Origin of the sequence: Microbacterium helvum (assembly GCF_014779795.1) — a bacterium.
Taxonomy (GTDB): Bacteria; Actinomycetota; Actinomycetes; order Actinomycetales; family Microbacteriaceae; genus Microbacterium; species Microbacterium helvum.
The window spans coordinates 509,665-567,335 of record NZ_JACXZS010000001.1; the positions used below are offsets into that span (position 1 = coordinate 509,665).

41 protein-coding genes (2 of these 41 only partly in view) are annotated in these 57,671 nt (G+C 70.3%); 17 read left to right on the forward strand and 24 right to left on the reverse strand.

The annotated features are described in order from the left end of the window. The 10 genes from menC to pheA form a co-directional block, all read right to left on the reverse strand. Window positions 1–1,039: the 5' portion of an o-succinylbenzoate synthase gene (gene menC, locus IF188_RS02325; RefSeq protein WP_191170145.1), read on the reverse strand. 68 nt of this gene lie to the left of the window's left edge; the window shows 1,039 of its 1,107 coding nt (coding positions 1–1,039); it begins with the start codon at window positions 1,037–1,039; its stop codon lies beyond the left edge, outside the window. Continuing rightward, window positions 1,036–1,848 carry a GNAT family N-acetyltransferase gene (locus tag IF188_RS02330; RefSeq protein ID WP_191170146.1) on the reverse strand — a complete coding sequence of 271 codons (813 nt, stop codon included), beginning with the start codon at window positions 1,846–1,848 and terminating at the stop codon, window positions 1,036–1,038. Before IF188_RS02330 ends, menC begins: the two co-directional genes overlap by 4 nt. Then, entirely contained in the window at window positions 1,845–2,972 is a 1,128-nt protein-coding gene (locus IF188_RS02335; protein ID WP_191170147.1) for a M20 family metallopeptidase, read from the reverse strand. Before IF188_RS02335 ends, IF188_RS02330 begins: the two co-directional genes overlap by 4 nt. Next, a complete protein-coding gene (locus IF188_RS02340; RefSeq protein WP_191170148.1) occupies window positions 2,969–6,373 on the reverse strand; it encodes a serine hydrolase in 3,405 nt (1,134 codons plus the stop codon). The genes IF188_RS02335 and IF188_RS02340 overlap by 4 nt, the downstream gene beginning before the upstream one ends. Before the next feature lie 10 nt (window positions 6,374–6,383). Further along, complete coding sequence (locus IF188_RS02345; protein ID WP_191170149.1) at window positions 6,384–7,142, reverse strand: ABC transporter ATP-binding protein; 759 nt, start codon at window positions 7,140–7,142, stop codon at window positions 6,384–6,386. Beyond that, on the reverse strand, window positions 7,139–9,028 hold the full coding sequence (locus tag IF188_RS02350) for a dipeptide/oligopeptide/nickel ABC transporter permease/ATP-binding protein (protein WP_318152726.1): 1,890 nt from the start codon (window positions 9,026–9,028) through the stop codon (window positions 7,139–7,141). Before IF188_RS02350 ends, IF188_RS02345 begins: the two co-directional genes overlap by 4 nt. A 10-nt stretch (window positions 9,029–9,038) precedes the next feature. Continuing rightward, on the reverse strand, window positions 9,039–10,034 hold the full coding sequence (locus IF188_RS02355; protein ID WP_191170151.1) for an ABC transporter permease: 996 nt from the start codon (window positions 10,032–10,034) through the stop codon (window positions 9,039–9,041). A gap of 56 nt (window positions 10,035–10,090) precedes the next feature. Then, window positions 10,091–11,683 carry an ABC transporter substrate-binding protein gene (locus IF188_RS02360; RefSeq protein ID WP_191170152.1) on the reverse strand — a complete coding sequence of 531 codons (1,593 nt, stop codon included), beginning with the start codon at window positions 11,681–11,683 and terminating at the stop codon, window positions 10,091–10,093. A gap of 63 nt (window positions 11,684–11,746) precedes the next feature. After that, a complete protein-coding gene (locus IF188_RS02365; RefSeq protein WP_191170153.1) occupies window positions 11,747–13,135 on the reverse strand; it encodes a serine hydrolase domain-containing protein in 1,389 nt (462 codons plus the stop codon). A gap of 151 nt (window positions 13,136–13,286) precedes the next feature. Further along, window positions 13,287–14,264, reverse strand: a complete 978-nt coding sequence (pheA, locus tag IF188_RS02370) for a prephenate dehydratase (protein ID WP_191170154.1) — start codon at window positions 14,262–14,264, stop codon at window positions 13,287–13,289. Between the two features lie 73 nt (window positions 14,265–14,337). On the opposite strand from pheA, the gene pgm reads away from it, so the two are divergent. Further along, a complete protein-coding gene (pgm, locus tag IF188_RS02375) occupies window positions 14,338–15,981 on the forward strand; it encodes a phosphoglucomutase (alpha-D-glucose-1,6-bisphosphate-dependent) (protein WP_191170155.1) in 1,644 nt (547 codons plus the stop codon). A 39-nt stretch (window positions 15,982–16,020) separates the two neighbouring features. On the opposite strand, the gene IF188_RS02380 is transcribed toward pgm, so the two are convergent. Then, the gene (locus IF188_RS02380) at window positions 16,021–16,302 is read right to left on the reverse strand and encodes a GlsB/YeaQ/YmgE family stress response membrane protein (protein ID WP_141895049.1); all 282 of its coding nucleotides are present in this window, start codon (window positions 16,300–16,302) and stop codon (window positions 16,021–16,023) included. Window positions 16,303–16,491: 189 nt separating this feature from the next. Here IF188_RS02380 and IF188_RS02385 point away from each other — a divergent pair, with 189 nt between their 5' ends. Continuing rightward, a complete protein-coding gene (locus tag IF188_RS02385) occupies window positions 16,492–17,403 on the forward strand; it encodes a DUF6807 domain-containing protein (RefSeq protein ID WP_191170156.1) in 912 nt (303 codons plus the stop codon). Between the two features lie 252 nt (window positions 17,404–17,655). Here IF188_RS02385 and IF188_RS02390 read toward each other — a convergent pair whose 3' ends face one another. Genes IF188_RS02390 through IF188_RS02400 form a run of 3 tightly spaced genes read right to left on the reverse strand, consistent with a single transcriptional unit; the run spans window position 17,656 to window position 24,544 of the window. Continuing rightward, window positions 17,656–20,172, reverse strand: coding sequence for a glycoside hydrolase family 3 C-terminal domain-containing protein (locus IF188_RS02390; protein WP_191170157.1), 2,517 nt, complete (start codon window positions 20,170–20,172; stop codon window positions 17,656–17,658). Continuing rightward, window positions 20,169–22,496 carry an alpha-xylosidase gene (yicI, locus tag IF188_RS02395; protein WP_191170158.1) on the reverse strand — a complete coding sequence of 776 codons (2,328 nt, stop codon included), beginning with the start codon at window positions 22,494–22,496 and terminating at the stop codon, window positions 20,169–20,171. Before yicI ends, IF188_RS02390 begins: the two co-directional genes overlap by 4 nt. Next, window positions 22,493–24,544, reverse strand: coding sequence for a beta-galactosidase (locus tag IF188_RS02400; protein ID WP_191170159.1), 2,052 nt, complete (start codon window positions 24,542–24,544; stop codon window positions 22,493–22,495). The genes yicI and IF188_RS02400 overlap by 4 nt, the downstream gene beginning before the upstream one ends. A gap of 147 nt (window positions 24,545–24,691) precedes the next feature. Between IF188_RS02400 and IF188_RS02405 the strand changes: the two genes are divergently transcribed. From IF188_RS02405 to IF188_RS02415, 3 genes are read left to right on the forward strand one after another with little or no spacing between them, the layout of a single operon-like run. Then, on the forward strand, window positions 24,692–27,121 hold the full coding sequence (locus IF188_RS02405; protein ID WP_224751290.1) for a glycosyl hydrolase family 95 catalytic domain-containing protein: 2,430 nt from the start codon (window positions 24,692–24,694) through the stop codon (window positions 27,119–27,121). Further along, the gene (locus IF188_RS02410; protein ID WP_191170161.1) at window positions 27,115–28,104 is read left to right on the forward strand and encodes a LacI family DNA-binding transcriptional regulator; all 990 of its coding nucleotides are present in this window, start codon (window positions 27,115–27,117) and stop codon (window positions 28,102–28,104) included. Before IF188_RS02405 ends, IF188_RS02410 begins: the two co-directional genes overlap by 7 nt. Window positions 28,105–28,123: 19 nt before the next feature. Continuing rightward, window positions 28,124–28,729 carry a YesL family protein gene (locus IF188_RS02415; protein WP_191170162.1) on the forward strand — a complete coding sequence of 202 codons (606 nt, stop codon included), beginning with the start codon at window positions 28,124–28,126 and terminating at the stop codon, window positions 28,727–28,729. A 296-nt stretch (window positions 28,730–29,025) separates the two neighbouring features. Here the strand turns inward: IF188_RS02415 and IF188_RS02420 are convergent, their stop codons facing one another. Genes IF188_RS02420 through IF188_RS02430 form a run of 3 tightly spaced genes read right to left on the reverse strand, consistent with a single transcriptional unit; the run spans window position 29,026 to window position 32,773 of the window. Beyond that, window positions 29,026–30,777, reverse strand: coding sequence for a type 2 periplasmic-binding domain-containing protein (locus tag IF188_RS02420; protein WP_191170163.1), 1,752 nt, complete (start codon window positions 30,775–30,777; stop codon window positions 29,026–29,028). A gap of 31 nt (window positions 30,778–30,808) precedes the next feature. Beyond that, window positions 30,809–31,759 carry a carbohydrate ABC transporter permease gene (locus tag IF188_RS02425; protein ID WP_191170164.1) on the reverse strand — a complete coding sequence of 317 codons (951 nt, stop codon included), beginning with the start codon at window positions 31,757–31,759 and terminating at the stop codon, window positions 30,809–30,811. A 12-nt stretch (window positions 31,760–31,771) separates the two neighbouring features. Continuing rightward, window positions 31,772–32,773 (reverse strand): ABC transporter permease, encoded by a 1,002-nt coding sequence (locus tag IF188_RS02430; protein ID WP_191170165.1) that lies wholly within the window; start codon window positions 32,771–32,773, stop codon window positions 31,772–31,774. Window positions 32,774–33,080: 307 nt separating this feature from the next. On the opposite strand from IF188_RS02430, the gene IF188_RS02435 reads away from it, so the two are divergent. Further along, on the forward strand, window positions 33,081–34,088 hold the full coding sequence (locus IF188_RS02435; protein WP_191170166.1) for a LacI family DNA-binding transcriptional regulator: 1,008 nt from the start codon (window positions 33,081–33,083) through the stop codon (window positions 34,086–34,088). A 15-nt stretch (window positions 34,089–34,103) separates the two neighbouring features. Here the strand turns inward: IF188_RS02435 and IF188_RS02440 are convergent, their stop codons facing one another. Continuing rightward, window positions 34,104–34,775 carry a rhamnogalacturonan acetylesterase gene (locus IF188_RS02440; RefSeq protein WP_191170167.1) on the reverse strand — a complete coding sequence of 224 codons (672 nt, stop codon included), beginning with the start codon at window positions 34,773–34,775 and terminating at the stop codon, window positions 34,104–34,106. Between the two features lie 48 nt (window positions 34,776–34,823). On the opposite strand from IF188_RS02440, the gene IF188_RS02445 reads away from it, so the two are divergent. From IF188_RS02445 to IF188_RS02455, 3 genes are all read left to right on the forward strand, one after another. After that, window positions 34,824–36,611, forward strand: a complete 1,788-nt coding sequence (locus IF188_RS02445) for an ABC transporter ATP-binding protein (protein ID WP_191170168.1) — start codon at window positions 34,824–34,826, stop codon at window positions 36,609–36,611. Window positions 36,612–36,795: 184 nt separating this feature from the next. Then, entirely contained in the window at window positions 36,796–38,154 is a 1,359-nt protein-coding gene (locus IF188_RS02450; protein WP_191170169.1) for a PxKF domain-containing protein, read from the forward strand. A 100-nt stretch (window positions 38,155–38,254) separates the two neighbouring features. After that, window positions 38,255–39,349 (forward strand): Gfo/Idh/MocA family protein, encoded by a 1,095-nt coding sequence (locus IF188_RS02455; RefSeq protein ID WP_191170170.1) that lies wholly within the window; start codon window positions 38,255–38,257, stop codon window positions 39,347–39,349. A 346-nt stretch (window positions 39,350–39,695) separates the two neighbouring features. Here IF188_RS02455 and IF188_RS02460 read toward each other — a convergent pair whose 3' ends face one another. From IF188_RS02460 to IF188_RS02485, 6 genes are all read right to left on the reverse strand, one after another. After that, the gene (locus IF188_RS02460) at window positions 39,696–42,323 is read right to left on the reverse strand and encodes an exo-rhamnogalacturonan lyase family protein (protein WP_191170171.1); all 2,628 of its coding nucleotides are present in this window, start codon (window positions 42,321–42,323) and stop codon (window positions 39,696–39,698) included. Further along, window positions 42,320–42,964, reverse strand: coding sequence for a DUF1961 family protein (locus tag IF188_RS02465; protein WP_191170172.1), 645 nt, complete (start codon window positions 42,962–42,964; stop codon window positions 42,320–42,322). Before IF188_RS02465 ends, IF188_RS02460 begins: the two co-directional genes overlap by 4 nt. Next, window positions 42,961–43,842, reverse strand: coding sequence for a carbohydrate ABC transporter permease (locus IF188_RS02470; RefSeq protein WP_191170173.1), 882 nt, complete (start codon window positions 43,840–43,842; stop codon window positions 42,961–42,963). Before IF188_RS02470 ends, IF188_RS02465 begins: the two co-directional genes overlap by 4 nt. Then, the gene (locus IF188_RS02475) at window positions 43,842–44,807 is read right to left on the reverse strand and encodes an ABC transporter permease (protein WP_191170316.1); all 966 of its coding nucleotides are present in this window, start codon (window positions 44,805–44,807) and stop codon (window positions 43,842–43,844) included. The genes IF188_RS02470 and IF188_RS02475 overlap by 1 nt, the downstream gene beginning before the upstream one ends. Before the next feature lie 64 nt (window positions 44,808–44,871). Continuing rightward, window positions 44,872–46,422, reverse strand: a complete 1,551-nt coding sequence (locus IF188_RS02480) for an extracellular solute-binding protein (protein ID WP_191170174.1) — start codon at window positions 46,420–46,422, stop codon at window positions 44,872–44,874. A gap of 65 nt (window positions 46,423–46,487) precedes the next feature. Continuing rightward, a complete protein-coding gene (locus IF188_RS02485) occupies window positions 46,488–47,147 on the reverse strand; it encodes a YesL family protein (RefSeq protein ID WP_191170175.1) in 660 nt (219 codons plus the stop codon). Window positions 47,148–47,546: 399 nt separating this feature from the next. On the opposite strand from IF188_RS02485, the gene IF188_RS02490 reads away from it, so the two are divergent. From IF188_RS02490 to IF188_RS02525, 8 genes are all read left to right on the forward strand, one after another. Beyond that, entirely contained in the window at window positions 47,547–48,851 is a 1,305-nt protein-coding gene (locus IF188_RS02490; protein WP_191170176.1) for an ABC transporter substrate-binding protein, read from the forward strand. 89 nt (window positions 48,852–48,940) lie between these two features. Beyond that, window positions 48,941–49,936, forward strand: a complete 996-nt coding sequence (locus IF188_RS02495) for a carbohydrate ABC transporter permease (RefSeq protein ID WP_191170177.1) — start codon at window positions 48,941–48,943, stop codon at window positions 49,934–49,936. A 26-nt stretch (window positions 49,937–49,962) separates the two neighbouring features. Further along, window positions 49,963–50,862, forward strand: a complete 900-nt coding sequence (locus tag IF188_RS02500) for a carbohydrate ABC transporter permease (RefSeq protein WP_396652732.1) — start codon at window positions 49,963–49,965, stop codon at window positions 50,860–50,862. Between the two features lie 5 nt (window positions 50,863–50,867). Beyond that, complete coding sequence (locus IF188_RS02505; RefSeq protein WP_191170179.1) at window positions 50,868–51,515, forward strand: DUF624 domain-containing protein; 648 nt, start codon at window positions 50,868–50,870, stop codon at window positions 51,513–51,515. 50 nt (window positions 51,516–51,565) lie between these two features. After that, window positions 51,566–53,641, forward strand: a complete 2,076-nt coding sequence (locus IF188_RS02510) for a beta-galactosidase (RefSeq protein ID WP_191170180.1) — start codon at window positions 51,566–51,568, stop codon at window positions 53,639–53,641. A gap of 33 nt (window positions 53,642–53,674) precedes the next feature. Then, window positions 53,675–54,964 carry an ABC transporter substrate-binding protein gene (locus IF188_RS02515; protein WP_191170181.1) on the forward strand — a complete coding sequence of 430 codons (1,290 nt, stop codon included), beginning with the start codon at window positions 53,675–53,677 and terminating at the stop codon, window positions 54,962–54,964. 82 nt (window positions 54,965–55,046) lie between these two features. Then, window positions 55,047–56,633, forward strand: coding sequence for an arabinosylfuranosidase ArfA (gene arfA, locus IF188_RS02520; protein WP_191170182.1), 1,587 nt, complete (start codon window positions 55,047–55,049; stop codon window positions 56,631–56,633). A gap of 5 nt (window positions 56,634–56,638) precedes the next feature. After that, on the forward strand, window positions 56,639–57,671 hold the 5' end (the start) of the coding sequence (locus IF188_RS02525) for a beta-galactosidase (protein WP_191170183.1). 1,250 nt of this gene lie beyond the right edge of the window; 1,033 of the gene's 2,283 nt are visible here — the first part of the coding sequence; its start codon is at window positions 56,639–56,641; its stop codon lies beyond the right edge, outside the window.

Genomic DNA, 57,671 nt, shown 5'->3' on the forward strand with positions numbered 1-57,671 from the left:
GGCCCGGCCCCTGCGGCACGTCGAGGTGGCCGTCGCGCATCACGAACGGTGCCGTGATGTCGGTCGCGTAGAACCGGTCGCTCGCCGACACGTCGCCGGGCAGCGTGAACCCCGGCAGCGAGGCGAGCGCGACGTTCGCCGCCCGCCCGATGCCGGACTCGACCATTCCACCGCACCACACCGGGATGCCGTGGGCGACCGCGAGGTCGTGGATGCGCCTCGCCTCGAGGTACCCGCCGACACGGCCGGGCTTGATGTTGATGACCGAGGTCGCGCCGAGCCGGATCGCGGCGGCGGCGGTCTGGGCCGAGGTGATCGACTCGTCGAGGCAGATCGGGGTCTGCACGATCTTCGCGAGGTCGGCGTGGCCGAGCACATCCTCCTCTTCGAGCGGCTGCTCGATCAGCAGCAGATCGAAGGCGTCGAGCTTGGCGAGGTGGCGGGCATCCCGGAGCGTGTAGGCGGTGTTGGCGTCGACCTGCAGCTGCACGTCGTCGCCGAAGCGCTCGCGCACCTGTCGTACGGGCTCGACGTCCCAGCCGGGCTCGATCTTCAGCTTGATGCGCACGTACCCCGCGTCGAGATAGCCGCCGACCGCGTCGAGCAGCTGCGGGATCGACTCCATGATGCCCACCGACACTCCGCAGGGCACACGGTCGCGCACCGATCCCAGCTCACGCGCGAACGAGCGGCCCTCGGTGCGCAGTTCGGCATCGAGCACCGCCATCTCGAGCGCGGCCTTGGCCATCCGGTGACCCTTGAACTTCTTGAGCGCTTCGCCGACGGCGTTCGCATCGCGCACTTGCGCCGAGGCGAGCGCCGGGATGAGCCAGCGCTTCATCGCGTCGACGGCCCCCTCGGTGTACTCCGGGGAGTACACCGGATCGAGCAGCGTCACGCATTCGCCCCAGCCGGTCGCGGCATCCGTCACGACCTTCACCAGCAGGATGTCGCGCGCCGTCTGCGTTCCGAACGACGTGCGGAACGGCGAGACCAGCGGCATGGCGACGCGCCTGAGCTCGAACCCCTCGATGTTCATCGGGCGTTTCCCTGTCCCCTTCTCACGATGTACCCCTCTGCACGGTCGAAGCCGACGATGCGTCCGCCGCCGTCCAGCAGCCGGGCGAGCCGGTCACGCACATCCCGACGCCACTCCCCCGCCCGCGCGGGATCGGTGCGGCGCAGCCTCTCGATGTCGGCCGGCACCGCCACGGTGACGATGTCGGGCGCCGTGGCGTCGACGACGAGCGGATGAGCGGATGCCGCGGCCTCGACGTCCGCGTCGAGCAGGTCCCAGCGCACCAGCAGCCGATCGGTGTCGTCGCCGCCGTTGATCGCGTCCGTCATCGGGCCGTAGAAGTTGGCGAGGTACTCGGTCGGACGAGCACGCAGCTTCGCGATGTTGAAGTACGCGTTGCGCGCAACGAGGGGATCGAAAGTCCACTCCACCGCCTCAATGCCCCGCGCGAGCGCCCAGCCGCGCTGGTGCAGCTTGATCGCGAAGCCGACGGCGCGCCCGACGTGCGACGCGGCGACGCCCGCGATGTGGCTGTGCAGCGAATGACGGTCGGGAGTGGAGTGGAACGCGACGGCCGCCCCCACCAGCTCGCTGCCGTCGAAGGCTCCCGAGATGTAGTTGCCCGACTTCGCGAACGCCCGCAGCAGCTCCGGCGGGACCGGCGGGTTGTCGGCGCTGCGGCCCCAGATGCGCGACAGCAGCTCGATCACCGCCGCCTCCTCCTCGAGGCCGGCGACCTCGCGGACCTCCACGCCGGCGCGAGCGGCGACCTCCTCGGCTGCCGACACCGCCGTCGCCGCGGCATCGCGTGCGAACACGACCTCGGTCATGCGTCCTCCTCCCCCGACGCGTTCGCGACGAGATCCGCGACGAGCGCGGCGACCAGCCGCGTGCGCGGCTCGAGCTCGTCGATCAGCACGTGCTCATGCTCGGCATGCGCTCCGCCGCCGACTGCGCCGAGACCGTCCAGCGTCGGCACCCCGATGCCCGCGGTGTAGTTGCCGTCGCTCGCCCCGCCCACCGACACCCCGCTCAGCGGCTCGAGGCCGAGTGCGGCGGCGAGCACCTGCGCGCGGGCGAACAGCTCTGCGGATGCCGCGGCCTCCAGCGGCGGCCGGTTTACGCCGCCTCGCACCCGCACCCGGGCGCCTGGGGTGACGGGGGCGAGGGCGCGCAGCGCCGCATCGACCCGTTCCTGCTCGGCCGCGGTGCGTGCCCGGACGTCGACCGCGACGGAGCCGCGCGCCGGGACGGTGTTCGTGGTGGAACCGGACCCCGCGACGGTCGGGGTCACCGACGTGCCGATCGCGGGGTCCGCGAGCGCGGCCACCGCCAGCACCTCGTGGGCAAGCTCCACGGTGGCGTTCACGCCCTTCTCAGGCTCCAGTCCCGCATGCGCGGCGAGCCCGTCCACCACCACCTCGTAGAGCGAGACGCCCTTGCGCTCGAGCTTGAGGGCCCCGCCGTCGGCGGAGGCCTCGAGCACGAGCGCGGCGCGCGCTCCTCGGGCGGTGTCTTCGATGAGGGCGCAGGAGCTCGGCGAGCCGACCTCCTCGTCGCCCGTGACCAGCAGGGTCACACCGTCGCGATCGGTCAGCGACGCGATCGCGTGCACGGCCATCGCGAGCCCGGCCTTCATGTCGAAGCATCCGGGCCCCCGCAGCATCCCGTCCGAGACGACGAACGGCAGCCGTTCGATCGTGCCCAGCGGCCACACGGTGTCGTGGTGGGCCAGCACGACGACCCGCGTCGCCGCACCGAACCGCCAGCGCAGATGGGTCACCCCGTCGAGCACGATGCGCTCGGGTGCGACCCCCAGTGCCCGCTCGCCGAGCGCAGCGACGACGTCTGCGGAGCGGGCCACGGCGGCGAGGTCGGACGACGGCGACTCGCACTCGACGAGCGCGCGGATGGAGTCGACGATGGTGTCGACTCCGACGGACACGGTCGTCATGCCGGCACTGCGACCTTCTCTTCGTCCTCGATCGGCGACGTGCTGACGGCATCCGATACCTTCGGGGTCGCGCGCGCGCCGAAGTGCACGTACTCCTCGCCGGTCGGGAGCGCGTAGAACGTCACCGTGATCCAGGTCTGGGTGCCGGGCGCCCGCACCGCGAACAGCCTGTCGCCGAGCGCGACCATCGGCAGCTCCTCGGTCGGGTTCGGCTCGAGCTCGGCGAGGGGTCCGAGCACCGTCGAGCGCAGGATCGGTCCGTCGTCGCCGTTCAGGACCTCCATGCGGACGGACGCGCGCTCGTACGTGCCGACGAACGGGGCGATGTCGACCTCGACCGGCTCATCGGGCACGGCCACCGGAGCCTTCATGTCGATGCCCGCGAGCTCGGCGAAGATCTCGCGGTACAGCGACTCGTACAGGTCCCGCGTGTTGCCTCCGTTGGTCAGGAGCGTCACCGCCAGGCCCGACGGACCATGGATGCGCAGGAACGCGGCCTGCCCGATCGTGTTGCCGTCGTGTCCGTACAGGCGCTCGCCGTTCCAGTCGAAGCGGATCCAGCCCAGGCCCCACGAGTCGCCGAGCACGTGCTTGTCGGGCACCTCGGCCTGGAACGCCTGCATCAGCCCGACAGCGTCCTCCGACAGCAGCCGGGTGCCGTCGGCGGTGACGCCGCCCGCCACGTGCAGCCGCGCGAACGCGAGCACGTCCTCGGCGCGCGCGGTGATGAGCCCGGCCGGGCCGACTGAGCGCATCAGCCCCCATGCCGGCGTGACCACCTGCTCGCCGGCGACGTCGACGTGCCCGACGGCGGCGGCGTACCGGATGGCGTCGTCGGGCAGTGTGACCGTGTGCGTGAGCCCGAGCGGCTGGAAGAGCAGCTCCGCCATGGCGGCATCCCACGTCTTGCCGGTGATCTTCTCGATCACCCGGCCCAGCAACGAGAAGCCGGAGTTGCAGTACGACCACGTCGCGCCGAGCGGGTGATTCTGCCCCGCGGTCCTCAGCTCGGCCGTGTACTTCTCCAGCGCGTCGTCGCCCCTGCCCGTGTCGGTGAACACGTCGCCGTCGATGCCGCTCGTGTGGGTGAGCAGGTGCCAGATCGTGACGCCGCCGGTCAGCTCGTCGTCGATCAGCTCGAGCTCGGGCACGACGTCCTTCACCTTCGTGTCGAGCGACAGCTCGCCGCGCTCGATGAGGCGCATGACGACGGTCGCCGTCCACACCTTCGAGATGGAGCCGATCTGAAAGATCGAGTCCTTCGTCACCGGCGCACCCGTCGAGATGTTGCGGTTGAGGGTTCCGTGCGAGGCGGTCACGATCTCGTCGTCGCGCCGGTCGCCCACCCGCAGGATGCCGAGCTGGGCACCGGGCACCTTGTGCAGCTTCGCGAGCGCACCGAGCCGGCGCTGCCAGTGCGCGACGTCGATCGCGGCCGGGCGGGCGCCGGCGGCATCCCCCGCGTACTGCTCGACCCAGTCGACGATGCGCCGGTTGTAGTCCAGGCGGTGACTGGGCGTGCCGAGGATCGGGAAGATGTGGCTGCCGCCCGGGTAGATGACCAGGCGCGTGGGAACGCCGCTCTCGCGCAGCGCGTAGTGCCACTGCTCGGCCTGGCCGATCGGGCACCGCACGTCGTCGCCGCCGTGCAGCACGAGTGTCGGCGTGCTCACCCGCTCGACCTGCGCGTACGGCGACATCGCCGCGAGGCGCTCACGGTCGGCCGCTCGCCAGGGCATGGCGCCGACCTCGAACACGTTGAGCAGGTGTGCTTCGTCACTCGTCCCGCCCATGCTCGTGAGGTCGCTGACCACGCCGCCGGTGACCGCGGCCGCGAAGCGGTCGTCGCGGCTCGTGAGGTAGCAGGTCATGAACCCGCCGTAGCTGTAGCCGGCGATCGCCAGACGCCGCGGGTCGGCGATCCCGTCCGCGACGAGCCGGTCGATCGGCTCGAGGAAGTCGTTCGCATCGGCCTCGCCCCAGCCGCCGTCGACCGCGGTGAAGAACTCCTCGCCGTAGCCGTCGCTTCCGCGCGGATTGATCATGAGCACGCTCCAACCGCGCGCGACGAGCTCCTGGTGGTACAGGTGCATGTCGTCGACCGCGCCGTTCCACGCATTGTGCGGTCCGCCGTGCACGTCGACCAGCAGCGGAGTCGGACCGGATGCCTCGGGGTCGCGCAGCAGCCAGCCCTGCACGGTGGTGCCGTCGCCGATGAGGAACTCACGCGACTCGCGGACGAACAGCTCGACGCCGCCCGGAACCGCGCCCTGCTCCGACACGACGGTCTCGTCGCCCGACGCCAGGTCGACACGCACGATCTGGCCGAACGACGTCGGCGTCCCGAGCCCGACCGCTGCGACGCCGCCCTGCACCGACAGCCCCGAGACGACCCGTCCCTCGCCGCCGAGCACCAGCCGCGGCTCACCGCCGTCCAGCGGCACCGCATAGAGGTGGGAGCAGCCGCGGTCGCGCACCGCGAAGATGACCTCTCCCGCCGCCGAGACCTGCGGCAGCCCACCCGGGTACGCCGGGGCCCCCGGCATGACGTTGCGGTCGAGCGCGCCGGCGAGCTCGGTCGCCGCGCCGGTGGCGAGCGACACCGAGTAGAGCCGTGCGATGCCGGACGGATCCCCCGCCCAGCCGACCACGACGAGCCGTTCGCCGTCGGGTGCGTAGGCGACCGTCGCGGCGGCGCCGTCGGCGAAGGCGACGACCCGGGCCGCCGCCGCAGGGTCGCCGGGATCGATCACGTGCACCGCCGAGCGGTAGGTCAGGTCGTCGATACCCGCCGGCTTCGCCGCGAAGGCGATGCGCGTGCCGTCCGGAGACCACGAGGGACTGGTGGCATGCGCGTCGGCCGAGGTGAGCTGCCGGGTCTCGCCGCTGGCGACGTCGAGCACGTGCACCTGCATGCGCGCACCGCGCAGGTACCCGGTGCCGTCGGCCTGGTACCCGATGCCGTCGGCGACGATCGGCGCGCCCGCGCGCTTCGAGCGGTCATCGGCGGACTCGCCGTCGCTCGCCTCGAGGTCGACGGGCGCCGAGAACGCGATCTTCGCGCCGTCCGGGCTCCACACCGCTGCACCCGCCCCGAGCGCGAGGCTGGTGCGCTGGTCGGCTTCGCCGCCCGCGATCGGCAGGGTCCACAGCTGGCCGTCGCGCAGGAACGCGAGCGTCTGCCCGTCGGGCGAGAACACCGGTGCGGAATCGGCCGTGCCCCGCGTGAGGCGGCGGGCGGCGGCATCCGACTCCGCGATCCACAGCGAACTCGTCGCGCGATCGGCATCGCCGTCGACGCCGCCCAGCACGTAGGCGATGCGGGAGCCGTCAGGCGACAGTGCCGGCTGGCTCGGGACGGTGATCTCGAGCAGGTCGTCGATGCGCAGTCTGCGGGTCATGGGTTGCTCCTCAGGGTGTCGGGACGGATGGGATGCGGCCGGGGATGGCGGCCAGGAGTTCACGCGTGTAGGGGTCCTGCGGGGCGGCGAGCACGTCGGCGGTCGGCCCCTCCTCGACGATGCGGCCGCCGTGCATGACGGCCACCCGCGAGGCGACGTAACGCACCACGGCGAGGTTGTGCGAGATGAAGAGCATCGACAGGCCGAGCTCGGCCTGCAGCTCCCGCACGAGGTTGAGGATCGCTCCCTGGATCGAGACGTCGAGGGCCGACGTGATCTCGTCGGCGATGAGCACATCCGGCCGGCCCGCAAGGGCTCGCGCGATCGCGACGCGCTGGCGCTGGCCGCCCGACAGCTGCGCGGGGTACGCCCCCGCCCGCCCCGGGTCGATGTGCACCAGGTCGAGCAGCCGCGCCACCTCGTCACGGCGCGCGGACCGCGCCAGACGGTGCGGCAGGATCTCGGCCACGCTCTCGCCGATCGTCATGCGCGGGTCCAGCGACGAGTAGGGGTCTTGGAAGACCATCTGAAGCGGGCGGCGGCCATGTCGCACATCGACGGCCTCGCCGTCGATGAGGATGCGCCCGTCATGCACAGGAACGAGCCCGACCGCCGCCCGGGCAATGGTGGACTTGCCGGAACCCGACTCGCCCACAAGTCCGACAACCTCGCCGTCGGGCACAGTGAGGCTCACCCCGTCCACCGCGGTCATGCCGTTGCGGCCGGACCCGAAGCGGACTGTCACATTCTCGAAGCGCAGCTCGCTCACGCGACGACCTCCTCGACGTCGCGCGCGGTGGCCAGCGCCGCGAGCGGCTCGTCGGCGTGCCAGCACGCCACGCGGTCTCCCGTGGCGGTCGTCACCAGCTCGGGGTCGACCTTCTCGCAGTGCGCGTCGGCGAGGGGGCATCGGGCCGCGAAGGCGCACCCCGTGGGCACGTCCGCCGGATCCACCGGCCGGCCGGGGACGGTCGCGAGCGGCTGGGAGATGTCGGTGTGCATGTCGGGGACTGCCGCGAGCAGCGCCCGCGTGTACGGATGCCGCGCCCGTGCCAGTTGCGATGCCGGAAGGTCCTCCACGATCCGTCCCGCGTACATCACCAGCACGCGGTCGCAGATCTCGGCGACGACGGAGACGTCGTGGCTGATCAGCAGGATGGCGACGTCATCCTCGTCCCTGATCGACTTCAGCAGGTTGAGCACCTGCTGCTGCACCGTCACGTCGAGCGCCGTCGTGGGCTCGTCCGCGATGACGAGCCGCGGGTTGCCCATCAGGCCCATGCCGATCATGGCGCGCTGGCGCATGCCGCCGGAGAACTCGTGCGGGTACTGCCGCGCCCGCCGGTCGGGCTCGGCGATGCGGACGGCACTGAGCCGGTCGACGGCGCGGTCACGCGCCTGACGCCGGGTCAGCCCGTGGTGCTGCGACGAGACCTCGGCCAGCTGCGCCCCGACCCGCTTGGTCGGGTTGAAGCTCGTCATCGGGTCCTGGAACACCATCGCCAGGGACGTGCCGAGCAGACGGCGGTGATCGGCGGGATCGCCTTCCAGCAGGTCGGCGCCGACGAAGCGCAGCGTCCCGGCATCCACGACCCCCGGCTCCTCCACCAGCTGCGCGATCGAGAGTGCCGTGAGCGACTTTCCCGAACCGGACTCCCCGACGATGCCGACGACCTCTCCGCTCCGGAGCGAGAACGCCACCCCGCGAACGGGCTGCACCGGCCCGTGCACCCCGGGGAACGTCACGGTGAGGTCGCGCACCGCGAGGACCTCGTCGACGGGTGCGGGACCGGATGCCCCCGCCGCCCGTCGCGGTTGCACCGACGCCAGCCGGGCCACGATGCCGGTGGCTTCGACACCGAGCGCGCGTGCCGCCGCCTCGCCGACGAGGTTGAACGCGAGGCCGGCGATCACGACCGCGATCCCGGGTGCGAGCGCCGCGAGCGGGTTGAGGTAGATGCCCGACAGGCCCTCCATCATCAGACGGCCCCAGTCGTACTCCGGCGGCTGGATGCCCAGCCCCAGGAACGACAGGCCCGCGAAGGCGAGCAGCGCGCCGCCCGCGCCGATCGTCGCGTTGACGATGAGCGGCTCGCCGATGTTCGGGAGGATGTGCCGGAAGAGCACGCGGAAGCGGCCGATGCCGCCCACCCGCGCGGCCGCCACGAAGTCCCGCGAGGCGACTCCCGCGACGAGCGTGTGGCACAGCCGCGCGAAGCTCGGGGCACCGGCGAGTCCGATCGCGAGGGTCGCCCCCAGCCACCCCGTCCCGAAGATCACGGCGAAGAACAGGGCGAGCAGCAGTGCGGGGAAGGCGACCGCGATGCCGACGAGCCAGGTGATCGGCTTGCCGGCACGGCCCAGCAGCAGTGGTGCGACGCCGAGGACAAGTCCGACCGACACCGCGACGAGGGTGGCGACGAGCGCGAGGACGACCGAGAGCCGCGTCGCCACGAGAACGCGCAGCAGCAGGTCGCGCCCCAGTCCGTCGGTGCCGATGGGATGCTCCGGCGACGGGCCCGCCAGGATGTCGTCGGTGTCGACGGCGGCGGCCTGCTCGCCCCACAGGATCGGCGCGAGGATCGCGGTCAGCAGGACGATCGCGAGCAGGATCGCGGCCGCCGCGCCGAGCGGCGTGCGGAGGGTTCGGCTCACGGCGCCCACGTCAGCTGTCCGCCACGGTCGTACGAGGATCGAGGATCGCGAGGGTCGCGTCGACGATCGTGTTGATGATCAGCACGCCCGCGCCGTAGACGAGCACCGTCGCCTGAGCCATCGGGTAGTCCTTGGTCTGTATGGAGCTGACGATCGTCGAGCCGAGGCCGGGCCACGCGAACACGTTCTCGACGAGCACGGTGCCCACCACGAGCGAGCTGAGCAGGAGTCCTGCGAGGGTCAGTGTCGCGGTCACCGCGTTGGGCAGCGCATGGCTGAGGTAGACGCGCCACGCCGGCAGCCGCTTGGCGCGCGCGGTGCGCACGAAGTCCGCGCCGAGCACGGCGAGCATCTCGACCCGCACGATGCGCGCGAGAACGGCGGCCGGTCCGAGCGCGAGCGCGATCACGGGGAGGATGTACGACTCGGGGCCGCTGCGGCCGGCGATCGGCAGCCAGCCGAGCGCGACGCCGAACACCGACACGAGCGCGACGCCCAGCAGGAAGTCGGGGATCGCCGAGAGGAAGATGCTGCCCGACGCGAAGCCGAGTTCGAGCTTGCGGCCACGGCCCCGCCGGGTCGCCACGGCGATCGCGACGCCGACCGGGACCGACACGATGACGGCGAAGACGAACGCGAGCACCGCGAGGCTGAGCGTCGCCGGCAGGCGCTGGGCGATCGTCTGCGCGACCGGGAGCCCGGTCTGGATCGACGTGCCGAAGTCGCCCGTGAGCACGCCCTTGAGGTAGTCGAAGTACTGCACGATCAGCGGATCGTCCAGCCCGAGTGACGCACGCTTGGCCGCGACGAGTTCGGCCGACGCGGTCGGGCCGAGCGCGGCGCGCACGGGGTCGCCCGGGATGAGGTGGATCATCAGGAACGCCGCGGTCACCAGGACCCACAGCGACACCAGCAGCCGCCCGGTCCTGCGGGCGATGAACCGGGGCCAGCGATGGTCGCGGGCTCGGCGCTCCGTTCCCGTGGACAGGGCGGCTGCTGAAGTCATGAGTGCGTGTTCCTTCTCACGCCGGTCGCCCGGCGCTGCTCACTGGGAGGTGCGGGTCAGCCGGCGATCAGCCGGATGCTGGTCGGCACGATCTGGTCGAGCATGGTGAACTCGGCGCCCTTGGCATAGGTCTTGACGACGTTGTTGGCGAAGGGGACCACGTCGGCGGCCGTGAACAGCGCCGTCTCGGCTTCCTTCCACGTGTCGCAGCCCTCCGCCCCGACCATTCCCATCGCCGTGGCGACTCCCGCCTCGTAGTCGGCGTTGTGGATGCCTGCGAAGTTCGTGCCGTCGGGTGCCGATGCTCCCGAGACGAAGCCGACCACCTGGTCGGGGTTGCTGACGTTCAGCGGCACCCACGCGACATCCCACGCACCGCTGCCGAAGATCGTGCCGGTGAGGGTCGTCGAGTCGTTCTGGGTCGGCGTGGCCTTCACGCCGATCTCCTCCCATTGCTGGGTCGCGAGCTCCGCCGCCGAGGTACCGCCGGTGCCGAGGGTGTTCGCGTAGAGGAACGTCAGCTCGAGCTTCACGCCGTCCTTCTCGCGGATGCCGTCGGCGCCGGGAACCCAGCCCGCTTCGTCGAGCGCCGCGTTCGCGGCATCCACGTCGAACACGGGCACGTTGCCGCTGACCGCGTCGTAGTCGCACGTCGACGGCGGGAGCACCGTCAGGCGCGTCGCGGGCTCGCCGGCGTTGCTCGTGACGACCTTCTGCAGTTCCGCGAGGTCGAGTGCCTGCGTGAGCGCCATGCGGACGGCGGGGTCGCTGGTGGCGTGCCCGGCGTTCTGGTTGTACCACTGCTCGCCGACGAGGGCGGGAAGCCCTTGGGAGAACAGACCGGCGGCCTCCAGGCGCGCCGCGTCGGGACCCACGATCGAGGCGGCGTTGATCTCTCCGGACAGCACGAGATTCGCCGCTGTGGTCTCGTTGGGGATGATGCGGGCGACGATCTGTGCGGGCAGCCCCTCCTGGTCGGCGGTGACGCCGCCGGGTCCCCACGCGTAGTCCTCGTTGAGTTCGTAGGTGTAGTGGTCGTTGGGCACGGCATCTGTGAGGACGTACGGCCCGGTGCCGAGCGTGGCTGCGGTGAGCTGATCGCGGTCGTCGAGGCCAGCGGCGCAGACCATGGGGACGTTCGCGAGGCCCTCCAGGGCGAACGGCGCCGGTGCGGCGAGCTCGATCGTGATGGTGCTGCCGTCGGCCTCGGCGCTCGCGACGGGAGCGAGGAACGATCCGAGGAACGGGCTCTGGTTCTCGGGGTCGGCGATCCAGAGGATGTTCGCGACTGCGGTGTCGGCCGTGAAGTCCGAGCCGTCCGAGCAGGTGATGCCGTCGTTGAGCGTGAGCGTGATCGTCGTGCCGTCGATCGACCAGTCGCTCGCGAGCTGCGACTGCACCTTGCCGTCCTGGTCGATCGACACGAGCCGGTCATAGGCGAAGGCCGACAGCTGGAACAGCGTGCTCACCGCGGATGCCTGCGGATCGAGGGCGCCGGGGTCGGCGACCATCGAGATGGTGAACGTACCGCCGTCGACATAGCCGGATGACCCCCCGCCGTCGTCGCCTGCGCCGGAGCATCCGGCGAGTGCGGCGACGGCGACGGCGGTCACGGCGACGGCCACGGCAGACCTCGTGAAGGAGTGCATGCGATCTCATTCCTGATGCGGGGGATGGTGCGGCGGTGTGGCCGCGTGCTGTGGAGGAGTGGTTCAGTCGACGCGGCCGATGGCGCGTCCGTAGTGGATGTACTTGCTGCGGCCGGCGCCGTCGTCACCCAGGAAGGCGTAGATGACGTGCATCTCTTTCATGGTCGGCTCGACGGCGATCAGCGCGCCCTCGCTCAGCCCGACGAGCTCGACGTGCTCGGGCTTCTGCCCCATCTCGGCCATGATCCCCTTGGGGTTGCTGTCCAGCCAGATCCTGCCGTCGTCGTCGAGGCTGACGGTCATGTCGAAGGTCGAGTTCGAGTACGAGCCGAGGTACGGCGTCGCGTCGACCGGCTCGGGTTCGGCCGGAGGCTTGCGGAATCCGTGCAGCTCCACACCGGCGACCTCGCTCACGATCTTCTTCACGGTGCTGTCGAACAGCGCCATCACGTCGCCGCCGTTGGTCAGCATGGCCACGGCGAGCCCCGCCTCGGGGATCACCCGGAGGAACGCCGACTGACCGATCGTGCCGCCGTCGTGGCCGATGACGGACGGCCCTCCCTCCACGAAGATCTCCCAGCCGAGGCCCCACGCGTCACCCATGCCGGTGAGCGTCGGCAGCTTCACCTGCGTGCGCTGCATGTCGGCGACGGATGCCTCCGACAGCACGCGCGTGCCGTCTGCGGCGACTCCGCCCGCGAGGTGCATCTGCGCGAAGGCGACCAGATCGCGCGGCGTCATGGCGAGCATGGATCCGGCGGGCTCGTTCGACTTCGCGAGCGCCCACACGGGAGCGGGCGTCTCGGTGCCGTCCTCGCCGGGACCCATGTGGCCGACGGCGGCGCGGAACAGGATCGCCTCGTAGGCGCTGGGGGCGACGTGCGTGAGCCCGAGGGGAGCCACGAGGTGCTCGACGAGGACCGTCGACCACGGCTTCGCGCGCAGCACCTCGACGAGCCGCCCGAGCACGCTGAACCCGGCGTTGTTGTAGGCGAACAGCTCGCCCGGGGTGAAGACCTGCGGCAGCTCGCCGAGCGTGGCGAGGTACTTCTCGATCGCGTCATCGCCGCGTCCGGTGTCGGTGAAGACATCGCCCTCGAAACCGGCGCGGTGGCTCAGCAGCTGACGCGTCGTGATCGCGGCCGCCGCGCTCTCGTCGGCGATGCGGAACTCCGGGAGGTAACTGCGGATCGGGGCGTCGAGGTCGAGCAGCCCGTCGTCGACGAGCTGCATGACCAGCGTGGTCGTCCACACCTTCGTGATCGAGCCGATCTGGAACACGGAGTCCACGGTGGCCTCGACACCGGTCGCGGTGCTCAGCACCCCGGCGGCGGCCTCGACCACCTCGCCGTCCATGAGGACGGCGATCGAGGCGCCGGGGACGCCATGATCGCTCACCAGTCGGGCGAACTCGGTGGCGAGGAAGGCGGAGACGTCAGCGCGGGTGTCCATGCGGATACGATAAGGAGCGCTCGGCGGCGACCTTTCGTCTGATCCGACAAATCGAGTGCGCCCCGCTCATCGGATCGGACAACCGACGGGTGGGATCGACGTGAGCCGCGCGAACGCCTCGTTCGTCGGACCGGAGACGGACCGCGCGACGTCAGTCGGTCGCGGGCTCGCCCGAGAGGAGGCCGCGCAGCCAGTCGCGCGCCTCGACGAACACGTCGTCGGCGTAGCGCTCGGGGTAGTGCACCACGGCGCGATCGGCGCGCGGGTACGAGCCCAGGAACGTGACGCGCGGGCTGAACCGGCGCAGTCCCATGAGGGCGTCGGCCATGCGCTCGTCCTGCAGGTGCCCGTCGGCGTCGACGACGAACCGGTACCGGCCGAGCTCGTCGCCGATCGGCCGCGAGGCCAGTAGCGACAGGTTGATGCCGCGCGTCGCGAACTGCTCGAGCATCTCGAGCAGGGCACCGGGGTGGTCGTCGGGCAGCTCGACGATGAGCGAGGTCTTGTCGGCGCCGGTGGGCTCGGGCGGCACGACGGTCCGCGCGACGAGCACGAAGCGGGTCACCGCGTTCGGGTTGTCGCCGATGTTCGAGGCGAGCAGCTCGAGCTCGTGGTGCTCGAGGATGCCCGGAGGGGCGATCGCGGCATCCGCGTCGCTGGATCCGTCGAGCAGGCCCATGGCGCTGGCGACGTTGCTCGCGGCGGGCACGTGAGCATGCGCCGGCAGCGCGTGCGAGAGCCACTGCAGGCACTGCGCATAGGCCACGGGGTGCGCGGCGATCAGGGTGACGTCTTCGAGGCGCGCGCCCGGCCGGCCGACGAGCACGAACTCGACGGGCACGAGGTACTCCCCCACGATCCGCAGGCCCGGGATCGTCGCCAGCGCGTCCTGCGCCGTGGACACGCCACCGTCGACCGAGTTCTCGATCGCGATCATGGCGGCGTCCGAGCGGCCCTCGACAACGTCGGCGAGCGCTTCGCCGACGTTGCGCACCGGGCGCCATTCGTGGCCGCGAGCCTCGGGGACCTGGGCCAGCGCCGCCTCGGTGAAAGTCCCGGCGGGTCCCAGATAGCTGTACGTGCGACGCACGGGGGCGGGGTCCTGGGTACCGTCGAGCTCGGAAGTCACGCGTGCCAGCCTATTCCGGTCCGCCCGCGACACGAACCGTGCGCGCGGGCCGCGAGCCAGGCAGACTAGGCGCATGAGTCGCGCAGGACAGCCCGCCGAACCCTCCGACCTCATCGACATCGATGAGCTGATCGCCGCCTACTACGACATCTCGCCAGACCCCGCGGTCGCCGAGCAGCGCGTGGTCTTCGGCACGAGCGGCCATCGCGGCTCCTCGCTGTCGGGCAGCTTCAACGAGGCCCACATCCTCGCCACGACGCAGGCGATCGTCGACTACCGCCGCACGCAGGGCATCGAAGGGCCGCTGTTCCTCGGCCGCGACACGCACGGCCTGTCGCTGCCCGCCGAGCGCAGCGCGATCGAGGTGCTCGTCGCCAACGGCGTCGACGTGCGCGTCGATTCGCGTGACGCGTGGGTGCCGACCCCCGCTCTCAGCCACGCGATCCTCGCGTACAACCGCGGGAGGGATGCCGCCGACCCCGGCCGCGCCGACGGCATCGTCGTCACGCCCAGCCACAACCCGCCGCGCGACGGCGGCTTCAAGTACAACCCGCCGAACGGCGGACCGGCCGACACCGACGCCACCGGCTGGATCGCGGACCGCGCGAACGAGCTCATCGCCGGCGGCCTGCAGGACGTCCGGCGCACGCCGTACAAGGACATCGACGGCGACACGCTCGGCGACTACGACTTCCGCGACGCGTACGTGCGCGACCTCGCGAACATCATCGACGTCGAGGCGATCCGCCGGGCCGGGGTGCGCATCGGCGCCGACCCGCTCGGCGGCGCCTCGGTGGAGTACTGGGCGCTCATCGCCGAGGTGCACGGGCTCGACCTCACCGTCGTGAACCCCGACGTCGACCCGACGTGGCGCTTCATGACGCTGGACTGGGACGAGAAGATCCGCATGGATCCGTCGTCGCCGTCGGCGATGGCGGGCCTCATCGGCCGTCGCCACGAGTACGACGTGCTCACGGGCAACGACGCGGACGCCGACCGCCACGGGATCGTGACCCCCGACGCCGGCCTCATGAACCCGAACCACTACCTCGCCGTCGCGATCGACTACCTGTACTCGCACCGTCCCGAGTGGCCGGCGGATGCCGCCGTGGGCAAGACGCTGGTCAGCTCGATGATCATCGACCGCGTCGCCGAGTCGCTCGACCGGCCGCTGCTGGAGGTGCCGGTCGGCTTCAAGTGGTTCGTGCCCGGGCTGCTCGACGGCTCGGTCGCCTTCGGCGGCGAGGAGTCCGCGGGAGCATCGTTCCTGCGCTTCGACGGCAGCGTGTGGACCACCGACAAGGACGGCATCCTGCTGTGCCTGCTGGCCGCCGAGATCATCGCGGTGACGGGCAAGACGCCCTCGCAGCGCTACGCCGAACTCGAGGCCGAGTTCGGAGCCTCGGCCTACCAGCGGGTGGATGCTCCGGCATCCCCCGCCCAGAAGGCCGCCCTCGGCAAGCTCGCCCCGGAGGCCGTGACCGCGACCGAGCTCGCGGGCGAGCCCATCACGGCCAAGCTGTCGCACGCGCCGGGCAACGGCGCCGCGATCGGAGGGCTGAAGGTGCAGACCGAGCACGCGTGGTTCGCCGCGCGCCCCTCGGGAACCGAGGACGTCTACAAGCTGTACGCCGAGTCGCTGCGCGGCCCCGAGCACCTCGCGCAGGTGCAGGCCGAGGCGCGCGAAGTGGTGTCGCAGGCCCTCGCGGGCGCCTGAGCCACGGCGGCGCGCCGCACCTGCAGCCGCATGCAGCGATCAGGACCGCACGGCGCCGCGGCGGCGGGTGAACAGCACGTACAGGCCGAGCACGATGATCGACCCCAGGATCGATCCGATGATGCCCGACGGCTGCAGGAAGCCGCCGTTGGGGTCGCTGCCGAACAGCAGGTAGCCCAGGAAGCCGCCGACGAACGAGCCGACGATTCCGAGCACGATGGTCAGCAGGATCCCCATGCTCTGCTTGCCGGGGATGAGGGCGCGAGCGATGAGACCTGCGATCAGGCCGACGATGATCAGGCCGAGAATTGTCCAGAGCATGATTCCTCCTCCGTCTCTGGGCGCCTGCCGGGTGTGAGACGCCCGCTGCGAGATGCCCCTGACGCTAGCGCGCGGCGATCCGCGGGGATTGCCTCTACCAAAAACGGACGGAACGCGGTACATTCCCGCTCGCACTCAGGGATCAAAGTTGGGAATGCGTTTTCCGTTTCTGTCCGCGACAATGGACGCATGACCGATCTGACCCTCCGCCTGAACGACGCCGAGGGCGTCGTCACCACGTCGGGCGTCGACATCGCCCGCTACGCGTTCGACGGCGGCGGTGCGGTCTCAGAGGGACCGAAGCCGTTCCTGCATCCCCTCCGCACGCTCGACGGCGCTCCCCTCACCGCGTACCGGCCGTGGGACCACCGCTGGCACAAGGGGCTTCAGCTGACCTGGACGCACGTGTCGGGCGAGAACTTCTGGGGCGGGCCGACGTATCGCCGTGAGAGCGGGTACGTGCAGCTCGACAACGTCGGACGCATGCGTCACGACGCCTTCACGGAGGTGGTGGATGCCGGTCCCGCGGTGTCGTTCGTCGAGCAGCTGACCTGGATCACCCGGGCCGGTGCGTCGTGGATCGCAGAGACGCGGACCCACCGCTTCCACGGCGTCGACCCGAAGCGCGGACTGTGGATCCTGGACTTCGCCACGACGCTGCGCAACATCGCCGGACGCGACCTGGAGCTGGGAAGCCCCACCACGCAGGGGCGGCCGAACGCGGGCTACACCGGCTACGTGATCCGCATGCCGCGCGCGTGGACGGGCGGCCGCGTGCTCGCCGGCGGGCTCCCCGACGACGTGGGGCCGGACGCGATCATGGGCGCCGAATCGCCATGGGTGGCGTTCTCGGGCCAGCACGACGAGGTCGACGGCGGCGGCACGGTGCTCGCGTATGCGGGCACCTCGACGGGCGGGCCGGCGATCCGCTGGTTCGTGCGCAGCGAGCCCACGCCGATCCTCGCGCCGTCACCCTCGTTCGCCGAGCACATCGTGCTCGCTCCGGGCGACGAGCTGTCGCTCACCCACCGGCACGTGTTCGGCGACCGCGTCTGGACCCCGGATGAGACGCGGATGCTGGCGGCCGAGCTGGCGCCGTAGGCCGCAGGGGGGGCGGCCGGGTCCGATCGGCGGCTCGCGACGTTTCGTCTCGCTCCGCTCGCTCAACGACCGGAAAGTCCCTGTTCACCCCGCGGGAGCTCGCCGCGTGGCCGGGTCCGATGGGCGGCTCACCACGTTTCGTCTCGCTCCGCTCGCTCAACGACCAGTCCTGGTCGTTGAGCGAAGCGAGGAACGAGCGCAGACGAAACGTCGCAAGACGCTCTCGAGAACCGACCCGCGGAAGAGGTGGCGTCAGGCGGGGATGATCTCCAGGGTGCTCGAGACCGGCAGGTCCCACGCCGAAGGCCCCGCGGCCAGCGTGTACGTGCCGGGCTGCACGCGCAGTGCGCCCCGATGCAGCCAGTCGTCCACGGCCCCGGGAAGCCGCACCGCGTCGTCCCACACCGCGAGACGATCGACGCCGAACGACAGCTCGACATCGCGGGTCTCGCCCGGTGCGAGGCGCACGCGCGCGTACGCGACCAGCAGGCGCCGTGGCGTCGGCAGACCGAGATCCCTCGGCGGCAGCGCGTACAGCTGCACGAGCTCTTCGGCATCCCGCTCCCCCGTGTTGGCGACGCGCACCGTCGCCCGCACCGCGTCATCGCCCGCGCGCGGCGCGAAGCCCGCATGCCGGTGCGTCGGCGCAGGCGCCGGCACGACGGCATCCCGAACCGTCACGGACTCGTACGACACCGACGAGTACGTCAGGCCGTGGCCGAACGCGAAGGCGGGGGCGTCGGACTGGTGGCGGTAGGTGGCGCCCTGCCGCAGGGTGTCGTAGTCGAACAGGTCGCCGGGCTGCTGTTCGGTCGCGGGCCAGCTCTGTGACAGGCGTCCAGCGGGCTCGCGGTCGCCCGAGAGCACGTCGATCACGCCGTGGCCGAGTTCCTGCCCGCCGTGGCTCGACCACACGACGGTGTCGGCGGCGGCCGCGCCGTCGAGCACGTAGGGGTAGCTCGACACGATGGTCAGCACCGTGCGGGGGTTGGCCTCACGCGCCACGCGCCAGATCTCGGTCCACGCCGACGGCAGCCGCAGGTGCGGGCGATCCTCGGTCTCGCGGCCGTTCAGGTGCGGGTCGTTGCCGACCGCGACGATGACGGCGTCCGCCCGCGCGGCGGCCTCGGCGACGGCCTCGGCGCCCGAGCGCACGACGCGCACCCCGAAGCGCTCCGCCTTGTCGAGCGTGACGGCCTCTGCCGCCAGCAGGCCCGAGTCCCGGAACGTGCGCACCCAGCGCCCCGAGCCGAGGTGCAGCAGCGACACGGTGCCGTCCGCGTGATGGTGCGCGCGGAAGCTCTCCTGCACGACCCACTCCCCCACGCGCGTGGCGTCCGCCCGCATCGGCCAGTGCCCGCCCGTCAGCAGCAGCCCGCTGGCGTGCGAGCGGAGAGTGAGGATGCCGTCGCCCCAGTCGGTCATGTCGAACAGCGCGTCCTCGGCCACCGTCTCGCCCGAGGCCTCTACCGTCGACCCGTCCGCGGATGCCGTGACGTACCGCCCCGACGAGACCGCGCGCAGCGCGACGGTGTCGGCGCCGGTGACGACCTCGGCCTCGTCGTAGCGCTCGGCGGCGGCTGCGCCGATGCCGACGGCGTACGGCGGGGTGCCCGCGTACCAGTCGGTGAGCACGAGGTCGGCGAGAGGGCCGACGACGGCGACGCGCGAGCTGTCGGTCAGCGGCAGCACGCCCGCGTCGTTCCGCAGCACGACGACCGAGCGCACCACCGCCTCACGCGCGAGCTCGCGCGCCGCCGGCGCGTCGATCGCGTCGGCGGGGATGCCGCCGTACGGGTCGGCGTCGCCGTCGAACTCGCCTGTCCGGATCCGCAGCTCCAGCAGACGCAGGACTGCCTGGTCGACGTCGTCGGTGGTCATGAGGCCTGCGGCGAGCGCCTCGGTCACGAACTCGATCGTGGGCGCCGAGGTCGCGTCGTTGTCGGTGAACGAGTCGAGACCAGCGCGCACCAGCGCCGCCGCGGCATGGACGTGGTCGGGTTCCTGACGCTGCGTCGTCACGAGGAACGACGGGGCGCCGGCATCCGACACGACCGCGATCGACTCGTCGGACCATGACCGCGCCTCGGCGACGAGCTCGGGCTGCGTGTGGGCGGCCGTGCCGTTGACACGGTTGTAGGCGAGCATGATGCCGCCCGCGACGCCCGCCTCGATCGCACCGCGGAACGCCGGCAGCTCTTCTTCGTGCAGTGTGCGCAGCGACATCTCGGACGAGGTGACAGAGCGATCGGTCTCGTTGTTGTACGCGAGGAAGTGCTTGAGCGCCGGCACCGTGCGCCACACGCGATCGTGATCGCCGCGCAGGCCCCTCGAGTACGCGGTGCCGAACACCGCCGTCACGTGCGGGTCTTCGGAGTACCCCTCCTCGTTGCGCCCCCAGCCCGGGTGGCGCAGCGTGTTGACGACCGGCGCCCACACGTTGAGGCTCACGAGCGGGTTCTCGGCGTGCTTGGCGCGCACCTCGACGGCGGCGACCTCGCCGACGCGGCGCACGAGGTCCTCGTCCCACGTGGCGGCGAGCCCCACCGGCTGCGGGAACACCGTGGCGCGCCCGAGCCACGCGGCGCCGTGCAGCGCCTCGCAGCCGGTGTGCCATTCGGCCAGTCCCAGCCGCTCTATGGCCGGCGCGACCTGGTGCAGCATCGCGATGCGCTCCTCGGGCGTCAGCCGGTCGAGCAGGTCGCGCGAGCGCTCGGCGAGCGGCCGGTCGACCTGCCGGAACACCGGGACCCCGGTCTCGTCGGTCATCGTGCCGCCCCCTCGACCTCGAGCTGGAGGGAGAGGGTGGATGCCTCGCCCCTGACGATCCGGTCGCCCACCTGCAGCGCCCACGCCGAGCGCGCGTCGTCCGAGATCGCGGTGATCATGCCGCCCTCACGGAGGACACGGAACGACGTCGACGGCGAACCGTCGTGGCCCGGCACCGTGGTGACGGCGTCGTAGCCGTCCGGCAGCGCGAAGCACCGGAGCGTCACCCCGTCCGCCCAGTCGTAGTCCGGGCGGCTGTCGTCGGCGCCGAACGGCAGCACCGTCCCGGGGCGCACGCGCAGCGGCACCGAGTCGTAGCCGTGGGTCTCGGTGATCCAGCGGCGGCCGCCCACGACCGAGCCGTCGATCAGCGACGTCCACTCCCCCTCGGGCACGTAGTACTCGACCGTGCCGTCGGCGGTGAACACCGGCGCGACCAGCAGGGCGTCGCCGAGCATGTACTGCGTGTCGGCGTCGAAGCCGGACCGGTCGCCCGGGAACTCCAGCACCATCGGACGCATCATGGGCGTGCCGTCGGTGTGGGCCTGCTCGGCCGCCCCGGCGAGGTACGGCATCAGGCGCATCTTGAGCTTGGTGAACTCGCGGGCGACGTCGACCGCCTCATCGTCGAACGCCCACGGCACGCGCACCGTCGACGAGCCGTGCAGGCGCGAGTGCGACGACAGCAGGCCGAACGCCAGCCAGCGCTTGAACAGCCCTGGATCGGGTGTGCCCTCGAAGCCGCCGATGTCGTGGCTCCAGTAGCCGAAGCCCGACATCGCGAGCGACAGGCCGCCGCGCAGCGACTCGGCCATCGACAGGAACGTCGAGTCGCTGTCGCCGCCCCAGTGCACGGGGAACTGCTGCGAGCCGGCAGTCGCCGAGCGCGCGAACACGACCGCGTTGCCCACGCCCTTGTGCCGCTCCAGCGCCCGGAACACCACTTCGTTGTACAGCTTGGCGTAGTAGTTGTGCATGCGCTGCGGGTCGGATCCGTCGTGCCACACCACGCCGTCGACCGGGATCCGCTCGCCGAAGTCCGTCTTGAACGTGTCGACGCCCTGATCGAGCAGTCCCTCGAGCTTGCCGACGTACCAGTCCGCGGCCTGCGGGTTGGTGAAGTCGACGAGGCCCATGCCGGCCTGCCACATGTCCCACTGCCACACAGAGCCGGCGGTGTGCCCGGGGCCGTCGGTGCGCCTGAGCAGATAGCCGGCGTCGGCGGCCTCGCGGAACAGCGCCGAGCGCTGCGCGATGTACGGGTTGATCCACACCGACACGTGCACGTCGCGCTCGTGCATGCGCGCGATCTGGCCCACCGGGTCGTGGAAGGCGCGGGAGTCCCACTCGAAGTCGGTCCACTGGTACTCGCGCATCCAGAAGCAGTCGTAGTGGAACACCGACAGCGGGATGTCGCGCTCGGCCATGCCGTCCACGAACGCGCTCACGGTGTCTTCGTCGTAGCTGGCGGTGAACGACGTGGTCAACCAGAGCCCGAACGACCACGCGGGGACGCGGGCGGGACGGCCGGTCAGCTCGGTGTAGCGGCGCAGCACGTCCTTCGGCTCGGGACCGTCGATCACGTAGTAGTCCAGCGACTCGCCCTCGACCGAGAACTGCACGCGCGAGTTGACCTCGCTGCCGAGCTCGAACGACACGTTGCCGGGGTTGTCGACGAACACGCCGTATCCGCGGCTCGTGACGTAGAACGGCACGTTCTTGTACGACTGCTCGCTGGAGGTGCCGCCGTCGGCGTTCCACGTGTCGACGGTCTGGCCGTTCTTGACGAACGCGCCGAAGCGCTCGCCCAGACCGTAGACCCGCTCGCCCGGCTCGATCGTGAGCTGCTGGTGCACCCACGTCGGGTCGACCGGCGTACGGAGCTGTCCCGTCCCGGTGATGTGCCCGACCGAGCGCGGCAGCGACGTGGTGAGCACCCGGTCGCCGCTGACGAACTCGACGCGCCAGGGCCCGGTGCGAGCGACCCGCACGCTGAGCGATCCCGCCTCGAGCACGCCCCACTCGTCCTCGAGCCGCAGCGTCGGACGGAACCCGTCGGCGCCGCGGATCTCGAAGTCCGGTCCGCGGTGCACCTCTCCGGCGTGGCGCACGACGTGCACTTTGACGACCCCGGGTGCCGGCGCTGAGAAGACCACTGTCAGCATCGGCCGGTTGAGCGTGTCGCCGCGGTCGCGGATCGCCGCGGTCGGGGCGTACACGCTCATCGTGCCGGCTGCCCCGTCGAGGCGGATGTCGTCGACCTCGACGGCGTAGAGCGGGGTGAGCGAGGGCCTGGTGAGCCAGTAGCCGTCGGTGAACTTCACTGTGCGTGCCTTTCGATGAGCACCATGGCGGCGCCGGGTGCCAGGGCGACCTGGCCGTCGACGTCCGCGTCCGACAAGAGATCCCGCCGGGCTCCGGGCACCGTCACGCGCCCGGTCGTCCGACCGTGGTTGAGAAGAAAGAGGGCCTCGCCGCGCTGCACGGCCTCCACGCCGTCGGGCAGGACGCGATCAGGCGTCGCGCCCGCGATCCCGGCCGCGTCGAGCGCGTCGTCCAGGACCGCGCCGAGCGCGTCGTCCGACACGACCGCGCCCAGGTACCAGGCGGTGCCCGCGCCGGCGCGACGGCGCGTGATCGCGGGGGCGCCGTCGAGGTGTCCGCCGTCGAACCGTGCCAGCACCTCGGCGCCGTCGGCGCGGAGCCGCTCGCCCAGCACGCCGGCCTCCAGCGCGACCGCCGGCACCGTCGTCCACGCCGCCTCGGCGGTCAGCGCGGTGGGCTCGTCCGGCAGGCCCACCCACTCCTCACCGCTCACTCCGACGAGTTCGCGCAGCAGCACGGGCGAGCGGCCCTGCAGGATGGCGGCGTTGCGGTCGGCGACCCCGGAGAACGGGCCGACGACCAGGCTCGCACCGGCCTCGACGGCGGCACGGAGGGCGGTGGCGGCATCCACCTCCACGATGTACGAGTGCGGTACCAGCACGGCACGGTACGCGGAGAGGTCCACCCCCGGGCGCACGAGGTCGACCGCGATGCCCCGGCGCCACAGCGCGCGGTGCCAGCGGCGCACCTGGTCGAGCGTCTGCAGGCGGGTGGTGGGGCGTCCGGGCTCTTCGCCGGCCCACCACGATTCCCAGTCGAACAGGACGGCGACGGATGCTGCCACCCGCGCGCCGCTGACCGGCCGCAGCCTGCGCAGGTCGGCGCCGAGCGCCACCGCGGAGCGGAACACCTCGGTGTCGGCGCCGGCGTGCGGAAGCAGGGCGGAGTGGAAGCGCTCGGCGCCCGTGCGCGCCTGACGCCACTGGAAGAAGCAGATCGCGTCAGCTCCCCGGGCGACGGCCTGCAGCGAGTCCAGCCGGAGACGGTCGGGCGACTTGGGCAGGTTGTGCGGACGCCACGACGTGGCGCTCGCCGCCTGTTCCATGAGCACCCACGGCCGCCCGCCGCCGAGCGAGCGCATGAGGTCCTGGATCAGGGCGATGTCGCTCGACGCGGTCGGCTCCGCGTGGTCGGGGTACTGGTCGTCGGCGATGACATCGACATCTTCGGCCCACGACCACAGGTCGGTGAGCGGCTCGAAACCCATGAAGTTCGTGGTGACCGGCTGCGTCGCGCCGGCGGCCCGGATCGCGTCGCGCTGCTCGGTGAACACGCGCTGCAGCGCGAAGGACGTGTACCGCCGGAAGTCGAGCGACTGCGCCGGGTTCACGAGGTACGGCATGCGCCGCGGCGGCAGGATCTCGTCGAAGTCGCGATACCGCTGCGCCCACACGAGTGTGCCCCACGCGTCGTTGAGCGCCTCGATGGTGCCGTAGCGCTCGCGCAGCCACAGCCGGAATTCGCGCGCCGCCTCGGGCCCGAAGTCGATCTGCCCGAACTCGTTGCCGACGTGCCACATGCGCACGGCAGGGTGGTCGCGGTACCGCTGTGCGAGATCTGTCGCGATCGCGAGCGCGTAGTCACGATATACGCGGGATGCCGGCGTGAACTGGTTGCGCGAGCCCGCGACGAGCGCCACGCCGTCGGGGTTCAGCGGCAGTGTCTCGGGGTGCAGGACGCCCATCCACGGCGGCGGCGAGGCAGTCGGCGTCGCGAGGTCCACGGCGATGCCGTGCGCGTGCAGCAGGTCGAGAACCTCGTCGAGCCACGCGAAGTCGCGCTCGCCCGGGCTCGGCTCGATGCGCGCCCAGCTGAACACGCCGACCGTGACGAGGTTCACGCCCGCGCGGACCATGAGCTCGACGTCCTCGCGCCACACCTCGGGCGACCACTGCTCGGGGTTGTAGTCGCCGCCGAAGCAGATGCCGAGCTCGGCCGTGAGCGGAGCGAGCGCGTCGGAGCGACGCGGGATCGGTGTGCTGACCATGGAGCGGGGAACCTCTTCGCTGAGTTTCGGTCGAGGGCGGGGTCTTCTGAAGCGGATCGGAAGAGTCTGAGCTACTTTCGAAGCGCTTCAACACCGAGACGATATACTAAGGGTGTGACGATGTCCACGCGCCGCGATGATGCGGCCATGCCGGAGCCCTCCGAGGCACTGCACGAGCTTCGCGCGTCGTCGCCGGCAGCGCAGTGGCTCGACGCCTACCCGATCGGCAACGGCCGGCGCGGCGCCATGTGCGCGGGCCTCGCCGGCGGTGACCGCCTGTGGCTGAACGACATCGAGGCGTGGTCGGGACGCGCCGGCGCCGCCCCGCTCGACGGCGTCGCGGTTCGCGGCGCGGGTGCCCTGGATGCCGCACGCGAAGCACTCGACGCGGGCGATCTCGACGGCGCGGAAGCGCTTCTGCAACGCATGCAGGCCCCGTGGGTGCAGGCGTACCTTCCGCTCGGGTGGGTGGATGTGGACGTGGAGTCCCCGGTCGATCGCCCGGTCGTCTCACCGGTCGTTGAGCGACCAGAGGGAGGACCTGAGGTTTCGCGCCGCCTGGATCTGCGCACCGGAGTCGCCACGCACGAGTACCTGCTCGACGGGGTCGCGGTACGGCACCGCACATGGGCAGACCTCGTGACGGGCGCGATCATGCACGAGATCACCGCCGACGCACCGGTGCAGGCACGCGTGACCGTCGGTTCGCTGCTGCGCGCGAAGGCCGCGGCACACGCGCGCGACGGCGCCCTCGCGACCGAATGGTGGTTCCCTGTCGACGTCGCCCCCGGTCACGAGCAGCCCGACGAGCCGATCCGCTACGACGAGGCGTACGGGCGCCACGGCGCCGTGGTCGTGCGCGCGCTGGGCGTCGCCGACGTCGTCGGCGACGCCCTCGTGTCGGCACCGGCCTCCGCGCACCTGTTCGCCATCGCGACAGCCGCCGCCCCCTCGCTCCCCGGCGACGCCGACCCCGGCACGGGAGCGATCGAGCGCGCCGCGGCGCTGGCGGGAGGCATCCACTCATCCGATCCTGAGGAACTGCGCTCCGCACACGAAGCCGCGCACCGCGCACTCTACGATCGGTGCACGCTCGAGCTGCCCGGGCTCGACGGCGACCTCGACACGGCCGAGCGCGTGCAGCGCGCGCAGCTGCACGACGATCCGGCGCTCGCGGCGCTGGTGTTCCATTACGGCCGTTACCTGCTGATGGCATCGTCGCAGCCGGGCGGGCTCCCCGCGACGCTGCAGGGCCTGTGGAACGCCGAGCTGCCCGGCCCGTGGTCGAGCGCGTACACGACGAACATCAACCTGCAGATGGCCTACTGGCCCGCCGAGACGACAGGCCTCGCCGAATGCCACGAGCCGCTGCTGCGGTTCACGCGGCGGCTGTCCGAGACGACCGGCCCCGTCGTGGCCGGTGAGCTGTACGGCGCCGACGGCTGGGTGGCCCACCACAACTCCGATGCGTGGGCGTTCGCGGCTCCCGTCGGCGCCGGGCACGGCGACCCGGCGTGGGCGAACTGGGCGCTCGGCGGAGTGTGGCTCGCGCTGCACCTGTGGGATCACTACGCGTACGGGCGCGACCTCGCCTACCTGCGCGACGAGGCCTGGCCCGTGCTCGCGTCGACGGCGGCGTTCGCGCTGTCGTGGATCCAGGGCGATGACGAGGGCGCCTGGACCAGCCCGTCGACCTCGCCCGAGAACCACTACCTCGACGCCGACGGCCGCGAGCGCGGCGTCGCGGTGACGGCGACCATGGACGTCGCGCTGCTGCGCGAGCTCGCCGAGGTGTGCGGCCGCGCCGCCGAAGCGCTCGGCATCGACGTCGACCGCGACGAGCTGTGGGTCGCCGAGCTCGCGGCGCGCACCGCGGCGCTCCCCGACCCCCGCGTGTCGTCGCGCGGCGACCTGCTCGAGTGGGACCGCGAGCGCCCCGAGGCCGAGCCGCTGCACCGTCACCTTTCGCATCTGGTCGGACTGTTCCCGTACGCGCAGATCACGCCCGGGGCGACGCCCGAGCTCGCGCGTGCGGCATCCGAGTCCATCCGCCTGCGCGGTCCTGAATCCACCGGTTGGGCCCTCGCGTGGCGTGCGGCGATGCAGGCGCGGCTCGGCGACGGCGCCGCCGTGCACGAGCACGTGCGCATGGCGCTGCGTCCCGCCGAGGAGGCGGGCGGCGGGCACCGCGGCGGCCTCTACGCGAACCTCTTCAGCGCGCACCCGCCGTTCCAGATCGACGGCAACCTCGGGCTGACCGCGGCGATCGCCGAGGCGCTCGTGCAGTCCTTCGACGAGGATCCGGATGCCGGCGGCACCGGCGCCGTGCGCCTGCTGCTGCTGCCCGCACTGCCGCCGCAGTGGCCGGACGGATCGGTGCGCGGCATCCGCGCACGCGGCGATGTGTCGGTCGACCTGGAGTGGGCCGGCGGACGACTCGTGAGCGCCTGTCTTCGTACGGGCGCGCGAGCGGCGACAATGAATGTGTACGGGCCGGACGGTCCGCTCGGCACCTGCGATCTCGCGCCCGGCGCGACGCAGGTGCTCGACCTAGCAGGATGGGGAACCTCATGGTGACGATCGCGGACGTCGCGCAGGCAGCAGGGGTGTCGATCTCGACCGTGTCGTACGTCATGAGCGGCAAGCGCGCCATCTCGCAGGAGACGCGCGACCGCGTGGAGAAGGCGATCGACAACCTGGGGTTCAGCCCCCACGCGGGCGCCCGCTCGCTGGCTTCGCGCTCGACCAACGTCATCGGCCTGCAGGCGCCGCTGCGCACCGGCGTCGACGTCCACGTCGTGATGCAGATCGTCACCGGCGTCGTCACGCAGGCGCGCAAGCACGGCTACGACATCCTGCTGCTCGCGAGCGATGACTCCAAGGCACTGCAGCGCGCCGCGAAGGGCTCGATGGTGGACGCGCTGCTGGTCATGGACGTCGAATCCGACGACCCCCGCATCGACACCCTGTCGGGGCTCGACCATCCCAGCGTGCTGATCGGCCTGCCACAGGGGCGCCGCGCGATCCCGTGCGTCGACTTCGACTTCGAGGCCGCCGGCTGGCTGGCCGTCGACCGGCTGGTCGCGCTGGGCCACCGTCGCCTGGCCCTGATCGGCTCGCCGCTGGAGGTCATGGCCCGGCACACGTCGTACGCCGACCGGCTCGCACGCGGCTTCCTCGCCGCGTGCGAGGCGAACGGCGTCGTCGGCACAGTCCACGCGTGCCCGAGCACGGTCGAGGCCGTGTCGACGGTGGCCGACGTGATGACCGAGGACCCCACGATCACCGGATTCTTCGTCCACAACGAGGGCGCGCTCCCCCACGTCGCGGCGACGATCGCGCAGCGCGGCCGCCAGCGCGGCGACGAGCTCGCCATCCTCGCCCTGTGCCCCGACGACGTCGCACGCTCGGTGCCCGGTCTCGCCGACAGCATCGCCGTGCCCGCCGAGGCCATCGGCGCCGCGGCGACCGACATGATCTGCGAGATCCTCGCGAACGGCACGAAGCCCGCCGTCCGGCTGCTGCCGCCCGCCCTCACCGGGGACGCCACCGCCTCCTGACCCCCGACGGGAACCCGCCATGCGCATCGACCCCGAAAGCCGCGCGCTGAGCGGCCTCACGACGTTCCTGACGTTCGTCGCACTGAACCTGCTGTACCTCCTGCTGTGCATCCCGATCGCGACGATCGGGGCGGCCACGAGCGCGCTGTACGAAGTGACGATCCGCTACTCCGACGACGAGAGCGGGCACCCGCTCAAGGACTTCCTCCCGGCGTTCCGGGCGAACTTCGGGCGCGCGACCGTCGTCATGCTGTGCCTGCTGGCTCCGGCGGTGCTGCTCGGCTACAGCAGCGTGTTCTGGTTCGCGATGCCCACGATTCTCGGCGGCGTCGCCGGCATCGTGGCGGTCCTCGGCGCCGCGTACCTGTTCGCCGCGTTCCTGTACGGCATGGCGCAGGTCGCATACTTCCAGGGCAAGGTGCGCCAGACGGTCAAGAACGCCCTGCTGCTGCCCGCCGCCGAACCGGTGCGCACCCTCGGGGTGCTCCTCATCCCCGTGACGCTGATCGCGCTGACGATCCTCTTCCCGCCGTTCGGCTTCATCGTGCTGACGGTCGGCTTCTCGGTCGGCGCCTACGCGACGGCATTCCTCTTCCGCAGCGTCTTCGGCCGCCACGAGTCCTGATCCCCTCCGCGTCGGCTCGGGATGCCGCCACCCCGGGTCGGGCGGCGGTCGCGGCATCCCCCGCCCCACCGCCGGCCGGCGGTCGCAGCATCCCCCGCTCCACCGCCGGCCGGCGGTCGCAGCATCCCCCGCTCCACCGCCGTTCATCCGTCACAGATGTACGCAGAACCCGGGTAACCGCGTACATCTGTGACGGATGAACCTTGGGGCGGGGCGAGGAGCGTGGCGGGCGGGGTGCGCAGACGAACGGAAGGGCTCGGGATGCCTCATCCCGAGCCCTTCGTGTCAGACAGGTGTCAGTCGAACGCCTTCGTCACGGCGATGCGTGCGTCGTTCTGCGACTTGGCGTTGTCCATGTCGAAGTCGAGCACCTTGTCGTACCCGAGGCCGTCGGCCGTCGAGATGAGCTCGTCTCGGAGCGACTCGAACTGCGCCTCGTTCTCGGCGAAGACCATCTGCCACGAGTACTGCTTGATGATCTCCTTGACCTGGTTGCGCAGCGCCTCGATGTCGGACGGGTCGGCCGGCGCCGCATAGCTCGCACCCGGCGCGACCATCAGCTGGTCGTTCGCGGTCAGGTACTCCATCGTCGACGTGGCGTCGCCCATCTTCGACGACCAGTCCTCGGTCAGGGGGTTGGCGATCTTGGCCTGGTAGGTCGGCCAGAACGTGTAGCTGTACGGGTAGCCGGTCTCGGTGTCGACCTCCTTGGGGAGCACCGCGCTGAGGTTCAGCGCCGAGACGCCGTCCTCATACTTGCCGCCGCCCCATTCCTCGGGCACGGTCGCGCCGCCGCCGAGGAACTGCTGGTAGCCGAACTCGGTGAGCTCGGGCTCACCCGCGTCGTTGACGTCCCATGTCAGGCCCTGCGGCCCCGCCGTGCCGCCGGTCTGCGCGCTGCTCGCGTACGCGCCCTCGGGCGAGTACAGCCAGTCGACGAACGCGGCGATGCGCTCGGGGTCCTCGGCCTTGGAGCCGATCGCGAAGACCTGCTTGCCGCCGTACGCCTCGGCGCCGTACGAGAAGATGTCCTGATCCTTCAGCGGCACCATCTCGAAGCCCTTGCCGGCCTGCATGTTGGGGTCGGTGTTGAAGGCCGACTGCCCCAGCCACGGCCACCACGAGAACAGCACCTGACCGTTCTGCATCTTCGAGAACAGGGTGTCGTAGTTCTGCGTCGTCGACTCGGGGTCGACCAGGCCCAGCTGGTTCGCGTCGAAGTACAGCTTGAGGTTGCGCATGTACTCGCCGTCGGGGTCGAGGATGCTCTGGTAGTCCGAGCCGTCGGCCTTGGCCAGCACGAAGCCGATCTCGTCGTAGCCGTAGTAGGTCGCCGGCTGCTTCGCCGTGACCATCATGTTGCCGTCCCAGTCCTTGAACAGCGAGAAGCCGTAGGTGGGCTGCCCGTTGTCGGCCGTCGGGTGCGCGGTCTGCATCTGCTTGAGGATCGGAAGGAGATCCTCGAGGGTGCCGACCTCGGGGTAGCCGAGCTCTTTGTAGTAGTCCCAGCGCATGTAGGCGCCGAACGTGGGATCCAGTCCCTCCGACGGCTCGGTCGGCTTGAGCGTCGACAGCGCCGACGGGAACCCGTAGACGCCGTCCTTGCCGTCGTTGAGGTGCTGCACCGCGGTGTCGTAGGTCTCGAGGTTCTTCATCGCCGGGTAGTAGTCCGACGCGTCGGACACCAGACCGCCCTCGATGAGCTCGTCGAGCTTCTGGCCCTTGTCGGTGATGATCAGGTCGCCGAGGTCGCCGGCCGCGACGCGCGTGTTGTAGAGGGTGTCACCGCCGCCCGCGACGTTCGGCGCGATGATGTTCAGCTTCATGTTGAACTTGTCTTCGACGATCTTGGCGAACCAGCCCTGCTGGACGCCCATGTAGTTCGCCAGGCCGTCGAACACGTCGATCGTGATCTCTTTGTCCCACTTGTCGGGGAACTCCGAGATCGCACCCTTGGACCCGTTGCCGCCGCCGGCACTGCACGAGGCGAGCGATCCCGCGGCGAGCAGTGCCACGAGCGCCAGGGACACCTTCTTTCGCAGCTTCATTGCTTTCCTTTCTTGGTGGTGCGTGAGGCCGTCAACCCTTGACGGCGCCCAGCATGATGCCCTTCACGAAGAAGCGCTGGAACAGGGGGTAGATGAAGATGATGGGCAGCACCACGAGCACCGAGACGGTCATGCGTATCGATGTCGGCGTCTGGGTGGTGGCCACGTTCGCGATCTGCCCGAGGTTGCCGCCGGCGTTCTGGGCGGCCTGCGCGAGGCTCGACGCCTGGTTGATGAACATGTAGAGCAGGTACTGCAGCGTGTACAGGCTCTGGTCCGTGATGTAGATCAGGGTGTCCTGGAAGCTGTTCCACTGCGTCACGGCGCTGAAGATCGCGATCGTCGCGAGGATCGGCGTCATGTTCGGCAGGTAGACCTTGAAGAACACCTGCAGGATGTTGGCGCCGTCCATCTCGGCCGCCTCCTGCAGCTCTTTCGGCATCGACTCGACGTACGTCTTGGCGAGGATGACGTTGAACGGCTGCACCACGAACGGCAGCACGTAGACCCAGAAGTTGTTGGTGAGGCCCAGCGTCTTCATGATGATGAACACCGGGATCAGACCCGCGCTGAAGTACATCGTGATGATGAGGAAGCGGTACCAGAACTTGCGGCCCCACATCCGGGTCTGCGTGAACATGAAACCGAGGAACCCGGATGCCAGCACTGTCAGGGTCGTGCCGAGCACGGTGCGGCCGACGCTGACGACCGTCGCGAGCGGCAGCCCCGGCAGCTGGAACACCTGCGCGTAGTTCGACAGGTGGAACCCGATCGGCCACAGCCGCACGTCGCCCAGCGCCGAGATGTCGTTCGCGCTGACCGAGTTGATGATCAGGTAGTAGAAGGGGTACGCGCACAGCACCGCGAACACCGCGAACAGCAGGTAGTTCGCGCCCCGGAACACGGTGTCGCCGATCGAGCCGCGGTAGCGCGCAGAGGTGTCGCCGCGCTTGGCGGTCGTGAGGGTCTTCGTCATGGTCATGGCAGCAGCCCCTCAGACGATCGATTCGCCGCGGACGCGCTTGGAGACCGCGTTGACGGTGAGCAGGAGGGCGACCGAGATGATGCTCTTGAGCATGCCGATCGCGGTGGCCATCGACAGGCTGTTGCCCGTCATGCCGATGTTGTAGACGTACAGGTCGAGCACCTGGATCCACTGTTTGTTGAAGGCGTTCTGGAACACGTAGTACTGCTCCATGCCGTTGTTGAGGATGTTGGCGATCGACAGCAGCAGCAGCACGAGGTAGGTCGGCATGAGCTGCGGCAGCGTGATGTACCGCATCAGCTGGAAGCGCCCGGCCCCGTCGATGCGGGCGGACTCGTACAGCGACTGGTCGATGCCGGCGATCGCGGCGAGGTAGATGATCGCGCCCCAGCCGAGCCCCTTCCAGATGCTCCAGAGCGTCATGGTGATCCACACGTTCTGGTCGGTGTCGAGGAACTTGACGGGCGTCGTGATGAGACCCGAGTCCATCAGCACGTCGTTGACCAGACCCGAGCTGGAGAACAGCGAGAAGGCGATCATGTAGACGAGCACCCACGAGATGAAGTTCGGGAGCGACGTGAGCGTCTGCACCGAGTTGCGGAACCACGGTGCCTTGATCTCGTTGAGGAAGATCGCGAAGAACAGCGGCAGGATCGACGTCGCGATGCCGAGGAAGCTGATCGCGAGGGTGTTCATCAGCACCTGCCCGATCTGCGCCATCTGCGTCGGCGAGCTCACGAGCATCTCGAACCACTGCAGACCGACGAACTCGCTGCCTTCGAGGCCGAGCGCCGGCTTGTAGTCGTACAGCGAGTAGATCCAGCCGTACAGCGGCAGGTACGAGAAGAGGAACGCGAGGACGAGGAACGGAAGGATGCAGAGGAACAGGGTGAACGACGTCCGGCTGCCCGCTGGCTTCAGTCGTCGACCGCGCGGCTTTCTGCTGTTCTTCTCGAGGTTGCGGACCGCCGCCTCCTGGATGACGGTCTGCGACTGCGCCTGCGTCGTCATCGAACCGTGCCTCCGGCTGCGGCGAACGGCCGGGCGACCGGTGTGGCGACCGCGGGGATCACCGTCGGGTGAGCATGACGTCGTTCCATGTCACTCCTTCGTGTACGTGGCTGCCGCTCTCTCGATGCCCGTTGGGGGCCGAGCGGACTGCGAGATCAGTGTCGAACCGCTTCGATGTCGAACCGCTTCGATTGAAGAGTAGGGGCGCCGGGCTCATTTCGTCAAATGCTTTCTCGTAACGCGCGGATAACGATGGGAGCGCTCTCTGGGGCCGACTGCGCGAATGGAAAGCGCCTACCATGGCGACATGAAGCGCATCGGCATCCGCGATGTCGCCGAGCGGGCCGGCGTCTCGATCAGCACCGTGTCGAACGCCCTCAACCGACCCCATCTCGTCAGCGCACGACTGGTCGACCGCGTGCGCTCCGCCGCCGACCAGCTCGGGTACGTGCCGCTGCAGGCGGCCCAGCAGCTGCGCGCCGGGCGCTCGGGCCTGCTGGGCATGACCGTCATCAACATCGCCAACCCGTTCTTCGCCGACATGGTCGCCGGCGCCGAGGACGCCGCCTCCGCGGCGGGCCTGCGGATCCTCGTCGGCAACTCCAGCGACGACGTCGCCAAAGAGCGCGACCACCTCGAGCTCTTCGAGCGCGTGCAGGTCGAGGGGGCGCTGGTGAGCCCGTTCGGCCCCCTGGAGCCATGGCTGCAGCGACTGCGAGGCCGCGGCATCCCGGTCGTCCTCGTCGACGCGGTCGACGACACCGGCGAGCTGCCCTCGGTGTCGTTCGACGACGTCGCCGGCGGCCGGCTCGCCGCCGAGCATCTGATCTCGACCGGCCGTCGCCGGCTCGCTTTCGTGGGCGCCCGCGAAGAGGTGCGCCAGGTGCGTGAGCGTCTTCACGGCGCACAGCAGGCGGTCGCCGCCCACCCCGGCACGACGCTCGAGCCGATCTGGACGAGCCGCACGACCTCTGAGCTGGGCCTCGCCTTCGGCGCGCAGCTGGCCGCACGCTCCCCCGCCGACCGTCCCGACGGCATCGTCACCTCGAACGACCACCTCGCGATCGGCCTGGTGCACGGACTCATCTCGCGCGGGGTGCGCGTGCCGGACGACGTCGCGGTGGTCGGCTACGACGACATCGAGTTCGCCGCGATCGCCGGCGTGCCGCTGACCTCGGTCCGCCAGCCCGCACGCGAGATGGGCCGCACCGCCGCCGAGATCCTCCTCGCGCGCATCGCGGGGACGGCAGGCGCCGACCTCGGCAACGTGGTCTATCAGCCCGAGCTGGTCGTCCGGGCCTCGACCGGCGGCTGAACCCACGGCGGTGGCTCAGCTGACCAGCTGCGAGCCTCGGGCAGGCTGGTCGCCGTCGCGCCGCTCGATCGCTCGCAGCGAGCGCCCGACGAAGGCCGCGATGCGCCGCGCCCCCTCCTCGCGGAAGTGCGTGTCGTCCGTCAGCCCATCGGGCCACCCCGGATGCTCGCCGGGTGCGAAATGCGAGAGCAGAGAAGTGGATGCCGCGGGCCCGCGATCCTCGTAGAGCCAGGTCGTGAACACGGTGAGGTCGATGAGCGGCACGTCGAGCTCGTGCGCCAGGTCGCGCACCGCGTTGGGATAGTCGCCGTGGGTCGGCGTGACGCGGTCGCCCTCGAACCAGCGCCGTTCAGCTGAGGTGCACAGCACCGCCGTCGCGCCGCGCCCGCGGGCGTCTTCGACCATGCCGCGCAGTCGTGCAATGTAGCCGCCGCGCGCGTCGAGCTCCGGGCGCTTCTGGTCGTTGTGTCCGAACTGGATGACGACGGTGTCGCCGGGCTCGACTCCCTGCAGCAGGCGCTCCCAGGATCCGTCGGCGAGGAAGGACTCCGTCGTCGCACCGCCGTAGGCGAGGTTGCGCACCGGCGCCTCGACGACCGGCTCGATGTACGAGCCCCATCCGGTGAGGGGCAGCTCTTCGGGTTTCGCAGGGGCGACGGTCGAATCGCCTGCCAGGTGGTACGTCATGGGGAGACCTTTCACGCACGGGATGCGGCATCCCATAGCATTGACATCATGACGCAGAAAGCGTTTACCGGCGCCATTCGCGTCATCGGAATCGCTCAGAACCCCCGTCCCGGCCGCTCAGTGCTGAAGCTGCTGGCCCGTCGACCCGGTCGCATGATCCTCGCGGTGCTCGCGTTCGCGTGCAAAGAGATCCCGCTGTGGTTCCTGCCGGTCGTGACGGCGAAGATCATCGACCTCGTGGCCACCGGCGGCGAGGTGTCGACCGTGCTGATCTGGTTCGGCGTCGCGGCCGTGCTGCTGATCCAGAACTACCCGATGCACATGGTGTACATCCGCAACTTCATGCGGGTCGTGCGCGACACCGGCGCGGACCTGCGCAACGCGCTCGCGGCGCGGCTGCAGAGCCTGTCGATCGGCTACCACACCCGCGTGAGCTCGTCGATCGTGCAGACCAAGGTGGTCCGCGATGTCGAGAACGTCGAGCTGATGCTGCAGCAGGTGACCCACCCGCTGCTGTCGTCGACCATGGTGCTCGTCGGCGCGATCGTCATGACCGCGATCTCGGTGCCGCAGTTCCTGCCTGTGTACGCGCTGGCGGTGCCGATCGCCCTGGTGCTGCGCAGCAGCCTCAGCCGCCGCTCGCGCGCCCGCAACGAGGTGTTCCGCCGCGAAGTGGAGGGATTCGCCGCCCGCGTCGGCGAGATGGCCTCGCTGATCCCGGTGACCCGTGCGCACGGCCTGGAGCGCACCGCGGTCTCGCGGGTGCAGGCCGGCGCCGACGGCGTGCGCCGCGCCGGCTACGAGCTCGATCTGCTGAACGGCCACGTCGCATCGATCTCGTGGGTGGCGATGCAGCTGCTGGGGCTGTGCTGCCTCGTGCTCGCCGCCGTCTTCGCCCTCACCGGCATCCTCCCCATCACCCCCGGCGAGGTGGTCCTCCTGTCGTCGTACTTCACGCTGCTGACGCAGGGCCTGACGAATCTGCTCATGCTCATCCCGGTGGGTGCGCGCGGCCTGGAGTCGATGCGGTCGATCTCGGAGGTGCTGCAGGAGCCCGACCTCGAGCTCAACGAGGGCAAGCGGCCGGTCGCGCACGTGGGCGGACACCTCCAGCTGCAGCACGTGACCCAGCGGTACGCGGGCGCGGACCGCGATGCCGTGCACGATGTGTCGCTCGACATCGAGCCGGGCGAGACCGTCGCCTTCGTCGGCTCGTCGGGGTCGGGCAAGTCCACGATGCTCAACCTCGTGCTCGGGTTCGTGCGACCGACGTCGGGGCGCATCCTGCTCGACGGTGAAGACATGCAGGAGCTCGACCTGCGCACCGTGCGCCAGTCGGTGTCGGTCGTCCCGCAGGAGTCGGTGCTCTTCGAGGGCACGATCCGCGAGAACATCGCGTACGGTCTCGACGACGTGTCGGAGGAGCGGCTGCGCGCGGCGCTGAGCGACGCCAACGCGGCAGAGTTCGTCGACACGCTGCCCGACGGCTGGGACACCGTCGTCGGCGAGCGCGGCGCTCGCCTGTCGGGCGGTCAGCGCCAGCGTCTGGCGATCGCCCGCGCGCTCGTGCGCGACCCGCGCATCCTGCTGCTCGACGAGGCCACCTCGGCCCTCGACCCCGAGTCCGAAGAGCTGGTGAAAGAGGCGCTCAACCGCCTCATGAAGGGACGCACCACGCTCGTCGTCGCCCATCGGCTGTCGACGATCCGCCAGGCCGACCGCATCATCGTGCTCGAGCACGGCGAGGTCGTCGAGATCGGCAGCCACGATGCGCTGCTCGCCGCGAACGGACGCTACGCCCACCTGCACGCCACGCAGGCCGGGCTGCCGCGCTGACCGCGGCCGCCGGCATCCCTCCCTTCCCGCCAGGGACTTCGCGGGACGTCGAAGTCTGGTCGCGAATAGGGCAAATGCCCGATGCCGGGTGCGCGGAGCGGTCGTACCGTGTGCGCAGGCGCCGGACGAAGCGCCGCAGAAGGCGCGTCGCCCGCTCGACGAGCCCGATCGAGGAGGTCGTGCCATGCGATTGACAGCTCTGACGACAGTGGCGATCTCTGCGCTGCTGGTCATCGGGACCGCGGTGCCCGCTCATGCGGATTCGACCGTGCTCGAGAACACCCAGGCGAGCAACGCCCGCGCCTCGTGCACGCCGGCCGGCTGGGCCGACGGCCCCCGCAGGGGCCAGTCGTTCACGGCCCCGGTCTCGGGCCGGCTCACCGAGGTGGGCTTCCACGCGCAGAACGTGGCGCGGACCACGACGGTGTCGGTCGCCCAGGGCGTCGGCCCCGCCCGCGTAGAGCTCACATCCCAGCCGATCACGTTCCCCGGCACGCCGACTCCCGACCTGACCTCGATCACGCTCGCATCGCCCGTCGACGTCGTGGCGGGCCAGCAGTACTCCGTCATCGTCGCCGACATCTCGTGCGGCCCGGGGACGACGCTGGAGACCAGCTTCTACATCGCCCACGGCACGCCGTTCGCGGGCGGCGACATGCTCATCGGCGACGGAGTGCCCCTGAGCAGCGAGGACCTCTGGGTCCGGTTCGTGATCGAGTCGGTGATCGTCGATACGACCTCGCCGACCATCACCGCGACGACTTCGCCGGCCGCGAACGCCGCCGGCTGGAACAACACCCCCGTCCAGGTGACGTTCGCCTGCGAGGACGACACGGCCCTCGCTTCCTGTGGTCCGGATGCCACGCTGGGTGAGGGCGCCGGGCAGAGCGTCACCGGGATCGCGGTGGACGAGTCCGGCAACGCGGCGCAGCGCGTCGTGTCGGGCATCAACGTCGATCTGACGCCGCCCGTGGTCTCGCTCGCGGGTGGGCCCGCCGACGGGGTGACCTACGCGGCAGGCTCCGTCCCGCCGCCGCCCGACTGCATCGCCGAAGACGCCCTGTCGGGGGCCACGGAGTGCACGATCGCCGGCTATGCGACCACTTCCGGCACCCACACCGTCACGGCGACGGCCAGGGACGCGGCCGGCAACACGGCGACCGCCGCCGCGACGTACACCGTGACGTCGCTGACCGTCCGCGGGTTCTTCGCCCCCGTCGACATGAACGGCGTCGTCAACGTCGCGAAGGGCGGATCCACCGTTCCACTGAAGTTCGAGGTCTTCGACGGAGCCGTCGAACTGACCGATCCCGCCGTGGTGACGTCGTTCATCCAGACACCCGTCTCGTGCGAGGACTGGGGGGCGAGCACGGCGGACCCGATCGAGGTCACCACCACCGGAGGGACGAGCCTGCGCTACGACGCGGCGGCGGGACGTTTCGTGCAGAACTGGAAGACCCCCGCCGGACAGGTGGGGTGCTACCTGGTGACGATGACGGTCTGGGGCGGCTCGACGGTGACGGCGGTGTTCCGGTTGAAGTAGCGGCGGGATAGCGCTTTCCGCGCGAAACGCCTACGCTGGGGAGTGGATGCCGGGCGCCCGGCATCCACTTCCCACAACCCGACTCGCACCGGGAGCACCCGTGACCGACACCCTCCGCTGTGCCATCGTGGGCACCGGTTCGATCGCCCACTTGCACGCCGCGGCCGTCGCCGTCTACCCGCACGCGGAACTCATCGCCGCGACCGACCTGTCGCGCGCATCGGCCGACGCGTTCGCCGAGCGCCACGGCGTGCCGGCGGTCTACGACGACCTCGACAGCCTGCTCGCGGCCGAGCACCCCGACGTCGTGCTCATCTGCACCCCTCCCGGCGCGCATCCGGCGCAGACGCTCGCAGCCTTCGCGGCCGGCGCCCATGTCATCGTCGAGAAGCCCCCGGCACCGTCGCTGGACGAACTGCGGCAGATGACCGAGGCGGCCGCGGCGGCGGGGCGCGAACTGGCTGTGGTGTTCCAGCAGCGCACCGGCACCGCCGCCGCGCACGTCAAGCGCCTGCTGGACTCGCGCGCGCTGGGGCGGCCGCTCGTCGCCCAGTGCCAGACCCTCTGGTACCGCGGTGCGGATTACTTCGCCGTGCCGTGGCGCGGCAAGTGGGCGACGGAGGGCGGCGGCACGACGCTCGGGCACGCGATCCACCAGATCGACCTGCTGGCCTTCCTGCTCGGCGACTGGACCCGCGTCGAGGGACGCCTCTGGCGCCTGGACCGCGAGACCCAGACCGAGGACGTGTCGACGGCCACCATCGTGTTCGAGGGCGGCGTCGTGGCGCAGATGGTGTCGAGCACCCTGTCGCCGCGCGAGGTCAGCACCCTGCGCATCGACACCGAGAAGGCCACGATCACCGTCGACCACCTGTACGGCCACGGTCACGAGAACTGGCGCATCACGCCCGCCGCGCACGTAGACGCGGCCGAGGCCGCGTCGTGGGCGCTGCCCGAGGCCGAGGAGCCCAGCGGGCACGAGCCCCTGCTCCGCGACGTGTTCGACGCGCTGCGCAGCGGCGCGCCGCTGCCGCCGGTGGCGGACTCCCCCGCACGGTCGATCGAGATCGTCGCGGCGGTCTACGCGTCGGCGGATGCCGACGGCGCCGTCGTCACGCCCGCCGACCTCGCCACGCATCCGACGCATCGCAAGAGCTTCGCGAGCGCCGTCATCGACCTGCGCCCGCAGAGTTAGTCGCCCGCGCGCTCAGGTGGCGCATAGCGCGGCATCCACCCACGCGAAGCGACACTGTGCGCCACCCGAACACCGACGCGGACGCACCCTCCGCCTTCAGGTGGCGCATAGCGCGGCATCCACCCACACGAAGCGACACTCAGCGCCACCCGAACACCGATGACGGGCCGCACGTCACGCCCAGGTGGCGCAGAGCGCGGCATCCACCCACACGAAGCGACACTCAGCGCCACCCGAACACCGATGACGGGCCGCACGTCACGCCCAGGTGGCGCAGAGCGCGGCATCCACCCACGCGAAGCCGCACTCTGCGCCACCCGAAAACCGGCCGCGGGCGGCGCGGCGCTCACTCCGGCAGGCGGTGTCCCACCAGCGCGAGGTTCTGGATCGCCGCGAGCCCGTACTGCGCGACGTCGTTGGTGCCGACGCTCGGCGCCTCGTCGACGGGGTTCAGCACGTGAGGCCCCTCGATGCGTCGCAGCACGAAGTCGCGGCGGTGCACCAGCCACTCCCCGATGCCCTCGAACGCACGCCAGGCCGCGTCGGCCAGATCGTCGTCGCCGGTCGCGGCCGCCGCGTAGGCGGTGAGCCGGCTGTGCGCCTGTTCGAGATGGATGCCGGTGAGCACCTGCCCGACGGCATCCATCTGCTCCTCGGGTGAGGCGAGGTACAGCCGGCAGTATTCGAGCCACGCGTCGCGGAACCCGGGGACGTCGACCAGCGAGATGAGCTCGCTGGCGACCTCGACGAGCCCGAACACGGCGCTCAGGTGCGACACGGCGATACGGTCGCGCGTCGTGTCGAAGCGCCCCGCGTCGATGTCGTACAGGGCCTCGCCGGTGAGGAACCCGTGCGGCAGCGCGCCGATGTCGGCCATCGTGCCCAGCAGCCGGTCGCGCGAGCGCTCGTCGCCGGTGCGCTCCCAGTCCGCGAGCCACGTCGCGGCGAGCGCGCCCCAGTCGGTGCCGAGGCCGACGGCGAGCGCCGCGCGGTCGGGCCGGTAGGTCGCCGCGTCGGCGCGCACCTTGCGCGTCGGGTCGGTGTCGAGAAAGCGGGTGTCGCTGTCGCGCAGCTCGGTCAGCAGGTCGCCCACACGCTCGTCCGCCGTCAGGTAGTGGAAGATGCGGCGGTAGATCGGGCTCGAGATGCGCAGCTGCTTGGCGCTGCACCCCCAGTGCTGCACGTTGTGGCGCGACCCCAGACCCTGCCAGCGACCGAGATGGTAGACGTCGACCTCGCCGGTGTGGCGGGTCATCGCCTCGGCGAGGCGGAACACGTCGGCGCGGCCGCTGCGCAGGTACGAGTACCAGAGCCACAGGTCGGGCGAGAGCTCGCTGTTGTCCCACGCGTAGCCGCCGACGTCGTAGCGCCACACATGCCGGTCGAGGTCGTAGGCGTGCATGACGTCGCCGTGGTTCCAGAAGCCGTACCACCGCCGCTGGTCGATCTGACCCAGGTAGTAGTCCAGCAGGAAGTCCACACTGTCCTCGATCTCGGCACGGGCCGGCGTCGAGCGGTCGACCGGCGCCCAGTCGCCGAACACGCCGACCGCGTGCAGGTGCTCGGGCGTCGGCTGCAGCAGCGGCGGACGCTGCACGGCCTCGACGGATGCCGCCACCTCCTCGATCGCGGGGGTCGCGGCGTAGGCGAACAGCGTGAGCTCGTGCGTGCGGGCGACGCCATGGGCGTCGCCGAAGCCCGGCTCGTAGTCCTCGTACGTGATCTCCAGGCCCTCGAGCTGGGTGGCGAAGTCGTCCTGGCCAAGGCCGTCGTGGTAGAACCGCACGTCCATCGGGCGCGCCTCGGGCGCGTACAGCCAGGCGGTCAGCTCGGCCCGCTCCCCGGTCGCCCCGCGCAGGTCGAGCTGCCCCGGGTGGGACTGCCAGAACGAGCGGACACCGACGCCGAACCCGCCCGACGGGTCACTGATCGCGACATACCCCTCGGCGCGCGTGCCCGCCCCGGCATCGATCCAGGCATGGCCGGGAGCGGTCCGCTTGCGGATCCCGAAGCCGTCGGCGCTCAGCTGCGTGAGCGTGAGGTCGCCCCACGCCGGGATGAGCTCCAGGCGCTCCGACACCTGCGGGTTCCACTCCGTGGTCAGCGGGGTCGCCTCGCCGCGGATCTGCGCGGCGCGCACCTCGGCGCCCGGGTCGCGTCGCAGGCCGGTGAGCCCGCGGACGGCCTCGGCGAAGAACCCGCCGTCGGCGCCGGCCAGGCGCACGTGCCGGTCGTGGAGCGCCGCGCGCAGCGGCACATCGGCGCGCAGGCCCAGTCCCGCGAGGAAGTCGCGCTCGGCGTCGCCGTCCCACACCACCGTGTGCACGACGCGCACCTCGGCCGCCCCGTCGACGAGGACGAACCGCACGGTGAAGGGCAGCCACTCGCGCGACCCGTCCTCGGACCGGTGCATCCCCTCGACCCGCACGACGGCGCGTACGGGGCCCCGCTGCTCGACGACCACCGCACGCACGAGCGAGCGGAAGTGACGCCGCGGCGCGGACCCGCCGTCCTCGGGCACCTCGTCCTGCAACAGGCTCACCAGGCGGACGTCCTCGGCGACCGTGACGCCGTCGCGGCTCACGCGACGCACGAGGGCGTCGACCAATCCGCGCTCGGGCCGGGCGAAGACCAGTTCGACGAGACCGTTCGACACGACGACCTCGTCGGCGCCGTCGCGCACGGCCACGGACCCGGGGGATGCCGGCGGTGCGGCATCCACCTGCACCTCGTACTGCGCAGGAGACTCGAGCGCCCCCACGGCGCACCCGGCCCACTTGACCGAGCCGTCGGGCCACGTCGCGAGCGGCCAGAACTGTGCGGGCACGGCGTCGCCGCCGACCTCGCGCAGTCCCAGCCGCCCCACGGACGACACAGTGCCGCGCGGGAGCGGAACCCCCCACGTGGCGCCGCCACCGAGCCGGGCGGGCGGCGCATCGTCGAGCCAGCGGAGCGGGACGGGCGAAACGGTCACAGTGCGTGAACCTCCAGGTTGCGGTAGCGGGCGACCAGCGGCGACATCTGGCGGAAGCCGATCCGGCCGTCGCGCACGCGTGGTCCCGTGGACTCGTCGTCGGTCCACGAGAAGAGAGGCAGATCGTCGATCGCGAACGCCACGTGCGCGGCATCCTTCACGACCTCGATGCGGTAGAACGCGTCCTTCGCGTCCACGACGGGCGGAAGCGGGTCGGCTCCCTGCGCGACGAGGTGGAAGCCGGGCGACTTGCGCAGATTGCACGTGTGGAACGCGCGCTCGTCCTCCCACCGCCGCCGGAAGTACGACACGTGCAGCGTCCGGATGTCACCCGAGTGGTACTGCGGGTACTGCCCGGTGCGGTGCGCGACGCCGTCGTCGAAGATGCCGCCGCCGGCGACCGACGCGGCGCCGAAGAACAGCATCGCGAGCCCCGGCTCGGCGCGGGGCGAGAACTCCCACGTGATCCGCACGCGGTCGGGGAACGCCTCTGGGCACCACAGCGTCCAGTGGTCGTCGAAGCCCCCGGCCGCGTACAGCTCGAGACCGTCCTCGGCGTCGCGCGCGCCCGCCGGTCCCTCCCCTGCCCAGCCGTCGAGATCGGATGCCGCGCCCAGCGGGTTGCGGTACAGCAGCGTCATCCCTTCACCGATCCGATCAGCATCCCCTTCGCGAAGTGCTTCTGCAGGAACGGGTAGAACAGGATGATCGGCAGCGTAGCGACGATGATCACCGCGAACTTGATGCCCTGGGCCGGGGGCAGCTGCGTCGGATCCTGTTCGACGACCGAAAGGTCGGTGGCGACCGTGACCTGACGCAGGAACATCTGCAGCGTCCACATCGAGCTGTCGTTGAGGTACAGCAGCGGCGACATGAAGTCGTTCCAGATGCCGACGGCGTAGAACAGCGCGAACGTCGCCAGCACCGGCTTCGACAGCGGCAGCACGATGCTCCACAGCGTCTGCAGCTCGTTCGCGCCGTCGATCTTCGCCGACTCCTCCAGCTCGGCCGGAAGCTGCTGGAAGAAGTTCTTGATGATGATGAGGCTGAACGGGTTGATCGCCATGGGCAGGATGAGCGCCCAGTAGTTATTGAGCAGCCCGAGGTCCTTCACGACGAGGAACGTCGGGATCATGCCGCCGCCGAACACCATCGTGAACACGATCAGCGACAGGATCAGCTTGCCGCCGGGCAGGTTCGCCTTGCTCAGCGGGTAGGCCATCGCCGCCGTCAGCGTCAGCTGCACGAGTGTGCCCACCGCCGTCACGAGGATCGTCGTCACCAGGGCGCGCACGAACGCGGGACTGGTGAAGATCGCCTCGTACGCGTCGAGCGAGAACGTCTCGGGCCACAGGAAGAACGACCGCGTCGCCAGCTCTGCCTCGGTCGCGAACGACCCGGCCAGCACGAACACGAACGGGATGAGGGCGACGATGCCGATCGCCGCCATGAGGACGACGTTGAAGACGTCGAACACCCGCCCCGCGGGCGTGTTGAAGCGGTACTTCTCGCGAGCCATCAGAAGATCCCTGCCTGGTTGAAGCGCTTGGCGACCCAGTTGGCGCCGAAGATCAGCACGACGCCGACGACGGCCTTGAACAGGCCGACCGCGGTGCTGTAGCTGTAGGAGCCCTGCGTGATGCCCATGAAGTAGACGTACGTGTCGAACACGTCCGCCACGGACCGGTTCAGCGCGTTGGTCATGAGGTAGATCTGCTCGAAACCGGTGTTGAGGATCTGCCCCATCTGCAGCACGAGCATGACGATGACGGTCGGCATGATCGAGGGCAGCGTGATGTGCCACACCCGCTGGAAGCGGCCCGCGCCGTCGATGATCGCCGCCTCGTACTGCGCCTGGTCCACGCCGGCGAGGGCGGCCAGGAAGATGATCGTGCCCCAGCCGGTGTTCTTCCAGATGTCCTGCAGGACGATGATCGGGCGGAACCACGCCGGGTCGGCGAGGAAGTTGATGTCGGTGCCCAGGATGCCGTTGATCAGCTGGAACAGCGGTCCGATGTCGAGCGCGAACAGCAGGTACGTGAGCGAGGCCACGACCGTCCACGACAGGAAGTGCGGGATGTAGATGAGCGTCTGCGTCGTGCGCTTGAGGATCGTCAGGCGCATCTCGTTGAGCAGCAGCGCCACGATGATCGTGAGCGGGAACGCGATCAGCAGGCTCAGCAGCGCGAGGATCAGCGTGTTGCCGAGCAGCCGCGGGAAGTCCGGACTCGAGAAGAAGTCCTCGAAGTGCTCGAAGCCCACCCATGGGCTGTCGGCGATCCCGAGGAACGGGACGTACTCCTTGAACGCGATGATCGCGCCGTACATCGGCCAGTAGCGGAACAGGACGAAGTAGGCGATCCCGGGCAGCAGCAGCAGGTAGAGCCACTTGAACTGCGTGAAGTGCACGCGCACCCCGCGACGACGACGCGACTGCTTCGCGACGGTCAGCGTCTCGGTCTCGGTGATGGCGGTGTCGAGCATGGCCATGGCGGGAACCTCTCAGGCGCCGGGGCGACGGAGAACCCGTCGCCCCGGCATCCATCGATCACTTGTCGGCGTCGGCCAGTTCGTTGATCTCGTCGATGACGTCATCGCCACCGCTCGAGCGCCACAGTGCGATCGCGTCCTTCAGCCCGTCGAGGTCGATCTGCCCCGCGAGGAACTGGATGCGCGCGTCCGAGACGATCGTGTCGAGCTGTGCGCCCTTCGAGACGTACGTGTCGGAGACGTACGGTGCGGCGGGGTCGTACTGCGCGTGCTCGAGGTCGGCCGCCTCGATCTCTTTGCGCTTGTCGTACATCTGCTGCTCGTAGTCCGACGCCTGCTTCGGGTTGTAGCCCTGGAATCCGGTGACGTTCGTGCCGAGCTGGGCGAACGCGCCCACGGTGTCCTTCTCGACCTGCGAGACGTCGGGCACGGCCACCGCGAGGTCGTCCTCGACCGTGTAGTGGACGCCTTCGATGCCGTTGTTGAGGATCGGCCCGGCCTCTTCGGAGTTGAGCTTGTTCAGCACCTCGAGGACGCCGCGCAGGTCGGCCTCGGTGCGCACCGACGACTTCGGGATCGCGAGGAAGCCGGAGTAGCCCGCCGTCGGCAGCGCGTGCAGCTCGTCGCTGTCGGGGCCGAGCAGGTTGCCGGTGATGTCGACGTAGCTGTCGAAGCCCTCGGGGTCGGACTGCTTGAACAGGCTGATCAGCTGACCGGCGCGCGAGTGCACGTCGAGGATGATGCCGCCCTTGCCGGTGAGGAACGGCTCGTTCCACTTCGCGGAGTCGAACGTCGCGAAGTCGGCATTGACGACGCCGTCCTCGACGAGCGAGCGCTCGAACTCCACGGCGTCGAGCCACTCGTCGGTGGTGAAGTTCGGCACCAGCTCGCCGTCCTGCTCGGTCCACTTGTTGCCGGCGCCGTACCAGGTCTCGATGGCGTCCCACGGGCTGTTCGTGCCGATCGTTCCCGGCCACTTCGGCACGATGATGCCATAGGTGTCATCGACGCCGTTGCCGTCGGGGTCGTCCTCGGTGAACGCCTTGGCGACCTTCGCGAGATCCTCGGTGGTCTTGGGCAGATCGAGCCCGAGGTTCTCGAGCCAGTCCTTGCGGACGATGGCGGTCTCGCGCATGACGTCGCGGGCGCGGAAGACGCCGTAGACCTTGCCGTTGACGCTCGAGGCCTTCTGCACCTCGGGGAAGGTCGTCTTGAGGTTCGGGTAGTCCTTCAGGTAGTCGGTGAGATCCCAGAAGGCGCCCGCCTCGGCGTTGCGCACGAAGCCCGGGTCCTTGCCCTGGATCACCATGACCTGCGGCAGGTCGTCGCCCGCGAGGGTGATGTTGACCTTGTCGCCATACGAGGCGTTGGGCACCCACGTCATGTCGAGGTCGACGCCGATGACGTCTTCGAGCGCGGCCTCGATGTCGCTGTCGTCCTCGGGCGCGTTGGTGCTGAGGAACGGCGCCATGACCGTGAGCGTCTTGAGCTCGGTCGCGGCAGCGTCCTTGTCGGCGGTGGCGTCGCCGCCTCCGCCGGAACAGCTGGTGAGGGCGAGCGCGGCGACGACGGCGAGGCCGACGCCGATGAGCGGCTTGCTGTGCTTCATGGGGGAACTCCTTCGTTCTGTGTGGGGAGGGAGGGAGGGAGGGAGGGACGGAGGGAGGGAACGGCTCAGGGAGCGGTGGATGCCGCCGCCTCGCGCTCGGCGAGCGCGCGGTCGTTGGCGGTGAAGAACGCGATGCACAGGACGGTGCTGAGCGTCAGCCACGCACCGACCGCGAAGAAGGGGACGACGCCGGGAAGGATGCTGCCCACTCCGGCGACCGCGACAGCGCCGAGCAGCAGCAGCACGACGTGCAGGACGTTGCGTGCGGCCCAGCGACCGGCGGTGAAGAGGTAGGCACGCAGCGGCAGGTCGTAGTGGGCGTACATCGGCACTGCGACGGCGGTGATCGCGAACGCCGCGACGAGCGCCGCGACGCTGAGGATGCCGAGCGGCTCGGCGATCGCACCGGCGCCGAGCCGGCCGACGACGTTCACCGCGAGGAGCGCCGTCACCACGGCGCCCACGCCAACGGCCGCATTCGACCGCCACAGTTCGCGGCGCCATTCGGCCGCGAAGGTCCGGAGCACCGGGAACACCTCGCCGCGCAGGCGCCGTCGGATGAGCCCGGCTGCGGCGACGCTCGCCGGAACGACTCCGACCACGATGAGGCCCGCGACGGCGAAGACCCACCACAGCAGGTTCATCAGGGCGATCCACCAGATCCAGTCGAAGACGGCGTGAGCCCGAAGAGCCCACGTGGCCACCGGGGTCGCCGAGTCCGTCATGACATCTCCATCGTCGCAGGGCCGGGTCCGACGTGCGGGAATACGTTTTCCGCACGACGGCTCCGAGTACGGTAACCGCCCCGCGGCGCAGAGTCAACCCGCGAGGAGTCGCGGATTGAAACGTTCTCATGGGTCTCTCATCCGCCGAGTCGAAACGTTTTCGGCGCGAGGCCGGTGTACGAGAGACTGGGACCGTGCACAGTCCACGCTCCCCCTCGTTACTGAATCGTTCTAATTTCTCGAGGCGACGTCTTGCGAAACGTTTTTAGACGGGGTACCGTATCGGGCAAGCGCTTTCCAACCACCGCAGACCCGCACCGAGGGACGCGCCCACCCGCACACACAGACAACGGAACGTCTGCGCGGAACGAGAACACAGACGTTCAAGAGAGGACAAGGATGTTCAGCAAGAAGCGTGCATTCACCGCCGCCGCGGTCGCGGCAGGCGCCGCGCTGGTTCTGGCCGGCTGCGCCGGAGGCAGCGGTGGCGACAGCCCCGACGCGAACCCCACCCTGGACCCGGACGAGAAGGTCACCCTGAACATGTCGTTCTGGGGCAACGACGTCCGCGCCGACCTGTACAACCATGTCATCGACGCGTTCGAGGAGCAGTACCCGAACATCACGGTCAACACCTCGTTCCTGGACTTCCCCTCGTACTGGGAGAAGCGCCAGACCGAGGCTGCCGGCGGCGGCCTGCCCGACGTCATGCAGTTCGACTACTCGTACCTGCGCCAGTACTCCGAGAACGGGCTGCTGCTCGACCTCAACCCGTACCTCGGCAACATCATCGAGACCGACCCGCTGCCCGAGAACATCCTCAGCATCGGCGTCGTGAACGACCAGACGACGGCGATCCCGACCTCGACCAACGCGTGGGGCCTGTTCTCCAACCCGAAGCTCCTCGAGAGCGTCGGCGTGGAGGACTTCGCCGGCGGCAGCTGGGAGGACTACACCGACTGGATGAGCGAGGTCACCGATGCCGGTGCCGGCTCCATCTACGGCGGCACGGACTTCACCGGGCGCATCCAGAACTTCGAGGTCCAGCAGCGCGCGAAGGGCGAGGACCTGTTCACCGAGGACGGCGAGCCGAACTTCACCGAGAAGGACCTCAAGGCGTTCTGGGAGCAGGGCGACGCGATCCGCGACGGCATCGGCATCCCCCAGCAGACGCTGGAAGAGATCAAGCCGCTCTCGGGCTTCGACGCCGGCAAGACGGCGTCCGAGCTGACGTGGGACAACTTCGGCGCCGGGTACCTCGCGAACCTCGGCGAGGGCTACACCGAGCTGAACCTCACCGCCCCGCCGGTCACCAAGGAAGGCGCGAAGGACCTCTACCTGAAGCCCTCGATGCTCGAGGCCGTCTCGGCCAAGACCAAGCACCCCGAGGCTGCCGCGACGCTGGTGAACTTCCTCATCAACTCGCCCGAGTCCGGTGAGATCTTCGGCACCAACCGCGGCCTCCCGGCCTCCGAGACGGCGCTGGAGGCAGCGAACCTCGACCCGATCGCCCAGCAGATCAAGGACTACGAGGCCTCGATCACGGACCGCCTGGGCGACGCCCCGCCCGTCCCGATCAACGGCTACGGCACGCTCGAGCAGAAGTTCCTCGAGATCGGCCAGGAGCTCGGCTACGGCACCCTCACGATCGATGACGCCGTCTCGCAGTTCTTCTCCGAGATGGACCAGGTCGTCAACCAGTGACACCCTTGCCGCGGGGCCGGTACGCACCGGCCCCGCGGCACCCGACCCACCCGAACTGACGCAGCCGTCAGTCACAGAAAGGAGCCGAGGTGAGCACGACAGCGACGAGAGTCATCGTCACCGATCGTCCGGCCAAGCGCGCACTGCGACGCACCGGCCGCCCCGAGAACACCTTCCAGCGTCCCGGGCAGCGTTCGCGCTCGCGTCGCGAGACCGTGGCGGGCTACGCGTTCCTCAGCCCGTGGCTGATCGGCTTCTTCGGCCTGACCGCCATCCCGATGGTGTACTCGCTGTACCTGTCGTTCACGCGGTACAACATCTTCCAGCCGCCGAAGTGGATCGGGCTGGACAACTACATCCGGATGTTCACCGATGACCCGGTGTTCATCCAGTCGGCGCAGATCACGCTCGTGTACGTGTTCATCGGCACCCCGATCACGATGGCCGCGGCCCTCGCCGTGGCGATGCTGCTGAACTTCCGCGACCAGGGCGCCGGGTTCTTCCGCTCCGCGTTCTACGCGCCCTCGCTCATCGGCGGCTCGGTGTCCGTCGCCATCGTGTGGCGGGCCATGTTCTCCACTGACGGGCCGGTCGACAACTCGCTGTCGTTCTTCGGCATCGACATCGGCGGCTGGATCGGCAACCCGGCCATGATCCTGCCGATGATGATCCTGCTGCACGTGTGGCAGTTCGGCTCGACGATGGTGATCTTCCTCGCCGGTCTCAAGCAGATCCCGAAGGAGCTGTACGAGGCGGCCGAGATGGACGGCGCCGGTGCGTGGCGCCGGTTCACCGCCGTCACGATCCCGATGCTCTCGCCGGTGATCTTCTTCAACCTGCTGCTGGGCCTCATCGGCGCCTTCCAGGTGTTCACCTCGGCGTACATCATCTCCAACGGCACCGGCGGCCCCGCGGGCATGACCAACTTCATCACGGTCTACCTCTACAAGCGCGGCTTCTCCGACGGGCAGATGGGCTATGCGGCCGCGATCGCGTGGGTCCTCCTCATCGTGGTCGCCATCATCGCCTTCATCCTTTTCCGCACCCAGAAATCGTGGGTCCACTACGCAGGAGACGACCGATGACCTCCGCATCCTTCACCGACGGCACGATGGAGACCATCGAGCAGGAGATGATGCCGGCGACGCCGTCCGCGCCCCGGCGCCGCGTGAAGCGCAAGACGTGGCAGACGGTCATCTGGCTGGTCGTCCTGCTCGCCATCACGGCGGTCGTGCTCTATCCGCTCGTGTGGCTGTTCCTGTCGACGTTCAAGCCGAACTCCGAGTTCGGGCAGAACACCGGCCTGCTGCCCGAGAACTGGTACTTCGGCAACTACGCCAAGGTGATGGAGGGCATCGCCGGCGTGCCGATGTGGCGGTTCTTCCTGAACTCGCTGATCCTGTCGGTGGCCGCCGTCGTCGGCACGCTGCTGTCGTCGGCCCTCGCCGCGTACGCGTTCGCCCGGGTGCAGTTCAAGGGCCTCGGGATCTTCTTCGCCGCGATGATCGGCACGCTGCTGCTGCCGTTCCACGTCGTGATCATCCCGCAGTACATCATCTTCAACCAGCTCGGCTGGGTCGACACGTACATCCCGCTGATCCTGCCGAAGTTCCTCGCCACCGGCGCGTTCTTCGTGTTCCTGATGGTGCAGTTCATGCGGCAGATGCCCCGCGACATGGACGAAGCGGCCCGCATCGACGGTGCCGGCCACTTCCGGATCTTCTGGTCGATTATCCTGCCGCTGATCAAGCCCGCGCTGATCACGTGCGCGATCTTCGCGTTCATCTGGGAGTGGAACGACTTCCTCGGACCCCTGCTGTACCTCACGAGCCCCGAGAACTACCCGCTGCCGATCGCGCTGCGCCTGTACAACGACGCGTCCTCGGGCGGTGCCGACTACGGCGCCACCGTCACGGCGTCCTTCGTCGCCCTCGTCCCGGTGCTGCTGTTCTTCATCGTGTTCCAGCGGTTCCTCGTCGACGGCGTCGCCACGCAGGGCCTGAAGGGCTGACGACCATGGACCGCCGCCAGCTGCGTGCCGCACGACGGGCCGACGCGTCCGGGAGCGGGCCGACCCTCGCCGAACGCGAGCCTGCCCGCTACCCGGGAGCCAAGGGCGCCTTCGCCCTGTTCGGCGAAGTGCTGCTCACCGGACTGCTCATCGCCGCCGGCGGACTGCTCATCGTGACCCTGCCCGCGGCACTGGCCGCCGGCATCCGTCATCTGCGCCGCTACGTGAACGCCGAGCAGTCGCACGCCCGCACCTTCTGGGCGGACTGGCGCAAGGCCCTGCCCGGCGGCGTGGTCGTCGGCGTCGCCGCCGTGGTCATCGCGACCGTGCTGGCGGTGGACATCGTGCTCGCGAACACCGGCGCCCTGCCCGGCGGCGCGCTCATCGGCATCGTCGGCTGGGCCGGCCTCGTCGTCGGCGCGGTGGCTCTGCTGGCAGCGGCCGGCGCCTGGACCCCCGAGACCGGCTGGCGCACCGCCGTCCGCGGCATCCCCGCCGCGCTGGTGGCCGACCCCCTCGGCGCCGTCTACTACGCAGTCGCGGCCGTCCTCACCGGTGTCGTCACCTGGATGCTGGCACCCCTCATCATCGCCGGACTCGGCTGCTCCGCCTTCGCCGTCGTCGCCATCCCGGCGCGCCGCACCCGCCGCTGACGCGGCATCCCTCCCCCGTTCTCTCCGAAACACCGAAGGAGCTGCTCGACGTGCTGTACGGCGCCGACTACAACCCCGACCAGTGGCCGGAGGAGGTGTGGGATGAGGACGTCCGCCTCATGCAGGAGGCCGGCGTCAACATCGTGAGCCTCGGCATCTTCGCGTGGTCGCGCATCCAGCCCGCCGAGGACGTGTGGGACTTCGAGTGGCTCGACACGGTGATCGGCAAGCTGCACGCGGGCGGCATCGCGGTGAACCTCGCGACGGCGACCGCCTCGCCGCCGCCGTGGGTGAGCGCCACGTATCCCGAGACGCTGCCGGCCGACGAGTCGGGCGCCTCGTACTGGCCGGGCAGCCGGCAGCACTTCGCCCCGTCGTCGCCGACCTACCGGCGGCTGGCCGGCGAGCTGGTGCGACGCCTCGCCGAGCGCTACGCCCACCATCCCGCCGTCGTCATGTGGCATGTCGGCAACGAGTTCGGCTGCCACCTCTGGATGGACTTCTCGGATGCCGCGCGCGACGCGTACCGCGTATGGCTCGCGGATCGGTACACGACCATCGCGGCGCTCAACGATGCCTGGGGCACGAGCTTCTGGTCGCAGCGGTACGGCTCGTTCGACGAGATCTTCCCGCCGCGCCTCGCGCCGTACAGCCACAACCCGTCGTCGATGCTCGACTGGCGCCGGTTCACGAGCGACATGCTGCTGGAGTGCTACCTCATGGAGCGGACGATCCTGCTCGAGGCGGGCGCGACGCAGCCGATCACCACCAACTTCATGGGGCCCTTCAAGCCGGCGGACTACCGCAAGTGGGCGCCGCACATGGACGTCATCGCCGACGACTGCTACCCGGATCCGGCCAACCCGAACCGGGTGAGGGACGCCGCCTTCCAGCGCGACCTCATCCGTTCGCTGAAGCCCGGCGTGCCGTGGCTGCTGTGGGAGCAGGCGACCGATGCGGTCAACTGGCGGCCGGCCAACCCGGGCAAGAAGCCGGGCGCCCTGATGGCCGAGACCGCGCAGTCGGTCGCGCGCGGCGCCGACGGCATCATGTTCTTCCAGTGGCGGCAGTCTCGCGCGGGCAGCGAGAAGTTCCACTCGGCGATGCTCCCCCACGCCGGCACCGAGACCCGCACCTGGGATGCCGTCACCGAGCTCGGCTCCCGCCTGGCCGCCCTGCCCGAGCTGCCCGCGCCGGGCCGCGACGCGCACGTCGCGCTGGTGTTCGACTGGGAGAACTGGTGGGCGGTGGAGGAGCGCGACCACCCCACCGAGATCGACTACCTGGCGCTGACGCTGGAGTGGTACGGCGCCTTCCACGAGCGGGGCATCCAGGTCGACGTCATCGCGCCCGAAGAGGCCGGCCTCGGCTACGCCCTCGTCGTCGCCCCCGCTCTCTACCTGCTGCGCGGCGAGGGCGCCGACGCGCTCACGCGCTTCGTCGAGACCGGCGGGACGCTGCTCACCGGCCCCTTCACCGACCTCGTCGACGGTCACGACCAGTTCCGCGACGGTGGCTTCCTCACACAGCTCGCGCCTGTGCTCGGCGTGCGCTTCGAGGACTTCGGCGCGCTCGCGGGGACGGCCTCGAGCGCGGCCGGCGTGGGCGCGCTGAACTCCGACGCCGTGGCCGCGGCTCGTCACGCCGCAGCCTCGGGCACGATCGAATTCGCGCTCGACGGTGCCGTCCACCGGGGCAGGCTCGTCGCCGAGTCCGTCCACACGACGACCGCCACCACGGTCGCGACCTTCCGTTCCGGCCTGCAGGCCGGCTCCCCCGCGCTCACACGCCACTCCTTCGGCGACGGCGAGGCCTGGTACACGGCCACGCAGCCCGTGGGCGACGGACTCGGTGCCGTCGTCGACGCGGTGGTGGCGGCATCCGGCGTCCGCCCCGTGGTCGATTCACTGCCGGCCGGCGTCGAGGCCGCGCGCCGCGGCGACCTGGTGACCCTCATCAACCACGGCGACGCGCGCGCCGAGGTCGCGATCGAGGGGGTGGATGCCGAGACCGGCGCCGTCACCGCGCTCGTCGCGCTGGAGCCCCAGGCCGTCGCCTTCGTCCTCGCGCCCGAGCGCGCCCCCGCACCCGTGCCGGGACCGCGTGACGCGGTCGCGGCGCACTGATCCTTCACCCCCACAGAGAATCCGGAGTCCACGATGCCCTCACGCCGCACCCTGCTCGCCGTCGGCGCCCTGACCGCGAGCGCCGCCCTGATCCTGGCCGGATGCTCCGGCTCGGGCGAGTCCGCCGACCCCGGCAAGACCTTCGACCCCGACGAGAAGGTCACGATCGACTTCGCCTTCTGGGGGAACGACGACCGCGCCTCGCGCTACAACGACCTCATCGCCGCGTTCAACGAGGAGTACCCGAACATCACGGTCAACCCGTCGTTCAGCGACTACCCGAGCTTCTGGGAGAAGCGCCAGACCGAGGCCGCCGGGGGCAACCTGCCCGACGTGTTCCAGTTCTCCGACAGCTACCTGCGCCAGTACGCGCAGTCGAACAACCTGCTCGACCTCGACACCGTGTCGGACTACATCGACACCACCACGTTCGAGGACTCGCTGCTCGGCACCGGCGCGCTCGACGGCGTGCAGTACTCGCTGCCGACCGGCTACAGCCTGTGGGCGAACTTCGTGAACGACGACCTGCTCGCCGCGGCGGGCATCGAGGCGCCCGAGGGCGGCACGAGCGCTGAGGACTTCGACGACTGGATGGCCTCGGTCACCGAGGCCACGGGCGGCAAGCCCTACGGCGGCACCGACTACACGCAGCGCATCCAGAACTTCGAGCTCGTGCTGCGTGCGAAGGGCGAGAACCTGTACACCGACGACGGCGAGCTGGGCTTCACCGAGGATGAGCTGAGCGACTTCTGGCACTCGGGCGACGCGATCCGCGACGGCGTCGTGATCCCGCAGCAGAGCCTCGAAGAGCTCTCGCCCAAGTCCGGCTTCGGCGCCGGCGCGACGGCCAGCGAGATGAGCTGGAGCAACTTCCTGGGCGGCTACCTCGCCGACTCCGGCGCCTCGTCGATCTCGATGATCGCTCCCCCGATCGCCAAGAAGGGCGCGAAGGACCTCTACCGCCAAGCCGGCCTGCAGGTCGCGATCTCGGCCAACACCGAGCACCCCGAGGCCGCCGCCCTCTTCCTCGACTTCGTCGTCAACAGCGCCGAGGCGGGTGAGATCTTCGGCACCACCCTCGGCTACCCGGCATCGTCGTCGAAGCTCGCCGGCACCACGCTCGAAGGCGTCGACAAGCAGGTCGCCGACTACATCGACGCGCAGGCGGACCGCATCGGCGACGCCCCGCCCGTTCCCGTCGCAGGCTACGGCTCGCTCGAGCAGAAGTTCTGGGACCTCGGCAAGGAGCTCGGCCTCGGTACGCTCAGCGTCGACGACGCGGTGTCGCAGTTCTTCTCCGAGGCAGACACGGTGCTCGGCTGAGCCTGCCGAACCTGAGCCATGATCGGGTGGATGCCGCGGCCCTGGGCCGCGGCATCCACATTTCTCTTCACCTGGAGCCGCAATGCCCGACGCCACCGCGCGCCTCGACCCGCACCACGACATCGCCGACATCGACCGCCGCCTGTTCGGCGGGTTCGTCGAGCACCTGGGTCGCCACATCTACGACGGCATCTTCGAGCCCGGGCACCCCGCGGCCGACGACGAGGGATTCCGCACCGATGTCGTCGAGCTCGTGAAAGAGCTCGGCGTGAGCACGATCCGCTACCCCGGCGGCAACTTCGTGTCGGGCTACCGGTGGGAGGACGGCATCGGACCCAAGGACGAGCGCCCGCGCCGCCTCGACCTGGCGTGGCACTCGACCGAGACCAACGAGGTCGGGCTGCACGAGTTCCAGGCGTGGCTCGACCGGGTCGGCAGCGACCTGATGCTCGCCGTCAACCTCGGCACCCGCGGCACGCAAGAGGCGCTCGACCTGCTCGAGTACGCCAACGTCGACACTCCGACGCAGTGGACGGACCAGCGCGCCGCGAACGGGCGCGAGCGGCCGTTCGGCGTCAAGATGTGGTGCCTCGGAAACGAGATGGACGGCCCGTGGCAGGTCGGTCACCGCAATGCCGACGACTACGGCAAGCTCGCCATGCGCACCGCCAAAGCGATGCGCATGATCGATCCGGACGTGGAGCTCGTGGTGTGCGGGTCGTCCGGCCGGGGCATGCCCACGTTCGGCTCGTGGGAGCGGCAGGTGCTCGAGCACACCTTCGACGACGTCGACTACATCTCGTGCCACTCCTACTACCAGGAGCACGACGGGAACGCGCAGGAGTTCCTCGCCTCGGGAGTCGACATGGCGCGCTTCATCGAGTCGGTGGTCGCGATCGCCGACACGGTCGCCGCGACGAAGAAGAGCGACAAGCGCATCATGATCTCGTTCGACGAGTGGAACGTCTGGTACCTGCACCGCGAGGACGGCAGCGAGTCCGGGCACGAGTTCAAGGGCGGCGCCTGGCCGGTGGCACCGCGGCTGCTCGAAGACAAGTACAACGCGTTGGATGCCGTCGTGTTCGGCGATCTGCTGATCACGCTGCTGCAGCACGCCGACCGGGTGCGCTCGGCCTCGCTCGCGCAGCTCGTCAACGTGATCGCGCCGATCATGACCGAGCCCGGCGGGCCCGCGTGGCGACAGACGACGTTCTTCCCGTTCTCGATCACGTCGCGCCTGGCGCACGGGCGCGCGATGCGCGTGCCGGTGTCGTCGGGCTCATTCGTCTCGCAGAAGCTGGGCGAGGTGGCGAACCTGAACGCGGTCGCCACGATCGACGACGACGGCGTCTCGCTGTTCGTCGTCAACCGCTCGACGACGGTCCCCACCGCCCCTCCACACGGCGCTGGCGCGCCGCGCGGAGCCTCTGGCGGCGTGGGCCCAGCCGCAACACGCCTGCGCGTCGACCTCGCTCCGCTCGTGCGCGAGCTCGGCCGCGACGTCGCGATCGTCGAGACGCACCTGCTGCACGACGACGACCTGTACGCGGCGAACACGCTCGCCGATCAGACCCGTGTCGGCGTACGTGCCGCCGAGGCCCTGATCGACGGCGATGCGCTCACGGTCGAGCTGCCGGCGGTCTCGTGGGCCGCGATCCGGCTCGCCTGACCGGCATGCTGCACCTCGACGCCACGCACGCCGCGCGCGAGGCGCGTACGCCGCGCATGGCGAACGACGAGGACGCCCGCCCCGGGATCTCGCTCACCAGCAGCAGCCTCATGCGCGACGGGCGCCCGTGGCTGCCGGTGTCGGGCGAACTTCACTACACGAGGGTCCCGCGCGAGCGGTGGACCGAGCGTCTGCGCCTCATGCGGGCGGGCGGCATCACGGTGGTCTCGACGTATGTGCCGTGGCTGCATCACGAGCCGGTGCGCGGGCAGGCGCGCTTCGACGGCCGGTACGACGTCGGAGCGTTCGTCGACGCCGCGCGCGCCGAGGGCCTCGAGGTCGTGCTGCGCATCGGGCCGTGGGTTCACGGCGAGATGCGCAACGGCGGGTTCCCCGATTGGGTTCAGCACGCGCGGGTCGCGCATCGCACCGACGATCCCGCGTACCTGGCGCTCGTGGCCGAGTGGTTCGGGCGTCTCGCCCGCGCGCTGGGCGACCGCGGCAGGCCGGACGTGCTGCTCGGCATCCAGCTCGAGAACGAGCTGTACGACCAGTCGGGGCATCTCGTGACGCTCAAGCGCCTCGCCCGCGAGGCCGGGCTGTCGGCACCGCTGTGGACGGCCACCGCATGGGGCGGCGCACGGCTGCCCGATCCCGAGATGCTGCCGCTGTGGGGCGGGTACGGCGACGGGTTCTGGGTCGATCCAGGCCAGCCGTGGGATCCGACCTTCCGCGCGCACTTCTTCTTCTCCGACACGTGGGACGACCCCGGCATCGGCGCCGACGTGAGGGAAGCGGATGCCGCGGCCACCGGCTCCGGCCGTGCCCCGGCTGCCACGCGCAGCTCCGAACTGTCGGCCTGGTTCCCCGCCGCGACGTGCGAGCTCGGCGGCGGCATGGCGACCGCGTACCACCGGCGCCCGCGTCCCGAGGCCCTCGACATCGCCGCGGTCGCTCACGCGAAGCTCGGCAGTGGCTCTGCCTGGCAGGGCTACTACATGTATGCCGGCGGCACGAACCCCGGCCCCGACCTCGAAG

What these genes read in the sequence shown, in the direction of transcription:
- IF188_RS02330 (WP_191170146.1), bottom strand. Translation starts at nt 1,848, where the DNA reads ATGACCGAGGTCGTGTTCGCACGCGATGCCGCGGCGACGGCGGTGTCG.
- IF188_RS02335 (WP_191170147.1), bottom strand. Translation starts at nt 2,972, where the DNA reads ATGACGACCGTGTCCGTCGGAGTCGACACCATCGTCGACTCCATCCGC.
- IF188_RS02340 (WP_191170148.1), bottom strand. Translation starts at nt 6,373, where the DNA reads ATGACCCGCAGACTGCGCATCGACGACCTGCTCGAGATCACCGTCCCG.
- IF188_RS02355 (WP_191170151.1), bottom strand. Translation starts at nt 10,034, where the DNA reads ATGACTTCAGCAGCCGCCCTGTCCACGGGAACGGAGCGCCGAGCCCGC.
- IF188_RS02360 (WP_191170152.1), bottom strand. Translation starts at nt 11,683, where the DNA reads ATGCACTCCTTCACGAGGTCTGCCGTGGCCGTCGCCGTGACCGCCGTC.
- IF188_RS02365 (WP_191170153.1), bottom strand. Translation starts at nt 13,135, where the DNA reads ATGGACACCCGCGCTGACGTCTCCGCCTTCCTCGCCACCGAGTTCGCC.
- pgm (WP_191170155.1), top strand. Translation starts at nt 14,338, where the DNA reads ATGAGTCGCGCAGGACAGCCCGCCGAACCCTCCGACCTCATCGACATC.
- IF188_RS02380 (WP_141895049.1), bottom strand. Translation starts at nt 16,302, where the DNA reads ATGCTCTGGACAATTCTCGGCCTGATCATCGTCGGCCTGATCGCAGGT.
- IF188_RS02385 (WP_191170156.1), top strand. Translation starts at nt 16,492, where the DNA reads ATGACCGATCTGACCCTCCGCCTGAACGACGCCGAGGGCGTCGTCACC.
- IF188_RS02390 (WP_191170157.1), bottom strand. Translation starts at nt 20,172, where the DNA reads ATGACCGACGAGACCGGGGTCCCGGTGTTCCGGCAGGTCGACCGGCCG.
- IF188_RS02400 (WP_191170159.1), bottom strand. Translation starts at nt 24,544, where the DNA reads ATGGTCAGCACACCGATCCCGCGTCGCTCCGACGCGCTCGCTCCGCTC.
- IF188_RS02405 (WP_224751290.1), top strand. Translation starts at nt 24,692, where the DNA reads ATGCCGGAGCCCTCCGAGGCACTGCACGAGCTTCGCGCGTCGTCGCCG.
- IF188_RS02410 (WP_191170161.1), top strand. Translation starts at nt 27,115, where the DNA reads ATGGTGACGATCGCGGACGTCGCGCAGGCAGCAGGGGTGTCGATCTCG.
- IF188_RS02415 (WP_191170162.1), top strand. Translation starts at nt 28,124, where the DNA reads ATGCGCATCGACCCCGAAAGCCGCGCGCTGAGCGGCCTCACGACGTTC.
- IF188_RS02420 (WP_191170163.1), bottom strand. Translation starts at nt 30,777, where the DNA reads ATGAAGCTGCGAAAGAAGGTGTCCCTGGCGCTCGTGGCACTGCTCGCC.
- IF188_RS02425 (WP_191170164.1), bottom strand. Translation starts at nt 31,759, where the DNA reads ATGACCATGACGAAGACCCTCACGACCGCCAAGCGCGGCGACACCTCT.
- IF188_RS02430 (WP_191170165.1), bottom strand. Translation starts at nt 32,773, where the DNA reads ATGACGACGCAGGCGCAGTCGCAGACCGTCATCCAGGAGGCGGCGGTC.
- IF188_RS02435 (WP_191170166.1), top strand. Translation starts at nt 33,081, where the DNA reads ATGAAGCGCATCGGCATCCGCGATGTCGCCGAGCGGGCCGGCGTCTCG.
- IF188_RS02440 (WP_191170167.1), bottom strand. Translation starts at nt 34,775, where the DNA reads ATGACGTACCACCTGGCAGGCGATTCGACCGTCGCCCCTGCGAAACCC.
- IF188_RS02445 (WP_191170168.1), top strand. Translation starts at nt 34,824, where the DNA reads ATGACGCAGAAAGCGTTTACCGGCGCCATTCGCGTCATCGGAATCGCT.
- IF188_RS02450 (WP_191170169.1), top strand. Translation starts at nt 36,796, where the DNA reads ATGCGATTGACAGCTCTGACGACAGTGGCGATCTCTGCGCTGCTGGTC.
- IF188_RS02465 (WP_191170172.1), bottom strand. Translation starts at nt 42,964, where the DNA reads ATGACGCTGCTGTACCGCAACCCGCTGGGCGCGGCATCCGATCTCGAC.
- IF188_RS02470 (WP_191170173.1), bottom strand. Translation starts at nt 43,842, where the DNA reads ATGGCTCGCGAGAAGTACCGCTTCAACACGCCCGCGGGGCGGGTGTTC.
- IF188_RS02475 (WP_191170316.1), bottom strand. Translation starts at nt 44,807, where the DNA reads ATGCTCGACACCGCCATCACCGAGACCGAGACGCTGACCGTCGCGAAG.
- IF188_RS02480 (WP_191170174.1), bottom strand. Translation starts at nt 46,422, where the DNA reads ATGAAGCACAGCAAGCCGCTCATCGGCGTCGGCCTCGCCGTCGTCGCC.
- IF188_RS02485 (WP_191170175.1), bottom strand. Translation starts at nt 47,147, where the DNA reads ATGACGGACTCGGCGACCCCGGTGGCCACGTGGGCTCTTCGGGCTCAC.
- IF188_RS02490 (WP_191170176.1), top strand. Translation starts at nt 47,547, where the DNA reads ATGTTCAGCAAGAAGCGTGCATTCACCGCCGCCGCGGTCGCGGCAGGC.
- IF188_RS02500 (WP_396652732.1), top strand. Translation starts at nt 49,963, where the DNA reads ATGGAGACCATCGAGCAGGAGATGATGCCGGCGACGCCGTCCGCGCCC.
- IF188_RS02505 (WP_191170179.1), top strand. Translation starts at nt 50,868, where the DNA reads ATGGACCGCCGCCAGCTGCGTGCCGCACGACGGGCCGACGCGTCCGGG.
- IF188_RS02515 (WP_191170181.1), top strand. Translation starts at nt 53,675, where the DNA reads ATGCCCTCACGCCGCACCCTGCTCGCCGTCGGCGCCCTGACCGCGAGC.
- arfA (WP_191170182.1), top strand. Translation starts at nt 55,047, where the DNA reads ATGCCCGACGCCACCGCGCGCCTCGACCCGCACCACGACATCGCCGAC.